Raw genomic sequence first — 57,671 nt, forward strand, 5'->3', positions numbered from 1 at the left:
ACACGGTCTCCTTTGGCAGATTGACAAGAACTTTGGCGTCCTTAACCCCCTGCATCTTGCGAAGAAGCTGCTCAACTTCCCCGTTAAGAGCGTTATTGTACTTTACATTAAACTCGTTATCTGTCGTTCCGATCATAGATGAGCTTTGGTCAAAAATCTTATAACCAATTGAGCCATCCTGAACGATCCCTTGCGATCCGATATCTACTTTAGCGCGGGCGGCGTCCGAACTGGGAACGGAAATGCTTTTGCCGTCTGGACTTAACCTATAACTGATTCCCGCTGATTCCAGATAGTTTATTACTCCGGCGGCGTCCGTACTGTCCAAATCCTGAAAAGCAACCTCATACTCGGTCTTGGTAAGCTGCATCGTCGCAGCGACCATGATGATTATAATGATCAATAGCGTAGAAAAGAAAAGTATTTTCTGCCTGACGCTGAATCTGTTCCAATACTGGGCAAGCTTTTCCCTGTACTGGGCGAATCTTTCATTCACAGTGTCACCCCATCCGAAACTATGCTAGGATTGTTTAGACCTTATTAGATCTGAGTTCTCATAATTTCCTGGTAAGCTTCAATAGCTCTATTTCGGACTTGGGCTGTCAGCTGCAAGCTCAGCAGAGCCTGCTGTGAAGAGATCATCGCTTCATCCACATTCACTTCCCCCAGGACAAACTTGTTATTCATATCTTTCGCAGTTTGCTCCTGCGCAGCAACTTGATTCAGAGCATCCTCAAGATAAGATCCGAAGCTTTTTGTAGTGTCCGAAAGACCGGCCGCTGATTGCGTCTCTGTCTTCTTCATTGCAAGAGGCTGGATGCTTTGTGTACCGATTGTCAAATTCTGTATCAAGGTTTCTCCTCCTAGAAATCAAACACTAAAGTGTACCGATCCCTACAGCCACTTTAGAAGATTTGTACTGAATATTTACTTTCCGATTTCAAGTGCTTTGGAAACCATCGCCTTGCTAGCATTGAGCATGGTAACATTCGCTTCATAGGAACGGGATGCGGAGATCATATCCACCATCTCTTTCGTTACATCCACATTGGGCATGTATACATACCCGTTCTCATCAGCGTCGGGATGAGTCGGATTATATACCGGTTTGAGCGGCGAGGAATCCTCTGTAATGGACTTGACACTCACGCCGTCCGTTCCGCCATTCATCTTAGAATGCAGAATATTAGAAAAACTATCGTTCTGTTTCGACTCCAGCACCACCAGCTTGCGACGGTAAGGCACCGCTTTGCCGTCAACCACCGACGCTCTTGTCGTTTCCGCATTGGCTATATTGGACGAAATCACGTCCATTCTCAGCCGTTGTGCGGTTAAGGCAGAGGCGCTGATTCCAAAACTGCTGCCGAAATTCATCCCTCATTATCTCCCTTCAGTTGCCGTTCGCATCATTGAAATTTGACTGTTCAAAAGTTGAACGTAAGAACTGTACCGGAGCTGGTTCTCGGCACTTAGCGCCATTTCTCGGTCAATGTCAACATTATTGCCGTTATTGTTCATAGACGTCCTCTTGTCATTCTGGATGACCGGTGAGGGAACATTGCCTGTCATTCCGAATTGAATATGGCGGGAATCCGTCACTTTGGCACTAAGTGAAGATTGAAGTCCTCTTTCCTGCTCCCGCAGAAAGCTCTCAAAAGAGACATCGGAGCGCTTGAAATTGGGTGTATCGACATTTGCCACGTTATTAGCCAGTGCGTTTTGTCGCATGTTGGCGGCATCAATGCCCTTTTGCAACCGTCGGAAACTTAAAGTATTAAGCAATCCCATAATTATCCCCCTTCCAAAGCTATCATAGTGAAAAGAATTCCACAACTCTTTCCGAAAATCCTTCCTGTTCGACAAAATTTGATTGAAAGATGCTCAATCTTTTACAAAAAAACCAAGGAAAATGCTCGACATGATAAGACATAAATGAGGTTTTTTTTGCATATATTGATTCTCGTAGAATTTGTATAATATTACAATAAGAAAATAGCCCTATCTTTTAAAAAGAGATAGGGCTTGAATCATTTTTTATCCATCTTATTCCATTTATTGTCCATAATATCCTTAGAACACCCATATATTCCTTTAAAATTACTTATTTTGGGTTTTAATTATTTTTTGACTGATACTTCTTTCCTAGAATCCTTCCATTGATGGGCAGTTACAAAATATACTGGCTTAAGTCCCGGTCTTGGGCGATACTTGCGAGCTTCTCACGGACGTATTCGGGTGTGATTACCATTTTTTCGAGCGTAAGCTCGGGAGCCTCGAACGAGAGGTCTTCCAGAAGCTTTTCCAAAATGGTGTGAAGACGCCTAGCTCCGATATTTTCCATATTTTGATTGACTGTCGCCGCAATTTTCGCAATCTCGTAAATGGCGTCGCTCTGAAACTCCACTTCGATATTTTCCGTAGCGAGTAAATTGGAATATTGCTTTGTCAGCGCATTTTTCGGCTCGGTGAGTATGGATACGAAATCTTCAAGGGAAAGGCTGCTGAGTTCAACGCGAATGGGAAAGCGTCCCTGGAGTTCAGGAATCAGATCGGACGGTTTGGCGACATGAAAAGCTCCCGCTGCCACGAACAGGACATAATCAGTCTTTACAGGGCCGTATTTCGTCATCACGGTTGATCCCTCGACGATCGGTAAAATATCCCTTTGCACGCCCTCGCGGGAAACATCGGGACCTCCCCCTTTGCCCTGACTGGCCACCTTGTCAATCTCATCGATGAAAATAATGCCCGATTGCTCCGCGCGAGCTACGGATTCCTGGATAACGTCATCCATATCAATCAGCTTGTTCGCTTCATCCTGAATGAGTACTTTACGCGCCTCGCGGATAGGCAGCTTACGCTTCTTGGTCCGTTTCGGCAGCAGATTTCCGAACATCTCCTGCATATTCATCCCCATCTGGTCGTTGCCCTGACCGGCGAACATATCCAGCATGGTAGGTGCAGTGTCTTCGACATCGATTTCAATGATATCATCTTCAAGCTGTCCGGCGAGCAGTTTAAACCGGATTCCCCGGCGGCTCTCATTCAAGGCAGCATCGCCTTCCGAATCATCGGCTTTTGCTTCCTCCTGGCCGCCATTCCCGCCAAACAGCATCTCAAACGGGTTGCGCTGGGCCTTATTCTTAGAGGCGGAAGGGGCGAGAATACGCACGATGCGTTCATTGGCCAGTTCTTCCGCACGGTCCTTTACCTTTTCGGTACGCTCAAGCTTGACCATTCGGATCGCGGTCTCCACGAGATCGCGAACCATGGACTCCACATCGCGTCCTACATAGCCGACTTCAGTAAATTTCGTAGCTTCCACTTTGACGAACGGAGCATTCACCAGCTTGGCAAGACGTCTGGCAATCTCGGTCTTGCCTACACCCGTAGGACCGATCATCAAGATATTCTTCGGTACGATTTCGTCACGCAGTTCTTCAGACAGCTGGCTGCGCCGATAGCGGTTGCGCAAAGCGACAGCCATCGATTTCTTGGCCTGCTTTTGGCCGACAATATACTTATCCAGCTCGGCTACGATTTGCCGGGGCGTAAGCGATTGATTCGCCATCTTAATTCCTCCACCTCTCTGGCGGGCTATTCAAGCCTGCAATTGTTCGACGATAATATTTGAATTCGTATAAACGCAAATTTCGGATGCAATTTTAAGCGCTTCCTTAGCGATATCAGCTGCGCTGAGATCCTTCGCATGCCGCTTCAAAGCCCGGGCGGATGCCAGGGCAAAGTTGCCGCCAGAGCCAATCGCCAGCACATCGTCGTCCGGCTCGATAATTTCGCCTCCGCCGGAAATCAGCAGCATTCCATTCTTGTCCATTACGATCATCAGCGCCTCAAGCTTGCGCAGTACACGGTCCTGACGCCAATCCTTGGCCAGTTCTACCGCGGCACGCTGCAAATTACCGTGATGCTCTTCCAGCTTGCCTTCAAATTTCTCAAAGAGGGTGATTGCGTCGGCAACCGATCCGGCGAATCCGGCGATAACCTGCCCTCTATACAGCCTCCGCACTTTTTTGGCGGTCGTCTTCATTATGACATTTTCTCCAAAGGTAACCTGCCCGTCGCCTGCGATTGCCGCTTCACCATTATGCCGTACGGCGCAAATGGTCGTTGCGTGAAAGCTGGGAATCATGCTCTTGCCTCCTTCGATTATGCTCCGAAAATGCTTTAGGTTCTTTGCAGGGGCTCCGTACCGATGTGATGTGGCAAACCCGTACGATCTGCGAACCCCGTAAGACTATCCAATGCGCGATGCGCAAGAAGCTCATTCTTCTCCTTTTTGTTGCGGATCTTCCGTTCAGGCTTCGGCAGAAGGCCGAAATTAGCGTTCATCGGCTGAAAATGCTTGGAATCGGCAGTCGTAATATAGGCCGGCATGCTTCCAAGGACGGTATCCTCCGGGAATACAAGCAGTTCCTCACCAAGAGCATATCTAGCGGCATTAATGCCGGCTATCATACCCGAGGCCGCGGATTCAACATAGCCTTCCACACCCGTCATCTGTCCGGCAAAAAACAGCCGTTCTTTTCCTTTCATCTGATAGGTCGGATGGAGCAGCTTCGGCGAATTAATGAACGTATTGCGGTGCATAACACCGTAGCGAACATATTCCGCATTCTCAAGACCCGGGATCAGCGAAAAGACCCGCTTTTGCTCGCCCCATTTCAGATGGGTTTGAAACCCTACAAGGTTATACAGCGTTCCGGCAGCATTATCCTGCCGCAGCTGAACAACGGCAAAGGGCAGCTTCCCCGTATGGGGATTGACGAGCCCCACCGGCTTCATCGGCCCGAACAGCGCCGTCTGCTTGCCGCGTTTCATCATAATCTCGATCGGCATGCAGCCTTCAAAGTAAATTTCCTTCTCAAAATCCTTAAGCGCCGCCGTTTCCGCGGAAATAAGCGCGTCGTAAAATATGTTGAATTCCTCTTCTGTCATCGGACAGTTGAGATAAGCCGCTTCGCCTTTATCATACCGGGAAGCCAAATAGACCTTGCTCATATCAATCGAATCCTTCTCGACAATCGGAGCCGCCGCATCGTAGAAGTAAAAATACTCCTCGCCCAGCAGCGCCTTGATGTCGGAAGAGAGCGCCGGTGACGTCAGCGGTCCGCTCGCGATTACGACAATCCCTTCCTCCGGTATATGCGTCAATTCCTCGTTTATAACTTCGACAAGCGGGTGCTCGTGCAGCGCCGCCGTTATTTCGCCCGAAAATCCGTCCCGGTCGACGGCCAGAGCGCCTCCCGCCGGTACGGCATGCTTGTCGGCAGAGCCCAGCACCAGAGAGCCAAGCCGTCGCATCTCCTCTTTCAGTACGCCAACCGCGTTGCCAAGCCCGTTGGCGCGAAGCGAGTTGCTGCATACAAGCTCCGCGAATTTATCCGTATGATGAGCCAGTGTCTTTACGACAGGCCGCATTTCATATAATTTAACCGGCACTCCCCGCGATGCGAGCTGCCAGGCCGCTTCACTTCCGGCAAGCCCCGCGCCGATTACCGTAACCGGAGCGGGGCTTGCCGCTGTTTGCTTAGGTGTTTCCGTCAACTTTACACAACCTCCATAAGTCTTTCTTGCTGAATTTGTAAGTGTAAGAACTGTTTACTCCGCCGTTTCCTCTTCGCTTTCCTCCAGACTCTCGGTATGGTCGCATGACGTACACTGCAGCCGGGTTCCTTGTTTGTTCCGTTTCTCTACCATCCATGAGCCGCACTCCGGACACGGTTTGGAAGACGGTTTATCCCAGGAAACAAAGTCGCACTCAGGATACCGGTCGCAGCCATAGAAGACGCGTCCCTTCTTACTGCGCCGCTCCACAACCTTTCCTTCGTGGCATTTCGGGCAGCCGACCCCGATATCCTTGATAATCGGCTTGGTATTCCGGCAGTCCGGGAAGCCTGAACAGGCTAAAAATTTGCCGAAGCGCCCCAGCTTGTAAACTAGCGGCTTACCGCATTTCTCGCAAATTTCGTCGGAAACCTCATCCACGATCTCAATCTCTTTCATTTCCTCTTCGGCCACTTCAAGACGCTTCTCGAAGGAATTGTAAAATTCGGCAAGCACTTTTACCCAATCCTCTGCGCCTTCTTCCACATGGTCAAGATCGCCTTCCATATGAGCCGTAAATTCCACATCAAGGATTTCCGGGAAGAACTGCTCCATTTGTTCGATAACCAGTTCCCCAAGCTCAGTAGGCATGAACTTTTTTTCTTCTATGGCAACATAGCCGCGCTTCTGGATCGTTTCGAGCGTCGGCGCATAGGTGCTTGGGCGTCCGATCCCCAGCTCCTCCAGCGTCTTAACGAGACGCGCTTCCGTATAGCGCGGGGGCGGCTGCGTAAAATGCTGTTTCGGCTCGACTGCCTGCGAAATCAGCTTATCTCCGGCCTGCAACTGCGGCAGGTATTTCTCCTCTTCCGTTGTGCCGTCATCGTTGCCTTCCACATACACCTTCATAAAGCCGGGAAAGGACACCTTGGAACCGACGGCGCGAAACACAACTTCGCCAGCCTTAATATCGACTGACAGCGTATCCAGCCGGGCAGAAGCCATCTGACTGGACACAAAGCGTTCCCATATCAGCTTGTAAAGGCGGAACTGGTCGCGGCTGGTGAATTCCTTCACAGTGTCTGGATCGCGCAGCGCCGAGGTTGGGCGGATCGCTTCATGCGCGTCCTGTGCTCCGGCCGCCTTCTTGGAGTATTGACGCGGCGATTCCGGCAGAAAATCCTCCCCGTATTTGCTGGAGATCAATTCTTTTGCTTCTTCCTGCGCCGTCGCGGAAATCCGCGTGGAATCTGTACGCATGTATGTGATCAGACCAACTGTGCCTTCTTTACCGAGCTCCACACCTTCATACAGCTGCTGGGCGACAGACATCGTCTTGGCGGCCCGGAATCCGAGCTTGCGAGCGGCTTCCTGCTGGAGGGAACTCGTTGTGAATGGAGCCGACGGATGGCGCTGTCTTTCCTTTTCCTTCACTTCGCTGACGATGAAATCGGCGCCTTCAATCGCCTTCATTACTTCCTGTACGTCGCTCTCCCGCTCCAGTTCCTTTTTCTCGCCATTTAATTTATAAAATCTGGCATCGAATACGGAATCACGGATACCAAGCTTGGCGGTAATCGTCCAATATTCCTCCGGCACGAATGCCGAGATCTCATTCTCCCGGTCCATAATGATTTTGACGGCTACCGATTGTACACGGCCGGCGGACAGCCCCTTTTTGACTTTCTTCCATAATAAAGGGCTGATTTTATAACCAACGAGCCGGTCAAGGATGCGCCGCGCCTGCTGTGCGTTCACCAGATCCATATTTATTTTGCGCGGAGTCTTAAAAGCATCCTTCACGGCCTGCTTCGTAATTTCGTTGAACACAACGCGGCAGTCCTGCGTATTATCAAGTTCCAGCGCATGCGCCAGATGCCAGGCAATCGCCTCTCCTTCACGGTCCGGGTCAGCCGCCAGATAGACTTTTTTCACTTTTTTGCTTGCGTCCTTCAGCTCTTTGAGTACCGAGCCTTTGCCGCGAATTGTAATATATTTGGGATTAAAGTCATTCTCGACTTCTACGCCAATCTGGCTTTTGGGCAAGTCGCGAACATGTCCCATTGATGCCTTTACGATATATTTGCTGCCCAAATATTTGCCGATGGTCTTCGCCTTGGCAGGCGACTCGACAATGACCAAAGAATCAGCCACACAATCGTCCTCCTATAAGTTTGTCAGCATAAACTTCGTTGAATTTCTTCGCAGTTCACTTCGGAAGAATACGCCACAACCTCAAACTTCTATTATATAACCTTATATACTGCGCCTGGTAAGGATGTTACCGCTTTTTTTATGATTAAAGATAACAGAACGGAATGCAAATGTCCAAAATCCAGACCGCTTTTTTCCAACAGCTCATCCAGAGAACATGGTCCCTGATGCAGTATATGGTATAGGCGGGACTCGTCACTTGTCAAATTGTTTTCGCTGCATAGCATCCCAAACCCATCGTTCCCGGCCTCCCGATCCTGTGTAAAATCTGAGGGTTCTGGCAGCAGAGAGACGTACTCCGCCAGGATGTCGGCTGCGCCGGACACAAGCGCCGCTCCCTGTTTGATCAGCTCAAGCGCCCCCCTGCTTTTGGGGGAAGTAATCGGTCCGGGAACGGCAAATACATCCCTTCCCGCTTCAAGGGCCGCATCCGCTGTGATCAGGGAACCGCTGCGGCTGTCAGCTTCCACGACGACGGTTCCAAGAGTAAGCCCGGCAATAATCCGGTTGCGCTGCGGAAATAGGCCAGGGTGGCTTTTGGTGCCAATCGGATATTCGGTGATCACCAGACCTTCGCATGAAATCCGCTCCAGCAACTCTCGATTCTCCGGAGGGTATATTTTGTCCATCCCGGTAGCCATGACGGCCACGGTTCCCCCTCGCTGCCCCAGCGCGGCTTCATGACAGATACTATCGATTCCGCGGGCCAACCCGCTGACAACGGCAAGGCCGCCAGCGGCCAATTCCTCGGCGAGAACGGCTCCAACCTTGCGGCCGTAAGCCGTTGGAACACGCGTGCCAACCAGCGCAATGCCGGGTCTATGCAGCAGCTCAGCCCGTCCCCGGTAGTATAGTACCCAAGGGGGCTGGGATATTTCCTTCAGCAGCTGAGGATATCCATCATCGTATAGCGTAACCATCGATACATTGGCCGATTCCATGAGAGAACGGCGCTCTTCAACCCAATCCGGGGTTAGAATTTTCGGCAGCTTTGCAGACATTCCCGGCGTTAGGCCAACTCTCTCCCAGTCCTCCGCAGTACAGTCAAACGCCTTCTCTGATAAAAATCCCGCTTTGCGGATTTTGTCAATGCTCCTCCAGCCGATGCCCTCCACTTCATGCAAACCGAATAATATATCCCGATTGTTCATACTTAGACTCTCCCTTTGTATAGAAGGCGCATGCCCTTCCTATTTTGTGTTACTCGCAGCGCAAACGCAAAAAAGCAACCTTCTATTCCCCTAAAGAGAATAAAAGGTTGCTTACCTTTGTTATTATTATACACCATTGAACCGTTACCGGAAGTACCGTTTTTGTCAGGGAACAGCGGCCCGGGAATACGGCGGCGCTTCACAAAGAACTTAATGCGTCGTGCAAGCGTTTAAAATCCCTTTTTCTTCCAGTACGCTTACCAGCGTGGAACCCATTTCAGCGGGTGTTGGAGCAACTCTGATGCCGCAGGCTTCAAGGACAGCGATTTTCTCGCTCGCCGTACCCTTTCCGCCCGAAATAATCGCGCCGGCATGACCCATGCGCTTGCCTGGAGGGGCTGTCTTTCCCCCAATGAAGCCGACTACCGGCTTGGTCATATGGTCACGAATCCACACGGCGGCTTCCTCCTCTGCCGTTCCGCCGATCTCACCGATCATAATGACCGCCTTCGTACTGGGATCATCGTTAAATCTTTTTAAAATATCGATAAATTCCGATCCCTTGACCGGATCGCCTCCGATGCCGACCGCCGACGACTGGCCGATCCCCCGGGTTGTCAATTGATGAACCGCTTCATAGGTAAGCGTTCCGCTGCGGGAAACGACGCCGACATACCCCGGCATGTGGATATAGCCCGGCATGATGCCGATTTTACATTCCCCAGGCGTAATGATGCCCGGACAGTTCGGACCGATCAGCACGGTTGAGCGGCCTTCCAGATAACGCTTCACCTTCACCATATCAAGCACCGGAATTCCCTCTGTAATGCAAATTACAAGATCGAGCTCGGCGTCCACTGCTTCCATAATCGAGTCGGCTGCATAAGCCGGAGGCACATAAATCACGCTGGCGGTTGCGCCCGTCGCCTTCTTGGCATCGATCACCGTATTGAAGATAGGCATACTTACAATTTGGCCGTCATTCAGCGTGATGTCAAATGAGGTGCCTCCTTTTCCCGGGGTAACGCCGCCCACCATCTTCGTGCCGTACTCCAGCGCACCTTTCGTATGGAACAAGCCCGTCGAGCCGGTAACCCCCTGCGTGATGACTTTCGTATTTTTATCGACAAGAATGCTCATCCATATTCACATCCTATTCCTTTTTGTAAAGTACAGGAAATCGCGGCAAATCTGTCGTTACTGCACCAGTGAGACAATTTTCTGAGCTCCGTCAGCCATGGAATCCGCCGAAACGATATTCAGTCCCGAACCGGACAAAATCTGCTTGCCCAGCTCCACGTTAGTGCCTTCAAGATGGACAACGAGCGGTTTGGTCAGACCCAGCTGCCCGGCCGCCTCCACCACTCCGCTGGCAATCACGTCGCAGCGCATAATCCCGCCGAATATGTTAATGAAAATCCCTCTCACTTTAGAGTCGGACAAAATAATCTTGAACGCCTCGGTTACTTTCTCCACGGTTGCGCCGCCGCCCACATCAAGGAAGTTGGCCGGTTCGCCTCCGTAATATTTGATGATGTCCATCGTCGCCATCGCCAATCCTGCACCGTTGACCATACAGCCGATATTGCCATCCAGCGCAATATAGCTCAGATCATACTTAGAGGCTTCGATTTCCTTCTCGTCTTCCTCGTCCAGATCGCGTAAATCCTGAATATCCTTATGGCGAAACAGCGCATTGGAGTCAAAATTCAGCTTGGCGTCCAGCGCCAGAACGCTGCCGTCCTTCGTGATAACCAGCGGATTAATCTCGGCAATCGAGCAGTCTTTATCCACAAAAGCGGAATAGAGCGCTTGCATAAACTTGACCGCCTTGCCAATGAGATCATTCGGGATGGAAATATTGTAGGCCAGCCTGCGTGCCTGAAACACCTGCAGTCCCACCGCCGGATCAATGGTTTCTTTAAAAATCTTCTCCGGGCGTAGGGCCGCCACCTCTTCGATTTCAGTTCCGCCCTCTTCGGAACCCATCAGCACGATGCGCCCCGTTCCCCGGTCGACCACAAGCCCAATATAATACTCCTTGAGGATTTGGCAGCCCTCTTCGATGAGCAGCCGTTTTACGACTTTGCCTTCCGGACCCGTCTGGTGTGTCACCAATGTCTTGCCAAGAATTTCTCCGGCATATGAGCGGACTTCATCCAAATTCTTTGCGACCTTGACGCCCCCGGCCTTTCCTCTGCCCCCCGCATGGATCTGCGCTTTCACAACGGCGATGGGACTGTTCAGCTCCTGAGCCGCGGCCACCGCTTCCTCCACGGTAAAAGCCACTTTCCCATTCGGTACGGTGACGCCGTAACTTTTCAGCACTTCTTTTCCCTGATACTCGTGGATATTCATTCCGGAAGCCTCCTAAAATGTAGTGGAACCCGCAGGCAGCCTGCAGACTTTCCGCTTTCCGTATTGATTACCGCTAATTTGGAAACCCAGAATATTGTATCATGTTTTTAAAACGCTTACCTCATAAATCTTTCATGGTTTATACATACATTTTCGCATGGTTTCATACCATAATGCGAACGATATCATTGACAAGCTTCCCGTTCATTGATTTCAATTGCGAGAATTTGCTTGATGCACCCTGTTCAATAAACTGCGGAACTGCAGAAGGAGATCTCCGAATTCCTCTTTGGACATTTTCATTCCTTCAATCATTACACCCGGGATTTCCTTGGCTTTATCCTGAAGCGCCCAGCCTTCCTCCGTTGGAGAAATCAGCACTTTGCGCTCATCTTCCTGCGAACGCTCGCGAATAATCAGTCCAGCGGCCTGCAGCCGCTTCAGCAGCGGGGTCAGCGTGCCGGAATCAAGGTACAAGGCGGCGCCAATCTCCTTGACCGTACATTGCTCTTTCTCCCAAAGAACAAGCATAACTAGATATTGTGAATACGTAACGCCCAGCGCATCGAGAAATGGCTGATACAGCTTCGTGATCTCACGCGAACAGGCATAGATTGTAAAACAAAGCTGGTTATCGAGCAGCAGTTCTGGAGTGATCGTTGATTTTTGTGTCATAGATAATATTCACCTGCTTTCTTTCCTTAATTTTATCATATTTTGCTGTTTGAATGTTAATTGCGAAAAATCGTTTGACTTTAATTTAATTAGTGTTAAATTATTTTGTATAAAATATTAATTTATCGCGTTGCAGCTTGACGGTGCAGAAGCAGCTTCGGTTGGCATTGGGTATTGATTTGTACCTTGAATGATTTATATAATGGATGCAGAGCAATATTTTCGGAAAATGAGGAAGCACCTCTTTACTGAAGCTTTGCGCACATGATGTGCCGACTTTAGGAGTGAGGTGTTTTGTTATGTATGGAAAAATGCACAGTGCGTGCCTGTATGGAATTGAGGGCGTAATGATCGGGGTAGAGGTGGACCTCGCAAACGGCTTGCCGCAGACCCATATTATCGGGCTTCCCGACTCTGCCATACGCGAGGCGGCTCTTCGCGTCCGCTCCGCCGTAAGGAATTGCGGCTTCCGCTATCCGCAGCAGCGGGTTACCATTAATCTGGCCCCGGCCGATCTTCGTAAGGAAGGCTCAGCTTTCGATCTGGCGATCGCTGTCGGCATTCTGACGACAAGCGGCCAGCTTGTGCTGCCGTCCGCAAGAAAGATGCTTATGATCGGCGAGCTTGCGCTTGACGGCAGCCTCCGTCCGGTAACCGGTGTGCTGCCGATGATCGAAGCCGCCCGAAAGGCCGGTTTCGGGGCCGTGCTGCTGCCGCGCGGCAACGCGGCGGAAGCGGCTTTAATCGGCGGCATGCTGGTCTATGCTCTTGATCATCTGCGGGATCTGCGGGGATCAGAGCCGCCCTGCGCACTCAACATAAGCGAGCCGGAAGAACAGAATGACTCCTGTGAGGACGCCAAGGCAGCAGGTTCAGTCGATATCCATGCAGCGGATGGGCTGAACGACGAAGTTAACAGCCTGCCGTTTCCGGTAACGATGAGCAGCGGGCCAAGCCCATCTCAGCCCGTGATGGCGCTGTCGCTGGAGCATCTTCGTTATATTGCCCCTGTTGGCTTCTCAACCATCTCTGAACCGGCGGAAGCGATGCAGGAAGACTACAGCGATGTGCTGGGCCAGCATCACGTCAAACGGGCGCTCACCATTGCCGCCGCCGGAATGCATAATCTTCTTCTTATTGGCCCGCCCGGCACGGGCAAGACGATGATGATTAAGCGCCTGCCCGGGATTCTGCCTGCCCTGACCGACAGCGAAGCGCTAGAGGTCACCCAAATATTCAGCGCCGCTGGCAAGCTGAAGGACCCTCACCAGGGACTGATTCGGGAAAGACCCTTCCGCTCGCCCCATCACACCATTTCCGGGGCGGGTTTGATCGGCGGCGGCAGCGTTCCGAAGCCGGGCGAGGTCAGTCTCGCGCATCGGGGCATTCTGTTCCTCGACGAGATGCCTGAATTCTCGCGCAGCGTGCTGGAAGTGCTGCGACAGCCGCTGGAGGACCATGTCGTAACGATCAGCAGGGCAAGGGCCGCTTTTACCTTTCCGGCTCGATTTATGCTCGCTGGTTCAATGAATCCGTGCCACTGCGGTTTCCTCGGAAGCGGGCATCCCCAGCAGCGCTGCACATGCAGCCCGGCGCGCATCGTGCAGTACCGCGGGCGAATCTCGGGGCCGCTCCTGGACCGCATCGACCTCCAGGTGGATGTGCCAAGGCCCAGAGAATGGGATGTCAACGGAAGAAGCGCTGGAATGTCGACGGCGGAAATGCGCTCCCAAGTGGAAGCGGCTCAAGCCATTCAGGCTGAGCGCTACCGGGGCCTGCCCATCTCCTGGAACAGCGAGCTATACGGCACATCCCTGCGCCGCTACGCCGACCCCGGTCCCGAGGGCGCCCGCATGCTGCACTCGCTGCTCGAGAACCTGGGACTCAGTATGCGGTCTTATGACCGCATACTGAAGCTGTCCCGTACCATCGCCGACCTGGACGGGGCGGACCGGATTTCTTCCGCGCACATCGCGGAGGCGCTGCAGTACCGCAACCTGGACAAGCAACCTTCGGAAGAGGAATAGAATCCGAGCGTTCTTTTCACTTAATATTATAGAAGAAAAAAATTGACGAAATGTGGGAATCGCCGCAAAAAGTATGTTTGGGCGAAGAGTCATCACTGTATTCGGATAACAATCCGGCTCGTTCTATTAACATCTGCTGCAGATGCACCAGCCGGTTAAACGCAAGATAGGCTAAGTTAATCAACTTTCGGCCGGGGACTCCCACTCGATTCCTGTTGTGAGGCCAAGACTTCCATGATGGCTTCAAATGATACCGGCTTATAATTCCAGTGCTCCACGCTGACATTGAAATGGTTGATCCCTTCGTATTTTTGCCCATGGATATGTCCGTGGATATTTACGTACGGCATATGCCGATTCATGTACAAAGGCTCATGGGTAAGCAGAAAAAAATCCTTATAAATAATGCCGTTCCCGCTCACTTCCTGAAATCCGGCATCCAGCCACCAACTGCGGGAACGGTCGCGGTCATGATTGCCCAGAATCAGCGTCTTATAACCGTTCAGCCGGGACAATATTTGGCTTGTCTCCTCTTTCCCCAAATAAGAAAAATCCCCCAGATGAAATACCTGGTCCTCTTGCCCAACCGTATCGTTCCAGCTCGCAATCATCGATTCATTCATCTGCTCCGTATTCTCGAACGGCCGGGATTCATAATCAATAATGGCTTTATGCCCAAAATGATGATCCGATGTGAAATAGACTTTTGCCATCTAGCCCTCTCCTCCTCTGTATACGATTGTATATGTATAAAGACAGCCTTATATAAAGAAATGCTTACTTAGTGCTTTTTCCATGCATGGCAAACAGGCCCCGCACGCGACTCTTGCCAGTTCCGCCCGAAGCCCGGATGCAATCCCGCTTACCTTTGTGCCTGCTGTGCAAGCTCGAAACTTCCGCTTTTCACCGTTTCATAAATTTCGTTTATGGAGCCGCGGATTGTCAGATGAGTGCATCAACTCGGCAAGAATCGGCGTACCCTCATTCTCAATCAGCCATTGCCGCATTATTTTAATGGCCTCAACCTGCCCGGCTCCGTCATCCCGCCAGGTCAATAGTTCAATTACTTTGATAATCAGCATCATCAAGCTTGTATTGCTGCTCTGTGACTTATCTGCGCGTATTTTTTGGAACAGCGCTTCATTTTCCCAATCCATTAATATTTCTTCCGCGATCGCCGGCCTCATGACAGTAAAAGTCTGACGGCAAGAGCCGCAGCTAATGGTCGTAACCGGCTCTGTATTAAATACAACTCCAATTTCCTGCCCGCAATGTTGGCACACAAATTTAACATGTACATCATAAGGTTGTTGGTTCACTCGGACAGCCTCCTCTTGGATGTAATAAACGGTTACACTAATGTATACCCATTTTCATTTGGGACTGACCCATAGCGCCGCCAATTTGAATCTCTCATCCCATAGCCAACGAGCCTTGATTACTCAAAAGTAAATATTTCCCATCCGGCAGGCATTTGCACTTTTGCGTATAAATCCCTCCGTTATTAGAACGCCTCGCAAATATGATTGAGCGAAACGATACTTAAATCCCGGTTTAACCTTACGGTAATGACATCAAAAGACACGAGGCGTTCGCCTTGATGATTGGCATGCATGTACACCCCCGCTGTCCGCCGCACCTGGTCTATCTTGCGGGCATCTACCGATTCCTCCGGGGTTCCCTGCGTCAGGTTCCCGCTTCGGCTGCGTACTTCGACAAAAACGAGGCGGCCGCCCTGCTCGGCAATAATGTCGATCTCTCCCGTCCGGCAGCGCCAGTTGCGCTCCACAATGGCATAGCCTTTGGCCGAGAGGTAAAGCACGGCCGCTTCTTCGGCCGCTCTGCCTTTTTGCTTGCGGTTATAACAAGCTTCATCACTCTTGGCGTAATTCCCAGCCTTCCCGCTGAGCTCATTCAATTCGTTCATCCCATTCCCTGGTTCCGGCAGCGGCATCACTGCGGTAGACATAACTTAATATTTCAGCTACAAGGTGATATAATTCGGGCGGTATTTGCTGGTCGAGATCAAGCTTGGAGAGCACCTCGACTAACGCGGCATCCTCCTGGACGGGAACCCCGTTTTCTTTTGCCTTCTCCAAGATCGCTTCGGCAATGTTTCCCCGTCCCTTGGCGACAACGACCGGAGCTTCGGTCTTCCCCGGCACGTATTTGAGCGCCACCGCTTTTTTCATGCTGTATAGGAGTTCATCGGGAGAATCTTTCATATGCGGTAATCCACTCCTCTGTAAGAATCGGGAACGTAATCGTCCGGGATGCCCGGTCCCTTGCCCTGCTTTTCGGTATTTTGAACAGGGAACGGCTCTGCCTTAAAGGAGGAAAGCTGATAGCCAATCGTCTCGATCGCGGACTTGATCTCATCCTTTGATGATTCCAGCAGCTCCTGCGCCCATGACTCGTTATTGTGCAGCTTCAGGCTGACAATCCGGTCAACGACCTGCACATCGACGAGCGTCTGACCGAGAGCCTTCATATCCAAATCGAACCACAGCCGGCAATTTGCCGCATCCAGCTCCCCCTTCGGCCCCCGGCGGGACTGTATATGGACGGATGCAGTCTCCTCCCCGTCCGGTCCTTTTAGCGGCAGGAACAGCGTAACCTGCGCAAACGGCGCCGTCCGGTCCGTATTCAGCAGCAGCTGTTGGCCGGTCAGATGCTGCACCAGCTGCCCCGCGGCTTCTTTCAGCGCCGCGGGAACATCGCTGCTGCCCATTGCCTGCAGCAGCACGCCCTTGACCGTGTCGCCGGTCCGCTCCCCGGCGACCGCTCCCGGCGCGCCCTGCGGATGCGCCGGGCCCAGCTCCGCAGCGGCGGCGAATAGCCCCCGCCGCCGCTGCGGAGCGCCTGCTGCTCGTGCTCCGCACCGAGCAGCTTGAGCACCCGCGCCACCCAGGCTCCGCCTTGGGTGGCGTCAGGCTGCGGCGCAGCCGCAGCCAGGGCCGGCCCGCGCGCGGCATCCGCGCGGGAGGGCTCTCCCGCCGCGTCCGACGGCGGGAGAGCGGCGAGCTGCGGCAGCGTGTCACGCAACTCGCCGAGCACGCCCTGCAGCTTCGCGAGCAGGGCGCCAGCCCGCGGCTGCGCCTCTGCTGCAGCCAGCCCTTTTACGGCCCGCGCTTCATCAGCGGCCGATCCATCAGCCCGCACTCCCCCGGTCCGCGTCTCATCCGCCGCCGACTCATCGGCGCGTACGCCTCCGGCACCCGCATCATCAGGTGCCGATCCACCAGCCTTCACTTCGCCTGCGGCCACACCGCTATTCTGCACCCTGCTGGCCCGGGTCTCATCAGCCGTCGCTCCTCCCGCCCGCGCTTCTCCGGTCCGCGCCTGCGTTTCAGCTGCGGTCACCCCCCGGCCTGACTGCACATTTTCAGCCCCGGCTTCACTAGCAGCTTGTCCGCCTTCCGATATGCTTGCGCCATTAACCGCTGCTTCGCTGCTTCCTGTCAGGCCTTTGCCGGTGACTCCGCCGGGGGCTTGCGCTTCGCTTCCATCCGCTTCCATCCCCCGCCCAGGCTGTGTCTTTCCGTTAATACCTTCAACCGTATCCGGATCTCCTTGTGTCCCGGCTGCCGACAGAGTTGCCGCGCTTCTGTCTGCCGATTCCCCGGCGGCTTCCGTCTTCGCCGCTTCGCTCCCCGCTCCGGCACTAGCACGACCAACCGTATTAGAATCCGTTCCGGGAGTCGGCAGCTTTTCGCCCGAAGGCTCCGCATTTCCCGCCTGCGCTCCAGTGTCTAAAGTTTTCGCCGCTCCGGCAGATCCCACTGCTTGATTGGCGGGATTTCCGGTGATACCCTCATCCGCTTCAGACGAAGCGCCAGTACCGGCGCCTAGCTGTGCAGCCAATCCTTCGCCGCCGCCCTTCTGCTGCTCCATCCACAGGTTCAACTGATCCTCCAGCGCGGACAGCAGCTGGTGAAGCTGCGGCCCGAACACCGCCTGTTGGAGTCCTCTGACACTTTCAGGAGTTACCGGAAGACCTCTTTTTTCCGCAATGACAGCCGCTTCCAGCCACTCCTGCACAGGCACATTCGCCGGCTTGGCGCCCATAATCAGATTCAGCTTGGCGGCCGTTTCCTTGGTCAGCGGCAGCTCACCGGCCTGCATAGCCTGGATGATTTCGCGCCCTGCCTTTGAATCGGTCAGACCAAGCGCACTCAGCGCCTCCCCCATCGTCTGCGGGGAAGCGCTGCTGCCCGCCGGAGCGGGCTTCAATACAGGCATCCCCCGATCCCCCGGAGGTCCCACCTGCAGATTTAGTGATTGCCCCGGTTGCAGCGGCGTCTCCAGCTCTGCACGCACAGGCGTACCGTGAATTTGCACCAGCGCTTCTTTTCCCGACTCCGATACACCCAGAACAACGCCGCGGACGATCTGTCCTTCTTTCAATTCCAGTGTTTTCGCTTCTCCAGGCTTGCTGTCTCCCAGCAGTCCGCGAATCAAAGACCCAATGTTCACGCCGCTTCCTCCTGTCTTCTTATCTTCTTGCTTTTATATCGGCATCCGCCGCCATTTTTGCAAGTGAAGCGGTTTGCACTCCATTTTTATCTTGTAAAAAAATAGCCCGGCGTAATAACGTCACCGGACTGCCCTGCATCTATATTTCTCATTTTTAAAAATCTGCTAAAATAATGCAGGCTGCTCCACCAGGATTCTCCCCAAAAAGCTGCGCCGATGCATCGGCGTCGGCCCCAGCGTTACAATCCGCTCGCGGTGAAGCTTTGTCGCATAACCTTTATGTATCGCAATCCCGTAATCCGGATACAAGTCCTCCCATGATCCTTCGCACAGCCTGTCGCGGGTCACTTTAGCTACGATGGACGCCGCCGCGATCGATTGACTGTTGGCATCCCCTTTGATAATTGCCCGCTGCGGCAGAGGGAGATCGATCTTTTCCGCGTCAATCAGCATATAATCGGGCAGGATGCCCAGACCTTCAACCGCTTTTTTCATAGCCAGCCTTGAAGCCTGCTTGATATTGATTTCATCAATCATGGAAGAGTCCACATGCCCCACACTGACAGCCAGCGCCTGCTCCATAATTAAATCGTACAGCGCTTCGCGTTTTTTGGCCGTCAGCTTTTTGGAGTCGTCTACTCCCTCGATAATCAGACCCTCCGGCAAAATGACCGCAGCCGCAACCACGTCGCCGAACAGACAGCCTCTGCCTACCTCGTCCACCCCGGCAATGCGGCAGTAGGACTGCTCCCAGCCCTCTTTTTCATAGAATAGCATATCGATATCCATCCGTTTACCCACCTGCCAAAATTGTAATTTCCGCTGCTTATCGCCTGCTTCTTATTCAAGCTTACCACAGGCCGGCGGGCAAGGTCACTCCACTATTTACACGGGTTCTTTTTCCATAGCCGCTCAGTTAACACTGCCATTGCTTATACCTTCTAATTATTGAAACGCAAGGTTACGCAAAAAGTTTCTCCGCTTAAGCTACGCTCTTCCCCTTCAACGCAAAAAAAGAGCCGCCAAAATGGCGAACTCTTCATCTGCAGCGTGCTGCTATTCAATTGCTGGTTATGCATAAACTGTATTGCCCCCGGAAGACCTTCTTTCGTTCCGGCCTGCCATGATCAAGTACACAACCCGCGCTGTTAGCCTTTGGTGTCCGGAGCCTCCAGCGTGAACCGACCCAGCTTGCCGGCACGCAGCTCATGCAGCAGAGTACGGGAAGCCTTCTCAAGATCCACTCTACCTCCGCTGACAAGGCAGCCGCGCTTACGGCCCACCGCTTCCATGACCGCCACAATTTCGTCCGGGTTCTCCAGATCCTCTGGAAGCTTGTCAATCCCGTAGCGCTCCCGGAATCTGTCACCGTAGTCCCGCAGCAAATATTTGACCGCATAGAACGCGATGTCTTCCACATTGAGAATCTCCTCGCGAATCGCTCCGGTAATCGCCAGCCGGTAACCGACCTGCTGATCCTCGAACTTCGGCCATAATATCCCCGGGGTATCGAGAAGCTCAAGGTTGCCTCCCGTCTTGATCCACTGCTGTCCCTTCGTTACGCCCGGACGGTCGCCCGTAGCTGCGATGTTGCGGCCGGCCATCCGGTTGATCAGCGTAGATTTGCCCACATTGGGAATGCCGACGATGAGCGCCCGCATTGCCCGCGGATTCATCCCTTTGGCGATCTGCTTGTCGATCTTTTCTTTGAGCAGAAGCTTGACCTGATCCGGAATTTCCTTGACTCCGTTACCGGTCGAGGCGTCGACGAGATGCGCGGCATGCCCCTCTCTCTTGAAAAAAGCAAGCCACTGCCGGTTCATCTCGGGGTCGGCCAGATCGCTTTTGTTCAAAATAATAAGCCGCGGCTTATCCCGCAAAATATCGTCAATCATCGGATTGCGGCTGGACAGCGGAAGACGGGCATCGAGCAGTTCTATAGCAACGTCAATGAGCTTCAATTTATCCTCGATTTGCCGTCTGGCCTTCGTCATATGACCCGGAAACCATTGTATGGTCACTGCCCATCGCCTCCTTTGAGTAAGTTATGCTAATGCTTAATCCATTCCATATCCGACACCGGCCAGAAAATTACATCGGCCCGGCCGACGATATCGCCGAGCGGAATATAGCCGATCATCCGGCTGTCCGTGCTGTCGGAACGGTTGTCCCCCATAGCGAATATATGGCCTTCAGGCACGACTCCGTCCTTAATTTCCTCGTTAGGGAAGTTCTTGTTGTTGTATAGCTGGTTGTTCTTATGCGCTTGGTCGATTGCTCCCTGTATGTAGGGCTCGTCTACCTTTTTGCCGTTTACAGTTACTACGTCGCCTTCAACTTTTACGGTATCCCCGGCTACGGCGATAACCCGCTTGATGAAATCCCTGCCTTCGGAAGGCACGTGAAATACAATAACTTCGCCCCGCTGCGGGGACCGGAAGTCATACAGAATTTCATTGACGATTACCCGCTCGCCGGTATGGAAGTTCGGCTTCATGGAGGGTCCGTCCACAATAAACGGTTTGAATAACAGCCAACGAATCAGAAAAACCAGTATTAAAGCGATCGCGATCGCTTTTACCCATTCCAACGCTTCATTCTTTTGCTTAGGCGGAACCTGCGAAGCCTGATTCTCACCCTCGTCTTGTCCCTGCTGTAAATCCTGCTGCATAGTTCACCGTCCTCTTCTTAACCTTGCCTAGCCAAGGATTTTTTATGAACCGTCTCCAAACAAGTCAAAAAAACTTCAACCCAAAAAACCTCTGCAATAATTTCGTCAGAAGGCTTTTTCGAAAGAAGCCCGTCCCCAGCTTTATCTATCTGTAAGTATGTCATAATCTTAATAAACGAAAAGGGCTTGAAATCAAGCCCCTTTCCTTTGCCGCTTGGATTAGCGACGAATCTCTTTAATTCTTGCGGCTTTACCACGCAGTTCACGCAGGTAGTACAGCTTAGCGCGGCGAACTTTACCATGGCGAGTTACTTCGATTTTGTCAATCTTAGGCGAGTTGATTGGGAATGTTCTTTCCACACCAACGCCGTAAGAAATTTTACGAACCGTAAAAGTCTCGCTGATTCCGCCACCGCGGCGTTTGATTACAACGCCTTCGAACAGCTGAATACGTTCGCGGCTTCCCTCGATGACCTTAACGTGCACTTTCAAAGTGTCGCCAGGGCGAAAGCTCGGGATATCTTTGCGGAGCTGTTCTTGTGTAATTTCTTGCAAAATATTCATTAAGGACTTCCTCCTTCCGTACAAGTGTTCATGCCTCTTCCGGAGAAATCTTCGTTCTCCTTCATCATCTGCAGCGGACCACCGTATTCCACACAACAGAAATAATGATACCATATCAGGCCAATGAATACAACCTATTTATGAAATTATAGGGGAAGCATATCCCGCTTTTTGGCCTTTGCTTGACAGTCCTTGCATAAACCGACAACCGAGCCGTCATCCTGTGCATAAAAAATAAGCTTACCGTTTTTCTTTTTGCAGCTGGAGCAGGGCTGTTCATCCGTACTTTTCCGCGATTTGCGGTGCACATCCAGCGGAATCACATTATTCTTTGGAACATTTCCCTTTTTCGTCTTCCTTGTGTTCAGAACCCGTGTTACAGCATAAATGACAGCTACCGCCAACAAAATCATGAGGAATACAATGTATCGCATCAGCAAGTATCCTTTCTTTTGGGGGCTTTATTTATTATTATACGGGAAGTCTTTTTTCTGAAACAACTTTTTAGGCCGATGCCGAATTCTTGTAGGATGTTTGCCAGTGCAGCAGCCCCTTTTCTCTAACTTCCCCAACTTTGGTCTAGTTTAGCGCCAGTCTCCAGCCTCTTTTTCAATAAATTCCCATAAGATATAATGCGGTTAGTACATATTTCAGGCAACAATTTTTGGAAGAAAAAGGGGAAATCGACTTGAGAAAAAGTATGAAGAAAGTGACAATGGCTGCCCTACTTGCGGCGCTGCTTCTGGCAGGCTGTACACCGCTTCCAGGGAAGTCGGCGGACAGCGCGAGCAACGAGATGGAGACCTCCATGCAGGACATCGGGGAGGCAGCGAAGACATTCGGCGAGACCGTTCAGCAAAACGCCGGGGAGATAGCGGGTAGCGCCGCGCAAACGATTGAAGACACTGCGGATCATGTATCGGATCAGCTCAAGTTTGGAAGAATCACCAAAGAACTCTCCACCCAGAGTCCAGTCGGTTCGGCATCGGCGCTTGTGCTGGATAATTCGGTAGGCGATATTGAAGTCAAGCCAGGCCGTGGAGCCGACTTAAAAGTCACCGCAACGATCATTTCTTACAATACGCTTGGCAAAAAAGACGACAGTCAGCACATTTTAGACAACGCCGAAGTATCCATTCGGGAGAGTAACGGCGCACTGAAAGTGAACACTCATCCCCAAGATAAGCCTGACACCGATTTTTGGTCATGGGCAAGCAGAACGTACGGCACCTCGGATTTCAGCATCTCATACATTATTGAAATTCCCGCAAGCATTAACCGGTATGACATTAAGGGCGATGTCGGAAAAATCAAGCTTCATGAATTAACGGGCACCTATCACATCTCCAGCGATGTCGGAAGTGTAAGTGTTGAAGACGCACATATTACGGGGAAATCCAGCATAAGCACCGACACCGGCAGCATTTCACTTGGTATTGCCGAAATGGATCGCAGCTCCTCCCTCACAGCCAACACTGATGTAGGCAGCATAAGCGCAGCCTTGAAGCAATCGGTGAGCTGCACCCTTGATGCGGATACCGATCTCGGCCGCGTCTCAGGAGTGCCCTCTGGCAAAAGCGATATCAATGGAGGCGGGCCGCTCCTCTCCCTCTCCTCATCCGTTGGTGCGATCAACGTAACGAAATAGTGGTTATGACATACAATAAAAATAGCAGCAAAAAACCGCAGCCTGCCAATCTCGAATTGGTTAGGTTGCGGTTTTTAAGTTCAAGAAAATCGGAGTAGCGGGATTCGAACCCACGGCCTCACCCACCCCAAGGGAACTTGTACTTTGTTATTAAGTAGAATTCCCATAGACACCATGTAAATCAAACGTCCTATGACACAAACAGGATTACTGACTACGCCCTGATTGCTTCCGTTGTTTTGATTATAGGATGTAATCATTAATCTGTAAAGGTTTCTGAATAACAAATTTAGGATGTGGTCTATAATAGCGGTCTCATCCGAATTCTAATCCATGCTAGAACCGTGTTATCGCTAGCTAAAATCGCCTTTAATTGTACATATCCACTCGATGCACCATTATTCTTCACCTTGCATATTCTTGCATCTTGGCTCGTGATAATCGCCAGTGTTGTTGTACTCACTTGGTCATCAGCATATAGACTCCATGTTACAGTTTCGAATTCATCCAATGTTGCCCCACGATATACTACAGCGTTGTAAGTCTTGGTCATATTGGTTTTAATCTCATTTGGCGTTGACGTATCATTTGTAATGGTTATCGTAAAGGAATCCGGTGGCGCTACTACATCAATGGCAATGGCATCGCTAATTCGGTCATTTGTCGCATTATAAACGGTAATCGTAGCTGAACCTTCATTAATACCCGTTACAAGCCCTGTAGCATCAACCACAGCAATTCCTTCGTCTGAGCTTGTAAACGTCACAGGAGCGCCCTTAGTGCTTGTGTAGGCCAACTGTGTTGAAGCTCCCACGAATAATTCTGCTGATTCGCTCACAATGTCTACAGGGCAGGCTAATCCTCCAGCAATTCCATTAACCAAGTCATCGCTCACCGTGTTGATGGAATCCTTTTCACAACTAAGAATAAGCATTCCAGGCATGCTGAAGCGGTCTATTCCTGTCACCTTGAACGCCTGACCATATAGTAGGAATCTGGCATCTATTTTAAGCTCCAAATCCCTACAATAATCTGTACAAAAAACAGTTATATTCCCATCCGGGATAGATAGTACCTGTCCAGCAGCAATGCTTAAATTCCCTACAGTTATATAACAATTCAGAGTGGAAAAACGGCATTCGGAATTGACGACAATGGTATGTGGTAGCCAGCGCATGATTCCTTTAAATTTGTTGTAACGCTGTCCGTTGATTTCAGATATAATCATGTACTTTTTATCTCCAAACAAAACAATATCGCCCCGGTTAAGAGGCGAAAGAGAAGAAATCTTTTTATCATCATAATTTTGTTCAAGATTCGTATTCGTGATTAGAGCTTTTACAGGCTGTGCTGACTCGTTGACATAAACATCCGTTCCCACGTGGTTAAGTAGGAATTCATAGTCGTTTGTATCATTATTATCGAATAAATTAATCAATTTGAACTCTCCTTTTATATGCCTTTGAACAGCATAAATGTGCTGCTACTGGCTTGAGTGTCGTTTACAGCCATCATGCGGATTTTTCGTTCCAGTTGATCAATGCGATTCTGAATTGAGTCGGCAAAATCTGAGACAGTGATATCATCCGATTTATAGGATTTCATTAAAGTGGGATTGTTAGCCACGCCGTTGAGAATGGAAAGGGCTGCTGCATAAATTTTTCGTTTTTCTGTGGATGAAGAGGGGGAATATTCGGATTCTGGGTCAGTGATTCCTTCTTCTTCGAGATAAATGGATAGTTCATCCGGTGAGTGAGTAATACCTTGTGTTTCTAATTGTAAACGTTCTATGTACTTCATTTTGATTTGCTCCTTTGTATAAGTTTTTTGGGTAAAGAAAAACACCTACTCTAACTAAGCAGGTGTCAAATGTTGTTATTCTTGTATACCATACAGAATTGAAACTTTGTATTTTGGTTTATTTACGGAACCTGCGTTTTTCATTTGAACGGAAATTGATATATCACGATATTCATAATTTTTTATTAATACTAAATCCTTATATAGTAGTGCTGTTCCTATCTTAGTATCATAATCAAAGCCATACATATCATCATAAATCTCTTCTGTGTACTCATTTTTCCATAGCATATTATCATCTTCGCTAGTTGGTTTGTATGTACTATCCATGTCAGATATTAATTGATTAAAGAGTCTGTATTGATCACCAGGGTATTCATCTCCTTCAGTGAAATAATACATATCTCTTAACTTTCCAGTTAAATCAAACTGGTACCATAATTGTGCAGGTAACATATCATTACCAAGATAAACTCTATACATTAATGTTTTTGCACTATTTGCACCAGTAAAAGAATGGAGAAGAGTTTTGTTTTCTGCTTTTTTTACGTCTGCAATGGTTCTACCCCATTCGATTTCTTTATAGGGATCTTTGGTACTAAAATCAAATGGTCCAATGTATATCCTACTGGAATTGTTATCAAGGACGAAACTATGATTACTTGCTGTTGCTATGAATTTTAGTGGAACAAATGTATAACCTTCAATAATTTTTGGTGCAATATTTAGGGCTGTTTTTTTCCCATTTACCCATGCTGTCTTGCTACCAATGGTAAATGTAAATGATGTATTAGTAGAAGTGTTAGAGACAGTCGTGGTTTTTGTGCTTTTTTCGTAAGAAGCAGATAAACCGAATGCTTTTATAATTGGTCCTACCTGAACTAACATAGTTCCATTGTAATAAATTGGATCTTTGTCGAAAACTATTCTTTTAGCATCATAAAATACTAAAGTCCTGCTTGAGTCTGCTGATACTACACTTCCGAGTGAACTAAAAACCACAGTTAGAGTAAGTAAAATAGCTAACCATCTAAATCTCTTCATCCAAAATCCCCCCAAACTATTATTTTCCATTATATTATCATTATCGACTAGATAGGTCTATGGATTTAGAAATATATGTAGGTTGTGGTCTAAAAGACATAGTTTTTACAAATGAGTGATTCAAATTTTGGGGGTACAGTCCCTAAACCTCGATTTTTTCGGGCGTGCGTAAATCATCCTGCTACAGGTCGATTATTCAAAATTGGGGTATCGCTACCCCTTTACAACCCGCAGCAGGACGGTTAAATCATACAAATAGTACAAATCATAACCTTTCCCCTTAAAATCGCCTCTAAAATGGGCAAAATTAGACTACAAACTACGGTAGGTAGTGGTCTAACGGATAGAGAATTAGAAAAATAACAGAAAATGGAATACAAAACTTAAAATTTTAGGAAATTTCTCATTTAAAAAATTCGCGCACCTACTATTATTATATAAATGGCTGGCTAATGAATATCGTATACACGTTAATGTGTGCGCGAAATTGCGCATTCCTTTTATTTCAATGTTTATATGTATTAACCTTTGTTCAATAATTAATATTTATACAATATTATGTATATTTATACTTATCTATTCTCACTCTGAATCCTTGTCAACTCGCCTTGAACGTCTGTCACATAAGGATTTCTCTCCACAATGCTTTCCAGACTCATACCATCAATCTCTTTCAACACCTTCAGATTATCCACTATTTCCTTATCGTTCGATGGTCTAGCAAATTGGAATACAATACCCAATGTATCATATTCGTCGTCGGAAAATGCAAGTCCCTTACCCCTCAATAACTCTCTAATCTTCTCAAACCGTTGTTCCATGCCTTCACGTAAAAATTTGCTATTCAAAGCGCCTTTCGTATCCGCTAACGAGAACAGGAGACGAATAGAGACCTCGCTCAAGTTGCTGACATCTGTTTTGCTCATGCTGATTGCTGGCACATGGGCAATATCAAGCAATGAGCTTGTCAATGTCTTATACAACGTCTCAAATGCTTGATGGTCAAATTCATTATTGGCGAAGAAGAAATCTGCATTATCATCAAGCACAATACCACCACCAATAATATCCTTTGGTAATCCGTCACCTTTAAGCTGCTGGCCTTTGAGGACTGGGATACCTGAGATATGGTGATAGTAGCCATCTACAGCTTTACTAAGCAAGTCTTCCATATTGTCCAAGATGGGGAGAATGTCCAACAAATCAGAGCGCCCAAGGTTCCCAATCTCACATTGATTATGGTATAGGATAGGCAATCCAGCAGGATTGTTGGAACTCCCCGTCATCCGTAAATTGCCGCCCTTATCGTTCCATTCCTCAACCCTATCTGGCAAATACAAATTATAATAACTCACGTTATCTACACAATAATGTTCAATCAATGCTGTATACTCATTGTGATGGTCAAACACAGGGAAGCAATCGGCAGGATCAAGGAGTTTAGATTTGATTTCTTGCTTGTCATCCAGATAGACATATTCCGCGACATATCCATATTTGGTCATCTTATCAAGCACATCATAATCAATCTGATTGTATTTGCCACGTTTATAGACACATTTGAATGCGTCTGTAACAGCTTTATCACCTGTAAGTGTCACAGGATTACTCATCACATATCCTACGCTAAAGTTAAGAATTGTCTTGGCGTATTGGAGTACAATTTTACGGGGTTCGTATACCTGACCATTATAATTGTAACTCGGCTTCTGTAAAATTTCATGTTTTCCACTCAGGTACTCTTTGATATCAAGAATCTCATTAATCCTCTGCTGATTTGAAACTCTGTTTACTTCCTCTACAAACCATTTATCTTTATTATCGTACAATTAAGCCACCTCAACGTAATATTTATTTGCTTTTATTCCTTGAATCGAAAGCATAAACGATATAACCAAATCATCATGATTAGATCGGGATTTGTTCTCCATTTTGTTGTCCTTTTCAATAAAGGTTTGCATCTGCTTCAGCGTTTCCTTACATTCAATTTTTATTAATTGACATTCAAACATTTCCTTTGCATCCGTCACAGCTTTATTTTTCGTAACAGTGTTGCTACTCCAGCCTAATTGCAGCCTTGTCTTACCTTTGTCGAAATGACGATGCTTGAACAGATTTAGATATGGCATTTCACCTTCACGCAATCGCTCAAGCACTGATGTTCCAAAACCGTTCCTTTCAATGACAATAAAGGCGTAATTAAAAAACAGCCCAATCTCTCGGACTATTTCAGCGAATTTATAAACTGGAATATCATTTCGATAAAATGAAGCATACTGCTGCCCATCTGCACCGAATACACTCATTGTTGAGTAGTCATTACCGCTGCCAGATGCAACGTCTACTCCTGCGAACATTCTCTGTTTTTGCTTCGGTAAACGAAAAATTTCTAAACCTTTTCCTATGTATTGCTTCAGTAGATCTGGAATATGTCCAAGTTCATCCTTGGGCAAAGGAGGGAGTATGTAATTAATCTGTTCTGCTATCTTCGTTTGATCGAATACAGATTGTCCAGTGTTAATAAACGCTTGTATATCAGTAGCAGGATACTCTTGATAAAATTGGTTTTTGTCTTTGTCCTGTAGTATGTAGTCACGCCACATCAACATATTCAGGCTACATCCAGCAGCATGTAACTGTTTTTGTTCAGTACTCAAATCTTTGGCGCTCATGCGCTGCCCTTTATTATTGGCCCTGTACCATTTCACGGCTTCTTGAATATCATAAGCGAATTGTTTTTCATAAGCGGAAGCATAAAAGGGGAAGAAGAATGCTTTATATTTACTCAATTCCTTATTTGCCCGATCATATAGCTTTTGAAAGTCATTAAATCCGTTGGCTGTAGACTCAAGTACAATCTTACTTCGCTCTGTCTTTTGCAATGCTGGTTCCAATGATAATAGAATGCCGTTCAAATCGTCGTAAAAAGCCGCTTCAGACAATAGAACGTACATTAGGTTCATGCCTCGACCTAAATCCTTATTTCCCGTTGTCGTACTCCTGATAGTGCTGCCGTTGTCAAAAACCAGTTCATCTCTATTGTCACGTACAACGGAAGGGAAAGCATCGTATTTTGAACGGGGCAAATGATCATTCATCCGCTTAAGCTTGGCAAACAAATCCTTTGCAGAGTCACCTTTATAGCTCACGATTAATTAATTGGTATTGGGATTGTTAACGGCCATCCACAAACAGTAGGCGAGGGAAGCTGTAGTAAAACCTAACTGGCGTGGCTTTAGAATTAGATTATATTTTCCAGATTTATCAATAAAACACTGCTGCTGGTCATTCAGCAAAAATGGAACAAGCTCACCATCATTATTTACAATTTTAATAAAATTTTTACAGAATAGATCAAACGAGTTCATTACTTTATTGATTTTCTGCGACTTCGTTAATGCTACCATTTACATTATCCTTTCATGAAAATAAAAAAGAGTGACATTACGTCACCCGATATCTAAATCATCATCTTCTTCAACTTCATCGTTTTTATTTAGCGTTTTGGCTGCATCTTTGGCATAGCTCTTAATGTCCTTGCCAATCTGAAGGAGCAGCTTGATTGACTTTTCGTCACCATTTTTTGCTTTATCAGCAAGGGAATCATAAATCTGCTCTAGATCACTATCAAAGCGAGTGTTGAGAAGGATAGCCAGCAACGCACGATACTCCTCGCTACGTTCCCACCTTACAAAGCTAGATAAGCTTTTTAAATCAACAGTTTTTAAAAACTCTGCTTCTGTCTTCGGCGGTTTCGTTTGATCAAATCCAATGTAGTGTTTCCAAATAAAGTATAATTTCTTCTTATTGGGGATTGTCTTTAACGCTTCATGAATATTCATTGTCCATACACCACATTCCATTGTTTAATTTTGTTTTGCATTAGCTCCATCTCCTCCGGGCTGAAACAACATTCGTATTTACATAGCCCCGTTGTGTAGTTGATAAAAACATATTCGTCTGTTAACGACGAAAAACGTTTGATTTCCCATTCGTTCATTTCTATATGTAGTCTCCTTAAATTTTTAGTTGCATCGTAAAATCAAAATCCATATCGTAAAACAATCGTAGTTTTATCGTAGAATCAAAAACCCAAAACTCCTTGATAGATAAGGATTTTTGAAGAAATATCGTAAAATCGTAAAAACTTTTCACTTACTTGTATACTTTGTACAGTAATACATCTGAAAATTTTTCTGAAAAAGTCATTTCATTTTACGATTTTACGATATAGACGCTAAAACCCTTGATACATAAGGTTTTTTTGAAAATCCATTTTACGATATTTTTACGATCATTCTACGATTTTCGAACCCATTCTACGATATTATTACTGAAAGGGATCGGTGAAATCTTCTTTCACTTTAATTCCCATCCAACAGCGAATACCTCTTTTATTAATCAATTTGTCTTTGCATTCCAAGTTGAAGCGGTCAGTCAAGCGTTGATTAAAGTTCTTTTTACCCAAAGCGTTCCTGATACCCCATTCATCACAGAAATTCCGGTAATGCTGATACAGACTTGAGGTTGATATGTAATAGTCTTCAGCCAACTCGCATTGTTCATCAACAAATTGAAGTAGTGTATCGCAATGTTTCCGGTATTGCTCAATAGCATTCGTCAAGCTTTCACCCATTGTAAATTGCTTGTTTTTATGTAGTCTATGTATTCCTTGGATAGCATAGTTCAATAGTGTTGAAAGAGCGCTATCGGTTGTTAATTTATGTATCAAATTAACATCTCTATTAGCATTGGTAAACTTGTTTTTAAACTCGAATATCAACCAACGGCGAAAATAACCATCTGACATATCTGGAGTCACTACCATGTGGTTGGCGGAGAATAATAATTTCGTGGAAGGTTGGAACGATTTAGGGTCTTTATTTTTGCGTTCAATTGTAATCGCTTCATTAGAGACAATTGCTTTAAAATTTCCTGTATCCTCAATTGGTTTCTGCGGCAAGTCAGAAAATGCGTTTAAAAGCTTACCTTCAAGCCCTGCCACCCTGAACCTGTGATCTAAGTCCTGAAGGGATATGTTACTAACATTTTCTTTACCTAATAAAGCGGTAATCATGTCTATTGCAACAGATTTACCATTACTACCGACTCCAGTGAACAAACACGCCTTCTCCATATGTAAATTATTAGTCAATATGTAACCAACCAACTCGTAGAATGCTTCATGTGAATCTTCAGGTAAAACACTCGAAACAAAATTATGTATAACAGGGTCATTTGCGTTTGAATCAAACTTCACGGGCAATTGATATGTACACAAATATTGCGGAGAATGGGGAAGCAACTGTCCCGTGAAAGGATCAAGCATTCCATTCTTAACATTGAGTAAATTGGAAGGAGGGTTCATACTCTGACCCTCTAAGAGTTGTCTTTCGTTTTGAGCATAGTAGAGTGATTCACTGATATGTGTCCGTCTACTACTCTCACCGATTAGTTCCTGTCCGATTGCCCTATAATAAGGTTCACCGTCATTTTTATAGTAACCGTCATGGTGATAACGCCAAAGGATTTGACTGTCATAGACAAAACTAAAACGTTGGATCATGTCCTCAGCATGTTTGGCATGCTGAAATTTTTTATCAATAAAGTAAGGTGATATTACCTTCGTTACAGGTTTGGTCTCGTTATTCGTTGATGCGTTTGTAGTACTTTTCAGCATGTTTAGTTTATTTTGCAAGTCTGTGATGCTTTTACTCAAATTTAGCACCACCAATTAAGCGGAATAGTTCATCCTGGCACTTTTGGATTTCAGTTTCAGCCGTATCTCGAATCTTAGAATACTCCCGGATTTCATTCATTAATTGTTGATGTCGAGGGAGTGTTTCGAAGAAAGGGTTGTCAGGGCCTATATCTTGATTCTGGTTATTGGCCCAGTATTCAAATGGATTATCTGAGGAAGGTTCTTTATAATCATTCTTATTCCACATGAAATCGTCAATCCATCGTTCACCGTCCCAATACTCTTTTTTACCTTTACTATTTTTTCGAAAGTCTCCAACTTTATATTCGTTTCCGTATCCATCATAGGTCAGTTGTCCAAGCTCATATCTCATTCTTATTCATATCTCCCCTTAGTGTTCTCTATTTATTTAAGCTGCCATCTATCAAGGCGGTATTTATTATTTCGTTGTTCGTCTTGCCAGTGCGAAATAATTTTGTTTAGTTTATTGTAAACCTCTACCAATTGCTGTCTTAATTTCGAATCAAAATCACCCTTAAGCTGTTCACTCGATAATTTTGTTTGATATTTCCAATACATAAAGTTGTTATTACTACTATCCCCGGATTCAACAGGCTCTAAGCCGTTTTGTTTAAGTAGATCCTTTAATTCCGCATTGGTTACCCAGCAGAAACCTTTGTCATCGTATTCAGCATCAATCATTGAATGAAAATTCCTGTCCGTTGAAGAAAATGCGCCCTTGAGCTTTCAACTCGATATCTCCATTAGACTTTAGTTTGATAAAGGAACCCACATCATGCCCCAAAATCAAATCTCCACTCTCAACACTAAGCTCGATTCCTTCATCTTTTAAAAGGAGTCTTCGCTCATGTGCATAATTAGAGCTTCGATAAATAATTTGGTACGAACCACTAGGTTTCAACATCTCCGCGACACCGCTAATATTTTTGCCAGCGGCACTAACTACAACACCGTCACCTTCACCCATACTGACAAAAGGAATCGCACTATCTCCATGACCGTAGAATCCGTAATGTCTTTTTAATCTTTGAATATCCAACTTATTAATCGTATCAGGTTCATTAAGTTTGATTTTTTCAGTCATGCCCCATTTAGTACGAGTTAAATGATAAACTATAACCTCACCGCCCACGGCTTCATCAGCAAGAGCCTCGTAAATTGGAATAAAATACTCGGGAGTGATGTGTACAGTCTTCAGATCAAGTAGTTCACTAGCCTTTTTCATATTTTTCCCATATGTAACAAATGAGTTGTTTTTATGTCCATAGTATCGATCTGTTGGCTTAAAATTTAGATGATTATTCGTAAACTGACAATACGCTAATCCTTTTTTATCAAATCCGTATTTGCTAAAGGCTAATTCGTCGTCATCCTCAGAGTATTGATCAAATAATTGGATCGCAAGTTGTGTGAGCTTTTCAAAACTTCTGTCGGTTTGTTTTTTAAATCGTTCCTGTAAATTTGTTACCAGTTCCAGATCGCCCGAGAAAAAGTATGCCTCATTGTCAATGATAATAATTTTTTTGTCTGAACCTTTTACATCACGGTATACAATACCGTTAAAAGTGAAACTAATTGCCGTATCGACACATAAATAATGTTCATAAGGCTTTGAAGCGCTAATGCATAGACTCATTAATTCATTCTCCCTTTAATTTGATTTGTTTTAATTTTCATTTATAAAATTTTTATACTTCCTAACCAATACCGCATCCCAATCGTAGCTTCCCGTCTCAAATCGGCTTATGTATGCGGGGCTTACGCCCATTCCTTTAGCTACTTCTTTTGACTTTAACCCTTTGGATATTCTAAGTAGCTTCCACTGCATGCGTTCTTCCGAATTCATTTTTGATTCTCCTTTCTGTTATTATGCCTTTATGTTTATGATAGAGAAGGGGAGAGTTTCCCCTTCGATATGTATTGGTTAGGCGATTTCAAAGCTTGCTGCCGCTTTACGGTTAAGCAATTTAACTCCACCTTGCCATTCAAGGTAAACTGATTGCTTAGATCCACTAACAGGTTCGACCTGTCCGTGAAACGAAATTAATTCTCCTAACTCAAGATAGTCGGGATTTACAATAAACAATTTGTTTTGGATTTTTTCCGTGAGGGCGAATCGAACAGAACCAAAAGGACTAATAAATATGTCCACATCAACCCCCGCAACCTTGTCTTTTGCGAAGAATTGGAAGTCTGTAAACTGGGCTAAACTTAACTTCATTCTCGCTGGGAGAAAACAAATTAGATTGTCACTTGCTCCAGCATCATAAATCTTCTCAATAGTTTCTAAAAATTTGTCATTAGTAAAAGTTGTATCTGTAAGTTTATGATCTGTATGTATTTGCTCTAAAATTCCAGCCGTTTTATATATTTTTGTTGCTGCCGTATATCCTTTAATTCCATTGATTAGACGATTTTCAATTCCCATCTTAATTGCTTTAGTTTTACTGTCAATTTCTCGCGCTAACAAATCGGAAATACCAACAGCGTTAGCGGCTTGTGCGGTATTACTGATAGTAGCGGTTGCTCCCACCAATTCTGTGAAGTTGCTAATCGGCTCTAACGTATCGTCTACAGATGCTGGTGCATCTGATCCTTCTGCAAGCGTCTCCGCAGCCGCTTCGTTAATGCTGGTTTCAATCCAGTTCATCGTTGGGGCTTCTGCCTTTACCGTTTTAGTGAGGAGCAGATTAGTAAACGGAGCTTTAAATGGAGTGGTATTAATTAGAAGTTCCTTTAGATCATAGTTTTGTCCTTGTACAAATTTGTCTGATGTAAACAATAAAATTTCTCCTTTAATTTTTTTAATTCAAACCAAAAATACTTTTAATCATGTTACGAGTATCGCCTTGTGCTTTTGCTTGGCTGTACTTATCCGTTTGTTTGTGGCCCTTGGGCTGGAAACTATTGTTTAGCTTTCGCGCGTCAAGGATCTTAGTTAACTGTGTAACTTTTGTCTTTAACTCTTCAGTATTTGATACGTTGAGTAAGTCAGAGAAATCATTGAGATTATTTGCCTTTAACTCGATGTCAATTTCCTTTTTAAACAGTTCAGCTTCACGTTGTTCGAGCGCCTTCTCAGCATCCGACTTCTCTGCTGGTTTGAATTGAAGCAATTCGTCACGTTCAGCAGTGATAGGGGCCAGCACTTCTGTTTCCCAAGTTGTTTTTAACTGGTCAATATAGGCTTGCTGTTCTTCTGTAAACTCCATCTTCATTTTCTCCTTTCTGATTTAATTTCTTTAAGTTTCCCTAAAAATAGGTCGGCGCGTGAACACCGACGAGGAAGGGATAATAATGAATAAAACGATGATAATAAACTTGGAAGTTTTACCTTCCATATAGTATGGTGATCAAATGTTAAAAGCCGACATGTTTTGAAAAATACTTTGCAACCTTTTTTGAAATGCTGCTCTTCAATGTTCGATTCATCTTTTCTGTGCTGATTTTCAATTTTTTACTATTTACTTTAGCAGTCGAAGAACTATATAAAAAAGCGTCCAGAATGTCTTTATGTAGAGGATCTCGAAATTCAATCTTCTGAGAATTTTGCTCAAATTCTCGAAGAATTGTATATAGCGGGGAGTCTACTTGGTATTGATACTTACACCAAAGCGTATGATAATTTAAAATTAAAGCATGAATATGTAAGGGATTAGTATAATCGACGATATCTAATATAGTGTCAATGCAGACATCCAGCGTTTCATCATCATTTGCTCTGTTTTTATTCGGACTGTGGTTGACAGTTCTAGGCTCATACATTAATGTATATTTGTATTGCAATTCGTTCGCTATTTTGTAGACTTCCCGCTGCTGTTTGCTTCCTCTCGGCAACGATCCAGCAATAGAACGAATCTGTTGCGTCTCATCATACAGTTCCCGCTGTTCGATGAGCATTTCTACGTAAGGTGTTTTTTCTCCGTTTATTTCTTCCCACGATGGAGCTAAAGGATAACGTTTGCTCTTTTTTTCTTCAATGTGGCAATAATCCACTCTTTGAAACCCGGTTTCAGATTTGGGTTTAATGTAATCATCAATAGACCAATCAGGACTATCTAAGTCTGATTTTCCTATGATTTCATCATAGGATGAAACTAATTTATTGTATTGTTTACAACCGTATTCCGTTTCGTCTTCTTTACCCACGGTCTTTATTAGATATGTAGCAATTTCGTGTAAGGCGTATGTATAACCGTTTTGCTTGTGACCCCATAAATTAAGGCCTTCACTTTGAGAGGGAATTTTACCGTTCCCTTTTGCTAAAAACTGATACAGGTAATTCGTTATGTAGTCCACAAAAAATTCATCAACAAAGTAATCATCGTATGTAGTACTGATTTTGCTATTAGCTGGTTTAAGGCTCCCGAATGCTGTATGTTTATCGAAAATGCTTTCGACAATTTGCAAACGTTCTTCCTTCGTCTTTAAGTTCCTCTGAGCCTCGTGCTGCAAAAATCCTCTAATCACCTGATGGACATAGTAGAGAGGAACAGGTTTGCTATGAGGTTCTTGCTCTTTTGCTGAACATTTGTCTGCAATCTTCTTTCCAGTGTTCCAATCAAGCTTTGGCTTGTGCGTATATCGATCAATCAGTGTCTGGAATTTTTGTTTAACATCGTCAGGAACCAAGTCAGATGAAACATTCTTCCATTGACGTTCGCGGTTTTGCTCAATAGTGAGTTTACGAGAGGGGATGAAATTAGGATCTAGCTGCTGCCACTGCTTTGACACGGTATTCCATCTGTACTTTTTTGTTTGGTTCAATATAGTGATAGTCTCCTTTAGATTTCAAGTATTTTTGTTTTTTGATTTTCGTCATTTTGATTACCACCTTATCTGCGCATTTTGCGCTTCTCTTTTGGGGTTTTGGTTCACCCTTGAGGTAATAATAGAAGAGGGGATAGTTATCTCCCCTCAAAAATAAGTAGATTAGAAACCAGTTAAATTTATGTAATTTCCGCAGGTAGAACATGTAAATCTAAGCTCATTAAGTGATTTGTCCGTGCTCACCATATCAATAATTTGGTCTTCAAGAATTTCAGCAATTGTGCCGTTATCTTCTGTAAGTGCCAAGTTACTAACCACCGAATCATCAAGGTAAACTGTTTGATCAATTTCAATGTCAGCTTCAGCTCTAAACTTTCCTTGAGATTGAGTTGTAAAATATGCGTGGTTTCCAACTGTTGTTGGTTTTAGCTCCAATTGGTTTCTGCATTGCTCACAAATAATCTGTAACTTCAAAATCATTTCCCCTTTACTTATTGTTATTCTAATTTCTTACTCTGCATATCCATTCAGCTAGAAGATACAGAAGTGATGCTAGATACCATATAACTATACTTATCAGGTATTTAGAACTTGCAAACATACATCCGTCATGATATTATTATGTACGTGGTAAAGCTAAATGGTACAGAAGTAAAGTTCCATGCCATCTAGTGAATATTCCACAAGCGATTTAACCACCTCCTTTCATATTATTTCCATAACGATAGAGTCTCAGTGAATGGGTAGACTATATCATTCTTAAATATATCACGCTGACCAGTTAAGGTCAAGCGATTTTTTGCGTTTAATATTTTTCTACTCTCTTTGTATATTCTAATTCAAAGGGAGCAGAAACGTAAAGATGACAAGTAAACTATTTCGCTGCTTTAAAAAGAGTGGTTTTACAAGTGTTGAACACTCCAAATAATTCTTTTCCCTCATCGTCAATAATGTAAGCTTCGCCGTTTACAAAACCTGCTGGATTATCAGGGTAGTACATTCTTTTTACCTCGTATACCTTTCCTTCTGTTACATTCCCTTTCTCAAATCGTTTTTTGATGATTTTGACAAATTCTGCTTCTTCTTCATTTTGAACTTCAATTAAATTCATTTTTTGCCTCCATTATTTTTGACTTTCCTTGACCTTATTTACTTTACCACTAATAGCCAGATAAGATCAATTGCGGAGATCCGCGACACTCCTCCGTAGATGAAGGAATGTTTCGGCCCACTCCGCAAAAATGGGCCATCATCAGGCAGTTTTAGTGAATCACAACAACATCCCCGTTACTATTTTGAAGCGTAGCTTTGAATACCTCAGCATCTTCCACAATCCCTAACAATTCAGACCCCTTATTCCAAAACAGGTGATACTCTACAGCCTCACTAAACGCCACCGGAGCGCCGACAGCTCGATACATGCAATCATTTAGAATCTGCTCACCACTCCAATCCTCTTCGTAAATTTCAGTCCAGATAAACTTGCCTTGTGGAGTAACAATAACTTTATCCTTGAAATGGTGGCCGCAATCCGCAAGCATATTGATAATATCCCAAGTAGCAATTTCATAGTCGTTGCCGGAATCAATTGCTTCTTGCTTGCTTTCGAAAAGGTAATTGTTGTAAATGATGTTACCCTTTTCGCTGATTTGGTTAGTTGGTACGGCAGCATAAAACAAAGTTACTTCCGGTAATTGATTCATTTTAAAACACTCCTTCAATAAATTTGTAGTATTATCATAACACAAACGTATGTTCCTATAAATATAAATATTGGATTATTTTAAGTTAGATTTGTGAATTAGTAATTTTGTTGATCAATCATTTTATGCATCAAATCTTTATATAGCCGTAAGCGTTCGAAACGATTGGAACAAGGCTCTTTATCACTACGGCGAAGCAGATAATCAAAACGGGCTTTACTGTATTTGTTCAGTTGTTTCGTGAAGTAATTTAAACGGTTAATGACAGTTTTATTAGGATTGGTGTAGGTCATGTTATCACCGCCCTATATATCCAAGTTGTTGAGAGGGTTATGCCGCTCATTTATTTCAGGCAACACATGTCCAAATGCTGATAAATATTTCCTTGTAATTTCCATATTCTGATGTCGCAAGAGACGCTGAAGTGAAACTATATCTCCACCATCCCGAAGAAATCGGTACGCAAGGCTATGTCTGAACGTATGAGCACTTAATCGCACATCTTTAAAGTTCATTTTTGCCTGTAACCGTTTGAAAATCAATTTGATGCCGTTAGGACTCAACTGCTTGTTATCGTCGGTACTGAATACATAAATCGGCTTTTGCCCCAATTTCCGTTCCTGAAACAATCTCCATTCGGCAAGCTCCGCTAATAGTTTGTCTACAAGAGGTACGCTTTGTTGCCTACGTAATTTACCGAAAAATATTGCCGCCTTATTTTCAAAGTCAATATGATCCCATCTGATATTGCTGGCTTCTCCAACACGAGCGCCTGTGGACAGCAAGAAGAGGATTAAGGCATAATCTCGATAAGCATAATATGATTTGTCCTTTTGTTTCAGATTACGGTAGTAACTCAACATCTGTTTGATATGGTAATCTTGAAATACAGGGATAATGATATCTTCTTTTCCGTAGTTCACTTTTTTGGCCGGATTTTGCTTTTCGGTAATATATTCATTCGTGACCATATCATTAAACAGAGTTTTGATAACTCTCAATTTGGAGTTTTTTGTAACAACCCCATTACCTTTGGCCTCTTGGCAATGAAGCAAGTATTTTTTTACTGTTGGAGTCATTACCTCTTCAACGTTAACAATTTCCTCGGATACACAGAAAGCGTGGAACTCATCGAGAGTACGAGTATATCTGTCCAATGTGTGCGGAGAGACATTATTCAATTTTCTTTCGTCCAAAAAACTTTTGATTGCAAATTTTAACAACAAAAAAGACCACTCCTTTCAGGATGCGAAATCCATCAAGTGTAGTCTTTTTTGTAAAAACTGTTTCTGTCACTGACCACTACTTTGTCTTATAAACAAGGTAGGACTTAAAACGTTGACGTTACGCGGGTTTTCCGTAAAAATCGGAGTAGCGGGATTCGAACCCACGGCCTCACCCACCCCAAGGGTGCGCGCTACCAGGCTGCGCTATACCCCGATATATGTAAGCCGCTAGTGTGCTTACCCTGCTAATATTACGGGTGCCCCTTACGCATTTATATGCGAAATGTCAGCGACGAATACTATTATACGACTTTTCCACCCACTCTTGCAAGTTAATTATCCAGTCCACCTATTAAAAAATATCTTAAAAACACCTTGAATTTTATAGATATTTTTTATGCGCTGTGCTATACTGTCCCTACAAGGAAAGGAGGTGCGTTCACATTAGTAATGACATGTTGAACGTATCCCTTACCCGGACCATTGGCTAATGAATCGGCTTTTGGTGGCGCGGGATACGGATCATGAAAGTTAAGCGCCTCGGGTAGAGAGACCGTCTTCGGACGGTCTTTTTTCATTGCTCACCATTTTGCAAAATGCTCTGTATTTCTGCCCATTTATCTATTTGGCTAATAACGCAGAGAACCACTCAATCCGTGAGCCGAAGCTTACAGATCAAGTGGTTCTCTTGGAAAATATCTCTCTGCATGGATGGCGATAGACACCTAGCAGGTTGATTGGATAGGTTTTGCTCCCGCCCTTCAAGGGATGGGGAACTTCATGATTTTCGGTTCTTGTAGAAGTCGATAATATCGCTGACCGTGCGGAGCGGCTCCGCCTCTTTGCGGATCGGGTTCGTATCCGGCTTGAAATCTTCATGTGACTTCGTTGTCATTTCAAAGTTCATCCTTTCGCTGGTTAAGCCTTTTCTATATTTTACGGCGTCTTACTTTATTACCCAAAAATTCAGGTGATGACACCTTAATAATATATGGCCCTATCGAACTTTTTATGACGGCTAATTGCATTTCATATCAACGAAAAAGACGTCTTTTAACTTATTCGTTAAAAAGACGCCTTCTCTTCTTCACTACGGCTGCCGATGCAAGTCTCATTTAATTCAGCTTTTAATCGTTCCAGCAGCTTATGGTCTTTCGGTGTAAGCTCTGCCTGCTCCAGCAGCTCGGGTCTGCGCTCCAGCGTCCGCTTCAGCGACTGCTCCCTCCGCCATGCTTCGATATTGGCATGATGGCCGCTCAGCAGCATATCCGGCACCTTCCAGCCGCGAAACTCAGCCGGACGCGTGTAATGCGGATACTCCAGCAGCCCCGTACTGAACGAATCGGTCACCGCAGAGGACTCATTTCCAAGCGCTCCCGGCTGCAGGCGGACTACCGCATCGATAACCGTAAGGGCGGGCAGTTCTCCGCCTGTCAGTACATAGTCGCCGATAGACAGCTCATCCGTAACCAAATGCTCGCGGATACGCTCGTCATAGCCCTCGTAATGGCCGCAAATAAAAATGAGATGCTTCTCCTTGGCCAACTCCTCGGCGATTCGCTGATCGAAAGTACGGCCTTGCGGACACATAAGAATAATACGCGGGTTAGCGCTCTTCTCTTGAGCTGTATCCGGCGCTTGATCCGCTGAATCTGACCGCCCCCCCAGATTGTCCAGAAGATGCTCCACCGCAGCAAAGATCGGCTCGGGCTTGAGCACCATGCCGCCTCCCCCGCCATATGGAGTGTCGTCGACGCTGCCGTGCTTATTGTTCGCATAGTCGCGGAAATTCACCGCATTCAGCAGGGCGATGCCTTTTTCCCGCGCCTTGCCCAAAATGCTCGTCCCGAATACGCCTTCACACATTTCCGGAAAAAGCGTCAGCACATCGATTCGGATCATGACAGCAGTCCTTCCATCAGCTGAATCTTCACCCGCTTGTTCGGCACATCGACATCAAGAACTACGTCGTCAATAACGGGAATCAGAATATCCTGGCCTTTGGGACGTCTGACCACCCATACATCATTGGCTCCCGGTGTCAAAATCTCGGAAATCACACCAAGCGGCGCGCCTTCCGCTTCAGTCGTATAGACCTCACAGCCGATAATATCGTGAAAATAGTACTCGTTCTCCGGCAGTTCCACCCGGTCTCCCTCTGTGACTTTGATCAGGCTGCCTTTATATTTTTCCACCTGGTTGATGTCGTTATAGCCCTTCAGCTTCACGATATACATTCCCTTATGCTCGCGTGCCGCCTCCACGGTGACCTCAAGCTGTCCTTTTCCATCTTCCGGAATAATCAGCAGCTTACTCCCCGGAGCAAACCTCACCTCGGGAAAATCGGTCCGGGACAATATTTTGATTTCACCGCGAATCCCGTGGGTATTGACCAGCTTACCTACCGTTAACAGCGATTCCGTCATGCCATTCACTCCCTTAACGCTTCAGCTTTATATGATTAACGTTCCCCGGCGTAACAAGCCTATGCTCGGCAGGGGCGCATTTTATCTCTCTTAATTAGACAAAAGGAGCCGGAATCCAGCGATCCCCAGCCCCTCTTTGAATGGTCACCGATCAGGATAAAATATCCACGGTGACGCGCTTATCGCTCTTGACTGCTGCCGATGTAACGACTGTCCGGAGCGCTTTGGCGATCCGCCCCTGCTTGCCGATGACCTTGCCCACATCATTGGGATGAACGGACAATTCATATACAATCAGATGATCCTTCTCCACGGTCCGCACCGTCACATCTTCCGGATGATCCACTAAAGCCTTAGCAATAACTGCAACTAATTCTTCCATAGAGGACCCTCGCAATCATCAGTCATTATTTCGCTTGCTTCGACTCATGGAACTTCTTCAACACACCCGCTTTGCTCAGCAAGTTGCGAACCGTGTCGGATGCTTGCGCACCGGTTTGAAGCCACTTGAGCGCTTTTTCCTCATCGATGTTCACTACTGCCGGTTGAGCAACCGGGTTATAGTAACCAATTTCCTCGATAAAACGACCGTCACGAGGAGACCGGGAATCGGAAACCACTACACGATAGAAAGGCGCTTTATGAGCACCCATACGTTTCAGACGAATACGTACTGCCACGAAATTCACCTCCTTCAAAGAGTTTCGATCCCTCCCAAACCCTCCCTTCCAAGGGAGGGCCCCAAGGGCTGCCGCCCTCTGGACACCCGCTAATGGCAATTAGCGTTGGCGTTGGGATTGGCGGGACCTTGGATGGTTGGGGTAATGATCGCTTTTCGTCCCTGACGGGACACGCTTGACTGTTGATCTATCTAGTCACGGGTTGAACCCCATAAGCTAACTGCCAAAGATTAAAGAGAGTTGATCAACCTATGTTATACAATGGTTAATCACAGTAAAAGATTAAACATTAAAGGCCTGATCAACCTATGTTGTACAATGGTTGATCCAAACAAATCGATTTAGCGGAAAGGGAACTTCATGCCTTTGCCGCCGAGCGCTTTGAGCTGCTTCATGGCATTCTTCTTGGAGGCTTTGCCTCCGCCCATTCCGCCCATCATGCCGGAGAACTGCTTCATCATCCGGCGCATCTCATCGAACTGCTTGATGAGCCGGTTCACCTCGGCGAGCGAGGTGCCGCTGCCGGCGGCGATGCGCTTGCGGCGGTTGTGGTTGATGATCTCGGGCTGGCTCTTCTCCTGCTTCGTCATCGAATGCACGATCGCTTCGACGCGGCCCATCTGCTTGTCGTCAACCTTCAAATCCTTCATGCCCTTGGCTTTATTCATGCCCGGGAGCATGTCGAGGATCTGGTCAATCGGGCCGAGCTTCTTGACCTGATCCATTTGCTCCAGGAAATCGTCGAACGTAAACTCCGCATTGCGCATCTTACGTTCCATTTCCTTTGCCTTGTCGGCGTCGATGTTGGCCTGCGCCTTCTCGATCAGCGACAGCATGTCGCCCATGCCGAGAATCCGCGAAGCCATCCGCTCCGGATGGAACGGCTCCAGCGCGTCAATCTTCTCGCCGAGAGCGGCGAACTTGATCGGGCAGCCGGTTACAGCCTTAACGGACAAGGCGGCGCCGCCGCGGGTATCGCCGTCAAGCTTCGTTAACACGACGCCGGTCAGCTCAAGCTGCTTATTAAAGCTATCGGCCACGTTCACGGCGTCCTGACCGGTCATGGCGTCGACCACGAGCAGCACTTCATCCGGATTCACGGCCGCATGAATCTGCTTCAGCTCTTCCATGAGGTCTTCATCAATATGCAGGCGGCCGGCGGTATCAATAATGACATAATCGAGATTATTGTCCTTGGCATGCTGCAGGCCCTGCTTGGCGATCTCCACCGGGCTCGTCTTGTCGCCCAGTGTGAACACCGGCGCCTTGATCTGCTCTCCGAGCACCTGAAGCTGCTTGATCGCAGCGGGACGGTAGATGTCGCCGGCCACGAGCAGCGGACGATGATTTCCTTTTTGCAGCAGCTTAGCCAGCTTGCCGGAGGTCGTCGTCTTACCGGCGCCCTGAAGACCCGCCATCATAATGACAGTCGGAGGCTTATTCGCCTTGGCCAGCTTCGCCTGGCTTCCGCCCATCAGCTCCGTCAATTCCTTGTTCACGATGTCGATGATCACCATGCCCGGTGTGAAGCTCGACATCACTTCTGTACCGATGGCCTTCTCCTTCACCTTCGCTACAAAGTCCTTAACGACCTTAAAGTTAACATCCGCTTCGAGCAGCGCAAGGCGCACCTCGCGCATAGCCTCGTTCACATCATCCTCGGACACCTTGCCTTTGCCGCGCAGCTTGCTGAACACGCTCTGCAGTCTTCCGGTTAATCCTTCAAATGCCATAGGCTGCTTCTCCCTTCAGCTACTCCAGCTTCTCCAAAGAATCCACAATATCCACAAACCGCCGTTTGTACGGCTCAAGCAGCGCTCCATCCTGCGGCAGTCTGCGCAATTCTTCAAAATACCGGGTACGGCTCTCATGCTTCGCCAATAACCCCAGCTTATTCTCATAGTTCTCCAGCACCTGCTCGGCGCGCTTGATATGCTCGTAAACGGCCTGGCGGCTGATCTCGAATTCCGCGGCGATTTCTCCAAGCGAGAAGTCGTCATGGAAATAATATTTCAAAAACGTCTGCTGCTTATCGGTAAGCAGCGGCTCGTAAAATGCGAACAATAAGTTAATTCGGTTGGTTTTCTCTAGCCGGTTACCCTCACTCATCAAGGGCACTCCCTTCGTCAAGGAAAAACACTTTACACCATTTCAACGTTCCTTATAATACCGAAAACAAAGAAAGATGTCAAGCACTTTTGCTTGTCATCTTTTTCTTTGTTTTTATCCGAACAAATGTGCCAAAACACCGGACGTCAGCGGATCGGCAGCAGATACAGCAGAACCGCGAAGAAATGCGTCACGCTGCCCAGCAGCACGAATACATGCCAGACGGCATGGTGGTAAGGAAAGGCCCGCCATACATAGAAAATGGTGCCAAGGGTGTACAGAATGCCTCCCGCCATCAGCAGAGCCATTCCGCCCTCTGCCACGGCAGCCGTAAGCGGCGCCCAGGCAATTACGATCAGCCAGCCCATAGCGATATAGAAAATCGTCGACATGAACAAAAACTTTTTCGTAAAAAAGGCTTTGAACAGAACCCCGAAGAAGGCGATGCCCCAAATAACGCCGAACAAGCTCCAGCCCAGCGTACCGCGAATGGCAACCAGCAAGAAAGGCGTATACGTCCCTGCAATAAACAAATAAATAGAGGAGTGGTCGAAGAACTCAAACAGATCCTTTAGCTTGCCTTCCTTTAGGCTATGTACGATCGTCGAGTTTAAATACAGCAGCAGCATTGTGGTTCCATAGATGGAGAAGCTGACGACATGCCAGGCCGTTCCCCACATACTCGAAAATACAATGAGCAGGACAAGCGCGGCCACGCTGAGTACGGCTCCAATGCCATGCGTTATCGCGTTCGCGACTTCTTCCCTGCGACTGTAAGTGTAGGTATTTGCCATATCCCGTCTCCTTCCGTTCGCGTTTTTCTTCTATTATATTCCTTTGGCAAATGATAATCCACTATACGTCCGGGCTATTCAGGCTGTTCCAAACGATAGATTTCACGATATTTTGCTTCCAGGTAATCCGCGAGATAATCGGGATTCAGCGGTTCGCCGGTAACCCGTTCGATAATTTGCGATGGTGTCTGGCTCATGCCGTAGCGGTAAATTTTGTCCGTGAGCCATTCCTTGATCGGCAGCAGATTTCCCGAAGACACCAGGGAGTCGAACTCCGGCAGCTCTTTACGGATCGTATGCAGAAATTGCGCCGCATACATATTGCCCAGCGAATATGAAGCGAAATAACCGAAGTCCCCGCCCGACCAATGTACGTCCTGCAGTACGCCCAAGCTGTCGCTCGGCGGCGTGATGCCAAGATACTCCCGGTACTTCGTATTCCATACCTCCGGCAGCTCCTTGACGGTGAGCCCTTCATTAAAAATAAGCTTCTCGATCTCATAGCGGATAATGATATGCAGATTATAGGTCAGCTCGTCAGCCTCAATGCGGATCAGCGAATTCTCCACCCGGTTAATCGCCCGGTAGAAGTCCTCCGCCTTCACATCCTTGAAGGTTCCCGGAAAATACTGCTGCAAATCTCCGTAATACCGTTCCCAGAACGCACGGCTGCGGCCGATCATGTTTTCCCATAGTCTTGATTGGGATTCGTGAATGCCCATCGATGCGCCCTGCGCAAGCGGCGTGCCGACAAGGGCCTTGTCAATATTTTGCTCATACAGCGCATGTCCGCCTTCGTGCAGAGAACTGAAAATGGAGCTGGTCACGTTATCCTGCAAGTAATTCGTCGTAATACGGACATCCCCCGGATTCAGTCCCGTGGCGAAAGGATGCACACTCTCGTCCAACCGTCCCGCTTCAAAGTCATAGCCCATCTGCTGCAAAATAAAGAGTCCGAACTTTTCTTGCTCTTCTTTGCCGAAAGTTCCTTTTAGAAAGTCCGCATCAGGCTTGAATGGCGAAGCCGCGATTTGCTCGGCCAATGGCACAAGGCGGCTGCGCAGGCGGTTAAAGATCCCGTCGAGCTTCTCTACCGTCAGGTCAGGCTCATACATATCCAGCAGCGTGTCATAACGCGTACCTTTCACGCCCCAATAATCGATGAATTCTTGTTTGAAGGCGACGATCCGGCTGAGCATAGGTTCAAAGGAAGCAAAGTCGTTATTTTCCTTGGCTGATTCCCACATCGTCTCCGACTGGGCGGCCAGCACGGCGTATTCCTCGTATTTTTCCGGGGGAATGCTCTTGCTGCGCTCGTACTCCTTCCGGCAATCCTTGACGATTTTCTTTTGCACGTCAGTTAGCTGGCTCACCACCTCCGGTCTGCTAAAATATTCCGTGAACCGCCCCATCTCTGGCGAAGTTTCCAGCTTGAACAGCTCTCCGCTCAGCATGCCGATCGTCTTCGACCGGACTTCCACTCCCTTGCGGGGCGCACCCGTCCGCAGATCCCAATGCAGCAGACCGATTGCCTCTCGGTACCCGCTGATTTTAGCTAATAAAATGCTGAAGGCATTCCATTCCGCCTGTAATTGTTGTTCCATTCATGTCACCGGCTTTCCGTAATTTCGAAGCTACTCTTGATGATACTTTTTTAAGTGCGTATAATCAACTTCGAAGCGGATTATCTGAGATTTGAAGAATCGTTCCACCGCTTACGTTGTGATACAGTAAAAAGGAGCGTGAACTATAATGAAAATTCATGTGACGCCGCTTGCTCTACAGAGACTGAAGGAACGCCTGGGCAGCCAGCCGGGAACATTCAAGCTCTTTTACGATACGGTTGACTGCGGATGCGACGGCATCAATGTGCTGCTGATCTTGGACAAGCCGGATACCGGGGACTTGCCTGTCGAAGCGGACGGTCTGCCTGTAGTCGTCGGAAACCAGCATGAGATTTTTTATGAGGAACAATTGAAGCTGGACGCCGATGAGAACACATCTTCCTTTAAACTTAGCAGCGATTCACAGCTTTATGGACAAAATATTTTGGTACGCGATATGCGGGGCCTAGAGGGGACTCGGCCTGAACCGGCTTCCGTCTGCGAAGTTCCTTCCCGTTCATAAATAACCTTAGGAGGTTCCGCCCATTATGAGTCAAGTCTCCGATATTTTGAAATTCAACGAAAAATTTGTGGAAAATAAAGAATACGAAACCTATCTGACAAGCCGGTTTCCCAATAAAAAGCTGCTCATCATCACCTGCATGGACACGCGGCTTGTGGAGCTGCTGCCGAAAGCGATGAATTTCAAGAACGGTGACATCAAAATCATTAAAAATGCCGGAGCCGTCATTTCCCAGCCCTTCGGAAGCGTCATGCGCAGTGTGATGGTTGCCCTGTATGAGCTCAGCGCAGATGAGGTCATCGTCGTCGGCCATCACGGCTGCGGTATGGCGTCGCTGAACGCCGAACATATGATTCAATCGATCAAAGAGCGCGGGATTTCGGATGAGGTTCTGTCTACTTTGGAAAATGCGGGAATTAAGCTTAACAAGTGGCTTAAAGGGTTTGACAGCATTGAGGAAGGGGTAATTCAAACTGTGGAGCTGATTAAGCATCACCCGCTGCTCCCCCCGGGTGTTCCCGTTCACGGCATGATTATGGATCCGGCTACCGGTGCACTGGAGCTTGTCTCGGATGGGTACACCAGTATTTGACATCTCTCAAAACTGCTTTTGCGCGGGTACAGTACCCGCGCCTTTTTCTTTCTGCCGGAGTCTGCCGTCCCCAATTATAAATGCTCGAACAGCATCCGGTAATATTCATCCGTGTTCGGTGTAAAATCCCCCAGACTCACCACCCTTTGCTCCGGTCTCGCAAGCTGCGCCTGCTCATCCCAGACAATCCCCTCGATCTGAAGAGCTTCTATTTCTCCTCCAACCAGCTGCCGGAATTTCGGAATGTCTACGAAGAACAGCCCGGAAATTTCATCCCGCTGGAAGCAGTATCGCTCCAATTCCTGATCGCAAGTATAAAGAAACACATGGCTAAACTCCCTGTCGATCAGTCCGTCTGATGGAATACTCTCCTCAGCAACCGTTCCGCAATAGACCAGCTCTTCGAACGGTACATTCAGCCCGAGTTCCTCCCGCAGTTCCCGGACTCCGTCTTCCACCGTTTCTCCGGCCTGAAGATGTCCCGCGCATGAAGTATCCAGCAGTCCCGGAAACGTATCCTTGTTCCTGTGCCGCAGCTGAAACAGGAGACTTCCGCCTTCATTCTTCGAGGGATGGACGACCCAGCAATGGAACGTTTGATGCCACAGCCCTTTGGCATGCGCATTTTCCCGGCTGTCGCTTCCGATCCGGATCATCTTTTCGTCGAAAATATCAAACATTTCAGATGGCGGCATTTCTTTACCTCCCTGGAAGGATAGATGATGAGATTCCTTTTTTTGAATATTTTTTATTTAAAAAATAAGAATAGAAAAATGGAACCATTAGAAGAAGTCTCCGTATTACCGGGTAGGCACACAAAACTTAGCGTTTGCTTTCGAAGCAAGTTTTGCGAAGTCGTTCAGGAAGCTTATGCTATCAAAACTTTTAGGAGGTCTGTTTTATTCATGAAATTTTTAAAAAGCGCAATGATGATTGTTATGGCCTTTACCCTCTTCTTCGCGGCTACAGCTCCGGATTATGCGGATGCGCGGCGCGGAGGCGGCGGTTTCAAATCGGGTCAGCGGAGTTACACGACAACGCCGAATAAATCGACTCAAAGCAATGTAAATAAAAGCGACAGCACCAAGGGAACAACAGCCGGAATGACGGCAGGCACGGCTAAACGCGGATTTTTCAGCGGCGGCAGCTTTATGAAAGGGATGATGATCGGCGGTCTGGCGGGTCTGCTGTTCGGCGGCTTGTTCGGCGGCATGGGCGCTTTTGGTAACATCCTCGGCTTTGCGGTTAATATGCTGGCGATCTATCTGATCGTTATGCTCGTCCTTTCCTTCTTCCGCCGCAGACAAGAGCGCCGCAAGTTTGACGAACGGGGTGGACGTTACTAATGTCCATTACCGTCCTCAGCATGGATGAAATTATCAACGCTATCTGCCTCCACCTGGCCGAGCGCAAGAGCGTTAAGGTAACGGATGTGCAGGTGGAACTCAGTTGGGACGAAGAGACCGGCTATACCGCCGAAGTGTGGATACAGGGCCGAAGCCAGTATCTCGTCGAAAGCAATATGATTGAAGCGATTCTGCGCTATCTTCATTCCGAGTACAATATCCGCGCTTACCGCGAGGATGTAAGACTGGAACTGGACGAAGAGATTACGGCCGTCGTCAATGTTTAAGTAAGTATAGATAGGTTGAAAGGCAGATAGGGAATTTTCCTGCGTCTGTCTTTTTTTGGTTATCCTCGTAAAAAAGAGCGTTCGACAGCCCTTCCGGCTGCCGGGCGCTCTTTTTGTGTTATGCAATTTAGAGCAGCGAAATAGCCAGCAAATTGTACAGCACCAGCGGCAAAATGGCGCTCCCGACCGGACTGACCGCGTAAGGAAAAGGCGGAAAAAACGGATTGAAAAATCCTCGCATCGTGGGGCCAGACGCCGGTACAGTTAGATAGAGATGACCCTCATCGATACCCGAGATCATCCCCTCGTGGGTCACCCCGTCGATGGTATGAACTCTTACTCTCTTGTTAATGTGAGGCTTTAAAGCGCCATGCATCGATTCACGCACTTTTTTGACATGGTGGAGCGAGGTGGGATCAGCTTGATAAACCAGGGTTTGCGGTCCGGAATAGGTTGACATAATCTCATACCTTTCGTCAGTTGGATTTTGCTTTAGTGTATGCATTCGCCTATCCCGGGGTGCTGCCCCTATTTGATAACCCCTCTGCTTATAAATTCTTATATTTTGAAAAAAGGGAGCCGCAGCTCCCTTTCCGCTTTTACATTCCGGTTATTTCTTCTCCGTCTCTTCCTTCAGCAAAAGCTTACGCACCGCCTCCAGGCTCGTAATCGGCTCTTGGCAGGCAAAATCACGGCAGACATACGCGGTCGCGTTCCCGCCAATTGCCGGCTTGTCCTTCAGATGCGGCAGCAGAGCAGCCAACTCGTCCACCGTATCTTCCCAGTGAATGAGCAGTGAAGCATCCGGCATGTAGGCACGCTGCGCAAGGGAAATCATCTCGTTCAGGGCAGGGTCTTCTTTTTTACCGGACAATACCCATTCCTTGCCGCCTGACATGGTTAACAGCCCCTGCAGGAACATGGCGTAGCTGGCGGGATATTTCATCGCGGCCTTGCCCAGTACCGCCGCCGTCCGCTCGGCAACGCCCTTGAGCTTAACATCCTGGGTAATTACGGCGAGCTTCCACAGTACCTTCACCGCCACGGAATTGCCGGACGGCATCGCGCCGTCATACAGCTCCTTCGAGCGAATCGGAAGCTGCTCCGCATCCTTGCCCGTAAAGTAAAATCCGCCTTCCTCTTCGTCTTGGAACAGATCCAGCAGCCCGTTTTTAAGCTGAAGCGCCCGTTCCAGATAAACCGCTGATCCCGTAGCCTCATACAGCTCGGTCAGCCCCCACATCAGAAAAGCATAATCGTCCACATATCCGAGATGAGCGGCTTCGCCGTCGCGGTATCTTGCCAGCAGCCGGCCATCCTCGCGGCGCAGATAGTTCCAGAGGAAATTCGCCGCCGCTTCGGCAGCCTTGGCGTATTTGGGCTTTTGGAACGCTTTGGCCCCCTTCGCCAGTGCCGTAATCATCAGGCTGTTCCACGAGGTCAACACCTTGTCGTCCTTGGAAGGACGCACGCGCTTCTCTCTGTAGGCGAACATCTTTTCCCGCCATTCCTCTATCCGGGTGCGTAGAGCCTGAGGGGTCGTGCTCAGCTTTTCCGCGATGTCTTCCGGCAGTCCGTCTAGTAGATTCGGGATGCTGTATCCACGGGAAATACCCTCCTCCGTTATTCCGTAGAGGCTACAATAGGACTGCATATCTTCAGGCCCCAGCGCTTCCTCGACCTCTTCCGTGCTGAAAATATAGAAAGCGCCCTCCTCGCCATCCGAATCAGCATCTTCCGCCGAATAGAACGCGCCCTCAGGTGAGGTCAATTCACGTAATACGTATGCGAATATGCTCTCCGCAACCTCCGCATACAGCGGCTTCTCCGTAATTTGGTATGCTTCCACATAAGCGGAGGCGAGCAGCGCGTTATCGAAGAGCATTTTCTCAAAATGCGGCACCAGCCACTGCTCATCGGTGGAGTAGCGCGCAAATCCAAATCCGATATGGTCGTAAATACCGCCCTTGTACATCGATTCCAGCGTCTTCTCGACCATGCGCAGCGCCTCTGCATTGTCATACTTCTGGCTGTATGCAAGCAGAAAGGACAAATTATGCGGCGTCGGGAATTTGGGAGCTTGTCCAAAACCCCCGTTCACATCATCAAATATCGCGGTGTACAACCGGAAGGCATGATGCAGCAGATCTTCCGACAATTCAACATCTTGTTCGACGCTGTTCTTGGCAGCTGCGGCCTGAAGCTCGGAGAGCAGTTCGTCGCCAAGCTGGTGGAGCTTCGCACTGTCCGTTTCCCATTTGGCCCGGACCTGCTCCAGAACCTCCATGAGTCCGACCTGCCCCATCATCCGCCGCTTCGGAAAATACGTTCCGGCATAAAACGGCTTTTTCTCCGGCGTCAGCAGCACATTCAGAGGCCAGCCTCCCCCGCCAGTCATTGCCTGACAGACCGACATATACAGGGCGTCGATGTCCGGCCGTTCCTCGCGATCCACCTTGATCGCCACGTAATTACCGTTAAGAAGCTCTGCAACCTCTTCATCGTCAAAAGATTCTTCTTCCATCACATGACACCAGTGACAGGTCGAATAGCCGATGGATACGAATACGGGCTTGTTCTCCGCTTTGGCCTTCTCGAAAGCTTCCTCGCCCCAAGGCATCCAATCCACCGGATTGTGCGCGTGCTGGAGCAGATAAGGACTCTTCTCATGGATTAGCCGGTTGGTGTATTTTGGAGATGCGGTTTCTTCGTTCATGGGAACAGCCCCCTTTGGTTTTTTTTGATAATTATAATATACAAGCCGAACGTGCCGCCGAAGGAAATGTGAAGATTGTGTTTAGAAATCTGGCTTTAAATGCTACATAAGTTTCCATCAAAATATAAGGAATACCGTCTAAGCGGTTTCAAAATCTTTATAGTAGCTTACAGGTGACGCTCTCTTTTCCAAATGCAAAATCAGGAAGCTCTATTGAAGCAAGTTGGTATAGTACTTTTCATTCTACACCTTTAATATAGCGCAACAACTTTCTTTATAGCTATGCCAGATTCATGTGGTATAAAATGGAGAGGCGTTTCCCTACATACACTTTTTAACATTGATTTTTCACATTTATCTGGAGGACAGGCATTTGCTTACGAAAAATCTGCTTCAATATTATTTGGAATGTCTCAAATACGAAAGCTACTATTCAACCGAGTTAAGCCAAGACATGTTAGCTCGCTGCCTAATTAACCCGATCGAGCCCGAAAAAATCGCTGAACGTTATCAAGCAATGAGCATTCGGTTGAAAAAAAATCATACAATCTTATTTGGTTATCCTCTCCTGAAAAAAAGAAAAAAACATGGAACTATATACTTGCCGCTTTTTTTGTGGGGGAATTCAAACTTTCTGTCAGATCGGAATATATTTAAAGCGGATCAATTCGGATTTCACCAAGAATTGTTCACCTCTTTGTCCGACCAGATCTTTCTTGAAGAGATAAACAAGCTAAAGGAGCAATTTTCCGCGTCGCCCTTAACCTTTGTGTCGAATGAAGAGAACTTGGACAATCTTTTAGCCCACACTGACTACGAAATGAAAGATTTAATCAGAAGCTATGTTATCGTACAAGCAGAAAATACTACTAACAGCAATTATCTTATTGTTAAAGAGATAGAGGACCTTTTGAAACACAAAGTTCAACCAAGTGCAGTGCTAACCAGCTTCCTTACTAATAGCTTCGCCTTGCCCTCTCAGGACATTCATCCAGAACCGCTGCATATCGTTCCCAGCAATTATCCTCAAAACATTGCCATTTCAGATATTCAAAATACAATTAATATAATCAAAGGTCCGCCGGGTACAGGCAAGACTCAAACGATTTTGAATTTGATAGCCAATCAAATTTATCGTTTGGAGACATGTGTCGTGGCAAGCACAAATAATCAGGCGGTTGACAATATTGTTGAGAAAATAGAAGAGAAAGGCATAAGCCGGCAATTTTTCGGATTTATCCGTTTAGGAAGTAGTTCTCTCAACAAATCTGAAATATCCAAGATACGAAATGCGATTGCACAAATGAAGCAAGAACTTCCAAACCTACTCCCCGAAAAATCCTTTGATGCGTATATCGTAAGAAGTCGCCAAATCATGGAGCAAATTCATGCAGCCGAAAGCATAGAGCAACAAATTATTGACTTGAGAAATACAATAGGCCAGCTTCAAAACCTGATTGACATTTTAAACGACCGATTGCGATTGAATCATCTAACCTACCTTAAAAACAACTTTATAGAACTTTCTATAGCCGATGAACGAGTTGAACAACGGCTTCGCGAGATTGTAGACAAGCCAATTCAGTTATTCGGTAACGATATTTTCCGTAAATTCCGAATGTTTATTGCCGGGAAGGTCAAGGCTTATAGGAAAAGGTGCATTCAAAAGTACCTTACGTCCATGGAAGCCTCAGGTTTATGGGAGTTTATTGATACCGCGACACCTACAGAGTCTCTTGCTCTTTGCGAGGAGATTGTAAAAGTCATAAATCTTGAGAATCGTCTTGAGCAGTACAAAACCACGCTGTCGCAATTGCTACATAAGCAAAAAGAACAACCTTACTCCTTAAAAGTCTTGTATGATGAGAAAAACAAAATCGATCTGATGATCGTTCGCACACGATGGTTACATAATGCCAAGCCTGTTTTAGAAAACGCAAAAGAAATGAATAATATAAAAAGACTTCTCACTGAGCTCGAAAATGACGGGAGAATTCGCCAATCGGCCTCGGCCTTTGCTTCTTTTGTCAAACTTTTTCCCGTTCTTCTGGTCAGCAGTTTATCCGCTCGCAGATGTATTCCTCAGGGAACAGCAGTAGACCTGGCTATAATCGATGAATCATCTCAATGCTCCATACCAAGCGTATTTTCCCTATTACAATCTTCAAGGAGAGCTTGCTTTTTTGGTGATATTCATCAACTGAGTCACATCGTTTCGTTGGAAGATTCGCTTAGCGATGCTTTATTCGGCAGATTCGCCAACGGTATTGAGCGATCGCTCTACTGCTTTCGTAACGTTTCCGCTTTTGAAAGAGCCGAGCATGCATGCCAGTATACCGACCATGGTATACATTTGTTAAGTTATCATTATCGTTGCATTCCGTCCATTGCCTCATTTAGCAACCGGCATTTTTATCGGGGACGCTTAAGGATAATGCGCCAAGAACCTGAACGTATGCCTTATCACACCGGAATTTTCTCGAAAAATGTGTATGGAACTGCTTATGGAAAGTTTAATGAACAGGAATTAAACGAAGTCATATCCATTGTATCCAAGCTTGAAAGCAATGGTATTACCCAAATCGGTATTGTTACACCATTTGACGCACAAAAGAAGAAACTGATTGAAGTCTTCCGAAATAATCCCAATATTAAGGTGGGCTCGGTCCATACGTTTCAAGGCGGAGAATGTCGAGCCATTGTATTCACTACCGTCATTTCTAACGGCTCTACTGCATTTCAGATTGATTTTGTGCAAAAGAGCTACCGGTTAATCAATGTTGCCCTGACCCGGGCGCTGGATTATTTTATTCTCGTGGGTAATTTAGCGGAGATAGACAACGGTCAAGGCTATCTGACCCAATTAAGTCATTACATCAACACCATAGAAGCCAAAAATTTTCATAATCCCGCAATTGAATTGTCCATAGAGTTCAACCGAATCATTCAACAAGAGAGCCGCAAAGCACTTATGCATCAGGGAGAACGGATGATCTTTAATAAACTACAAATTTTCCTTGGCGGCATGCCGTTACTTGTCTTTCCAAAAGTACCTATCAAGGATGTATTATCCATCAATTTCGAGCTGGACAGTACACTAAAATCATATTACTTCACCAGCCACATGGACTTTGTCATATATGAAAAAGAATCACTTCAGCCGATATGTTCCATTGAATATGATGGCGAGTACCATAGGCGGGATGCTAAGACAATCGAAAATGATAAGAAAAAAGACAGATTATGTAGCTACGCGGAATTTCATCTATTTCGAATAGCTTCCAATGATGAAACCGAAGGATGGGAAAGATTGAGGGCGTATTTGAACTCTTTTTCATGAGAGATTTATTCTTCTGCTCAGTGTTGTCATAAGTTTCCTCCAATCAATAAACCTCTACAGCCTCCCTGCGGAAGCTTTAATAACAATTGATTCACAAGAACATCCCATCCATAGCATGTTTTTGTGAATCAACAACTAGATGTATGTAGTAGATACAAAAACAGTTTTATGTTTTATCTCCGTTTAGTTTGAATTGGATCGCTTCGAGGAAGTCTGGGGTGGCATGTATCCGCTCATTATCCGGTCCTGGCGGAACAACTGGGAAGAGCTATCAACCTTTTTCAAGTACCCGCCAGAGATCCGCTAACTCATCTACACCACGAATATGATTGAGAGTTACCATCGGCAACTTCGGAAAGTGACCAAGGGCAAAAGCATCTTTCCGACCGATGAAGTGCTGCTCAAAATGCTGTATCTGGCGACGATGGATGTCACCCGTAAATGGACGGGGCCTGTGCAGAACTGGGGACAAATTCTCCTCCAGCTTTCCGTATTCTTTCCAGAACTTGTTGGTAACCACTTACGCTAGAATCGCCGAATCCCCCCGAGGGGATTGCTTGAAATGAGTTTACACAAAAATCTTGACAGACCCTCTTAGCTTCTGCAGATCAAGGGACCAATCGATTCTTCAGCATGAATACAATGTTATTCAGAAGTTATTTTGCCATCCTTGTTATGCTTTTAGTAAGTATTAAGATCTGTTAAATATTGTTTTAAAGCATTATCAAATTGTGTATTCTTTTTAAGACCTATTAAGCGTAGAAAATCAATTGTACTTTGTCCGTTTGTATCAAGTAATGAGTGATATATTCTGGTACGGTTAAGTTTCTGTACGTGAACCTTAGTAGAAATTTTATTGCTATTTTCAATTCTATTATTTAAAATATTTAACATTTTATTTATCGTGATATTGTTAGCTTCTTTCCCTTCAATTATTAGTAATTTATCACTTTTTATCTGCATAGTATTTCTATAATCAATATACTCTGATAGTATTTCCTTGCTCTTTTCTTCTAAGGTCATCCACTTTAATATTAGGCTATCATTATCTGATCTTAGATTTCTTATTTCTCCTGTAATTAAATTCAGATCTGTTGTCTTTAATTTAAGAATATGATTTTGTTCAAAAACTTGATGATATGCCAATGACCAAATAACAGGAGCAACAAGTTTAGCTTCTTTATCTCTCTCCATAAATCTGTATTCAACAGCACTACTGAAAATAAAATTTATGTCTAAGTTAGTGAGGAAATCCACTTCTTCATTTGTTTCTTTGCCATACTTACTTAGTTCCTTTTTAATACTCAGATTTTGACCGGAAGTCAATTTAAGGTTACTATAAAAAAAATCAACCATATTCACTATAGTTGCTCTAGCAGTTGAACTTTTACGTCTGCTAAAGTAATGCCTTAGCTTCAAATCATTAAATATATTGAAATAATCATCAATCATAACTTTATCTAAAATGTAGTAGTTCATGTAAAAATCAAAATCGCTTAGATATCTTTTTTTTGTCTGTTCATTGATTGCCCTCTCTTTCATTCTTAAAAATTCTTGAAACTCTAATCTCACTTTGTAAATAAAAGAACTATTAAAATTTCTATTCATGTGCCGCCCTATTTTTTCATGAAATATATATT

The 57,671-nt window shown here is 46.5% G+C and carries 62 protein-coding genes, 1 tRNA gene and 1 pseudogene (1 of these 64 cut by a window edge); 8 read left to right on the forward strand and 56 right to left on the reverse strand.

Translation table 11 applies throughout. From position 1 onward, the window contains the following. From fliF to VK70_RS12165, 12 genes are all read right to left on the reverse strand, one after another. Window positions 1-496, reverse strand: partial view of a flagellar basal-body MS-ring/collar protein FliF gene (gene fliF, locus VK70_RS12110; protein ID WP_025700233.1) — the 5' portion only. 1,091 nt of this gene lie to the left of the window's left edge; only the first 496 of its 1,587 coding nucleotides appear in the window; the start codon lies at window positions 494-496; its stop codon lies beyond the left edge, outside the window. A gap of 44 nt (window positions 497-540) precedes the next feature. Next, window positions 541-852: a flagellar hook-basal body complex protein FliE gene (fliE, locus tag VK70_RS12115; protein WP_025690987.1), complete on the reverse strand. Its 312-nt coding sequence runs from the start codon at window positions 850-852 to the stop codon at window positions 541-543. A gap of 75 nt (window positions 853-927) precedes the next feature. Continuing rightward, window positions 928-1,374: a flagellar basal body rod protein FlgC gene (gene flgC, locus VK70_RS12120; protein WP_025700235.1), complete on the reverse strand. Its 447-nt coding sequence runs from the start codon at window positions 1,372-1,374 to the stop codon at window positions 928-930. Between the two features lie 6 nt (window positions 1,375-1,380). After that, a complete protein-coding gene (gene flgB, locus VK70_RS12125; protein WP_025700236.1) occupies window positions 1,381-1,788 on the reverse strand; it encodes a flagellar basal body rod protein FlgB in 408 nt (135 codons plus the stop codon). A gap of 379 nt (window positions 1,789-2,167) precedes the next feature. After that, window positions 2,168-3,571, reverse strand: coding sequence for an ATP-dependent protease ATPase subunit HslU (hslU, locus tag VK70_RS12130; RefSeq protein WP_025700238.1), 1,404 nt, complete (start codon window positions 3,569-3,571; stop codon window positions 2,168-2,170). A gap of 30 nt (window positions 3,572-3,601) precedes the next feature. After that, a complete protein-coding gene (gene hslV, locus VK70_RS12135; RefSeq protein ID WP_025700240.1) occupies window positions 3,602-4,150 on the reverse strand; it encodes an ATP-dependent protease subunit HslV in 549 nt (182 codons plus the stop codon). 35 nt (window positions 4,151-4,185) lie between these two features. Next, window positions 4,186-5,565: an FADH(2)-oxidizing methylenetetrahydrofolate--tRNA-(uracil(54)-C(5))-methyltransferase TrmFO gene (gene trmFO, locus VK70_RS12140; RefSeq protein ID WP_025700242.1), complete on the reverse strand. Its 1,380-nt coding sequence runs from the start codon at window positions 5,563-5,565 to the stop codon at window positions 4,186-4,188. 54 nt (window positions 5,566-5,619) lie between these two features. Further along, on the reverse strand, window positions 5,620-7,719 hold the full coding sequence (topA, locus tag VK70_RS12145; protein WP_025700243.1) for a type I DNA topoisomerase: 2,100 nt from the start codon (window positions 7,717-7,719) through the stop codon (window positions 5,620-5,622). Window positions 7,720-7,811: 92 nt separating this feature from the next. Beyond that, window positions 7,812-8,930: a DNA-processing protein DprA gene (gene dprA / locus VK70_RS12150; protein WP_025700244.1), complete on the reverse strand. Its 1,119-nt coding sequence runs from the start codon at window positions 8,928-8,930 to the stop codon at window positions 7,812-7,814. A gap of 210 nt (window positions 8,931-9,140) precedes the next feature. Beyond that, window positions 9,141-10,070, reverse strand: coding sequence for a succinate--CoA ligase subunit alpha (gene sucD / locus VK70_RS12155; protein ID WP_025700246.1), 930 nt, complete (start codon window positions 10,068-10,070; stop codon window positions 9,141-9,143). 57 nt (window positions 10,071-10,127) lie between these two features. Next, the gene (gene sucC / locus VK70_RS12160; protein WP_025700248.1) at window positions 10,128-11,288 is read right to left on the reverse strand and encodes an ADP-forming succinate--CoA ligase subunit beta; all 1,161 of its coding nucleotides are present in this window, start codon (window positions 11,286-11,288) and stop codon (window positions 10,128-10,130) included. A 213-nt stretch (window positions 11,289-11,501) separates the two neighbouring features. Beyond that, window positions 11,502-11,963, reverse strand: a complete 462-nt coding sequence (locus VK70_RS12165; protein ID WP_025700250.1) for a MarR family winged helix-turn-helix transcriptional regulator — start codon at window positions 11,961-11,963, stop codon at window positions 11,502-11,504. A gap of 299 nt (window positions 11,964-12,262) precedes the next feature. Between VK70_RS12165 and VK70_RS12170 the strand changes: the two genes are divergently transcribed. Then, window positions 12,263-13,990, forward strand: coding sequence for a YifB family Mg chelatase-like AAA ATPase (locus VK70_RS12170; RefSeq protein ID WP_046723329.1), 1,728 nt, complete (start codon window positions 12,263-12,265; stop codon window positions 13,988-13,990). A 176-nt stretch (window positions 13,991-14,166) separates the two neighbouring features. On the opposite strand, the gene VK70_RS12175 is transcribed toward VK70_RS12170, so the two are convergent. The 10 genes from VK70_RS12175 to rplS all read right to left on the reverse strand — a co-directional run bounded on the left by VK70_RS12175 (window position 14,167) and on the right by rplS (window position 21,701). Beyond that, window positions 14,167-14,703 (reverse strand): metallophosphoesterase, encoded by a 537-nt coding sequence (locus VK70_RS12175; RefSeq protein WP_025695034.1) that lies wholly within the window; start codon window positions 14,701-14,703, stop codon window positions 14,167-14,169. A 198-nt stretch (window positions 14,704-14,901) separates the two neighbouring features. Continuing rightward, the gene (locus VK70_RS12180; RefSeq protein WP_025695035.1) at window positions 14,902-15,309 is read right to left on the reverse strand and encodes a hypothetical protein; all 408 of its coding nucleotides are present in this window, start codon (window positions 15,307-15,309) and stop codon (window positions 14,902-14,904) included. Window positions 15,310-15,494: 185 nt separating this feature from the next. Next, window positions 15,495-15,917, reverse strand: coding sequence for a YraN family protein (locus VK70_RS12185; RefSeq protein ID WP_036639673.1), 423 nt, complete (start codon window positions 15,915-15,917; stop codon window positions 15,495-15,497). Beyond that, entirely contained in the window at window positions 15,901-16,215 is a 315-nt protein-coding gene (locus VK70_RS12190) for an EscU/YscU/HrcU family type III secretion system export apparatus switch protein (RefSeq protein ID WP_025695037.1), read from the reverse strand. The genes VK70_RS12185 and VK70_RS12190 overlap by 17 nt, the downstream gene beginning before the upstream one ends. Further along, window positions 16,212-16,721 carry a hypothetical protein gene (locus tag VK70_RS26490; RefSeq protein ID WP_158454066.1) on the reverse strand — a complete coding sequence of 170 codons (510 nt, stop codon included), beginning with the start codon at window positions 16,719-16,721 and terminating at the stop codon, window positions 16,212-16,214. Before VK70_RS26490 ends, VK70_RS12190 begins: the two co-directional genes overlap by 4 nt. Continuing rightward, window positions 16,691-18,466, reverse strand: coding sequence for a hypothetical protein (locus tag VK70_RS12195; protein ID WP_052756003.1), 1,776 nt, complete (start codon window positions 18,464-18,466; stop codon window positions 16,691-16,693). Before VK70_RS12195 ends, VK70_RS26490 begins: the two co-directional genes overlap by 31 nt. A 165-nt stretch (window positions 18,467-18,631) precedes the next feature. Then, complete coding sequence (locus tag VK70_RS12200; protein ID WP_046723332.1) at window positions 18,632-19,255, reverse strand: ribonuclease HII; 624 nt, start codon at window positions 19,253-19,255, stop codon at window positions 18,632-18,634. Window positions 19,256-19,614: 359 nt separating this feature from the next. Continuing rightward, window positions 19,615-20,487: a ribosome biogenesis GTPase YlqF gene (ylqF, locus tag VK70_RS12205; RefSeq protein WP_025698381.1), complete on the reverse strand. Its 873-nt coding sequence runs from the start codon at window positions 20,485-20,487 to the stop codon at window positions 19,615-19,617. A gap of 29 nt (window positions 20,488-20,516) precedes the next feature. Further along, a complete protein-coding gene (gene lepB / locus VK70_RS12210) occupies window positions 20,517-21,137 on the reverse strand; it encodes a signal peptidase I (RefSeq protein ID WP_025698383.1) in 621 nt (206 codons plus the stop codon). A gap of 219 nt (window positions 21,138-21,356) precedes the next feature. Continuing rightward, window positions 21,357-21,701, reverse strand: a complete 345-nt coding sequence (gene rplS, locus VK70_RS12215; protein WP_025691343.1) for a 50S ribosomal protein L19 — start codon at window positions 21,699-21,701, stop codon at window positions 21,357-21,359. A gap of 688 nt (window positions 21,702-22,389) precedes the next feature. Between rplS and VK70_RS12225 the strand changes: the two genes are divergently transcribed. Continuing rightward, window positions 22,390-23,349, forward strand: coding sequence for a DUF4097 family beta strand repeat-containing protein (locus VK70_RS12225; protein WP_025698387.1), 960 nt, complete (start codon window positions 22,390-22,392; stop codon window positions 23,347-23,349). 301 nt (window positions 23,350-23,650) lie between these two features. On the opposite strand, the gene VK70_RS12230 is transcribed toward VK70_RS12225, so the two are convergent. From VK70_RS12230 to VK70_RS12360, 30 genes are all read right to left on the reverse strand, one after another. Continuing rightward, window positions 23,651-24,787, reverse strand: a complete 1,137-nt coding sequence (locus VK70_RS12230) for an Ig-like domain-containing protein (protein WP_025698389.1) — start codon at window positions 24,785-24,787, stop codon at window positions 23,651-23,653. A gap of 14 nt (window positions 24,788-24,801) precedes the next feature. After that, the gene (locus tag VK70_RS12235; RefSeq protein ID WP_025698391.1) at window positions 24,802-25,149 is read right to left on the reverse strand and encodes a hypothetical protein; all 348 of its coding nucleotides are present in this window, start codon (window positions 25,147-25,149) and stop codon (window positions 24,802-24,804) included. Between the two features lie 75 nt (window positions 25,150-25,224). Next, window positions 25,225-26,193, reverse strand: a complete 969-nt coding sequence (locus VK70_RS12240; RefSeq protein WP_025698392.1) for a stalk domain-containing protein — start codon at window positions 26,191-26,193, stop codon at window positions 25,225-25,227. A gap of 572 nt (window positions 26,194-26,765) precedes the next feature. Beyond that, complete coding sequence (locus tag VK70_RS27855) at window positions 26,766-28,022, reverse strand: phage portal protein (protein ID WP_036642069.1); 1,257 nt, start codon at window positions 28,020-28,022, stop codon at window positions 26,766-26,768. Next, window positions 28,023-29,312, reverse strand: a complete 1,290-nt coding sequence (locus tag VK70_RS27860; RefSeq protein WP_233277812.1) for a terminase large subunit — start codon at window positions 29,310-29,312, stop codon at window positions 28,023-28,025. It abuts the gene before it with no gap. A gap of 36 nt (window positions 29,313-29,348) precedes the next feature. Next, window positions 29,349-29,600, reverse strand: coding sequence for a hypothetical protein (locus VK70_RS28925; RefSeq protein WP_233277813.1), 252 nt, complete (start codon window positions 29,598-29,600; stop codon window positions 29,349-29,351). Window positions 29,601-29,642: 42 nt separating this feature from the next. Next, window positions 29,643-30,035, reverse strand: coding sequence for a hypothetical protein (locus tag VK70_RS12255; protein ID WP_025698393.1), 393 nt, complete (start codon window positions 30,033-30,035; stop codon window positions 29,643-29,645). Next, window positions 30,032-30,193 carry a hypothetical protein gene (locus VK70_RS28310; RefSeq protein ID WP_155986956.1) on the reverse strand — a complete coding sequence of 54 codons (162 nt, stop codon included), beginning with the start codon at window positions 30,191-30,193 and terminating at the stop codon, window positions 30,032-30,034. Before VK70_RS28310 ends, VK70_RS12255 begins: the two co-directional genes overlap by 4 nt. 330 nt (window positions 30,194-30,523) lie before the next feature. Further along, window positions 30,524-31,912 carry a DNA primase family protein gene (locus VK70_RS12260; RefSeq protein ID WP_025698395.1) on the reverse strand — a complete coding sequence of 463 codons (1,389 nt, stop codon included), beginning with the start codon at window positions 31,910-31,912 and terminating at the stop codon, window positions 30,524-30,526. Continuing rightward, window positions 31,905-32,267: a hypothetical protein gene (locus VK70_RS12265; RefSeq protein ID WP_025698397.1), complete on the reverse strand. Its 363-nt coding sequence runs from the start codon at window positions 32,265-32,267 to the stop codon at window positions 31,905-31,907. The genes VK70_RS12260 and VK70_RS12265 overlap by 8 nt, the downstream gene beginning before the upstream one ends. A 32-nt stretch (window positions 32,268-32,299) precedes the next feature. Next, on the reverse strand, window positions 32,300-32,596 hold the full coding sequence (locus VK70_RS12270) for a hypothetical protein (RefSeq protein WP_025698399.1): 297 nt from the start codon (window positions 32,594-32,596) through the stop codon (window positions 32,300-32,302). Beyond that, complete coding sequence (locus VK70_RS12275) at window positions 32,589-33,551, reverse strand: hypothetical protein (protein ID WP_025698401.1); 963 nt, start codon at window positions 33,549-33,551, stop codon at window positions 32,589-32,591. Before VK70_RS12275 ends, VK70_RS12270 begins: the two co-directional genes overlap by 8 nt. A gap of 30 nt (window positions 33,552-33,581) precedes the next feature. Further along, the gene (locus VK70_RS12280) at window positions 33,582-33,761 is read right to left on the reverse strand and encodes a helix-turn-helix domain-containing protein (protein WP_036642071.1); all 180 of its coding nucleotides are present in this window, start codon (window positions 33,759-33,761) and stop codon (window positions 33,582-33,584) included. 78 nt (window positions 33,762-33,839) lie between these two features. Further along, window positions 33,840-34,697, reverse strand: coding sequence for an SU10 major capsid protein (locus VK70_RS12285; protein ID WP_025698402.1), 858 nt, complete (start codon window positions 34,695-34,697; stop codon window positions 33,840-33,842). A gap of 22 nt (window positions 34,698-34,719) precedes the next feature. Then, window positions 34,720-35,127 carry a hypothetical protein gene (locus tag VK70_RS12290; protein WP_025698404.1) on the reverse strand — a complete coding sequence of 136 codons (408 nt, stop codon included), beginning with the start codon at window positions 35,125-35,127 and terminating at the stop codon, window positions 34,720-34,722. 148 nt (window positions 35,128-35,275) lie between these two features. After that, window positions 35,276-36,682: a hypothetical protein gene (locus VK70_RS12295; protein WP_025698406.1), complete on the reverse strand. Its 1,407-nt coding sequence runs from the start codon at window positions 36,680-36,682 to the stop codon at window positions 35,276-35,278. A 165-nt stretch (window positions 36,683-36,847) separates the two neighbouring features. Then, the gene (locus VK70_RS12300) at window positions 36,848-37,159 is read right to left on the reverse strand and encodes a hypothetical protein (protein ID WP_025698408.1); all 312 of its coding nucleotides are present in this window, start codon (window positions 37,157-37,159) and stop codon (window positions 36,848-36,850) included. A gap of 400 nt (window positions 37,160-37,559) precedes the next feature. Further along, window positions 37,560-37,796, reverse strand: a complete 237-nt coding sequence (locus tag VK70_RS12305; RefSeq protein ID WP_025698409.1) for a hypothetical protein — start codon at window positions 37,794-37,796, stop codon at window positions 37,560-37,562. Window positions 37,797-37,947: 151 nt separating this feature from the next. Next, entirely contained in the window at window positions 37,948-38,388 is a 441-nt protein-coding gene (locus VK70_RS12310) for a hypothetical protein (RefSeq protein WP_025698412.1), read from the reverse strand. Window positions 38,389-38,486: 98 nt separating this feature from the next. After that, window positions 38,487-38,681: a hypothetical protein gene (locus tag VK70_RS27865; protein WP_144415226.1), complete on the reverse strand. Its 195-nt coding sequence runs from the start codon at window positions 38,679-38,681 to the stop codon at window positions 38,487-38,489. 12 nt (window positions 38,682-38,693) lie between these two features. Beyond that, window positions 38,694-39,614, reverse strand: a complete 921-nt coding sequence (locus tag VK70_RS12315) for a tyrosine-type recombinase/integrase (protein ID WP_025698413.1) — start codon at window positions 39,612-39,614, stop codon at window positions 38,694-38,696. A 140-nt stretch (window positions 39,615-39,754) separates the two neighbouring features. Next, window positions 39,755-39,828: transfer RNA gene (locus VK70_RS12320), tRNA-Pro, on the reverse strand. Between the two features lie 851 nt (window positions 39,829-40,679). Then, window positions 40,680-41,513 carry a tRNA (guanosine(37)-N1)-methyltransferase TrmD gene (gene trmD, locus VK70_RS12325; RefSeq protein WP_046724240.1) on the reverse strand — a complete coding sequence of 278 codons (834 nt, stop codon included), beginning with the start codon at window positions 41,511-41,513 and terminating at the stop codon, window positions 40,680-40,682. Next, window positions 41,513-42,040, reverse strand: coding sequence for a ribosome maturation factor RimM (gene rimM, locus VK70_RS12330; protein ID WP_025699612.1), 528 nt, complete (start codon window positions 42,038-42,040; stop codon window positions 41,513-41,515). Before rimM ends, trmD begins: the two co-directional genes overlap by 1 nt. Before the next feature lie 151 nt (window positions 42,041-42,191). After that, window positions 42,192-42,422, reverse strand: a complete 231-nt coding sequence (locus tag VK70_RS12335; RefSeq protein ID WP_025335405.1) for a KH domain-containing protein — start codon at window positions 42,420-42,422, stop codon at window positions 42,192-42,194. Window positions 42,423-42,447: 25 nt separating this feature from the next. Next, window positions 42,448-42,720 carry a 30S ribosomal protein S16 gene (gene rpsP, locus VK70_RS12340; RefSeq protein WP_025691349.1) on the reverse strand — a complete coding sequence of 91 codons (273 nt, stop codon included), beginning with the start codon at window positions 42,718-42,720 and terminating at the stop codon, window positions 42,448-42,450. 341 nt (window positions 42,721-43,061) lie between these two features. Next, on the reverse strand, window positions 43,062-44,453 hold the full coding sequence (ffh, locus tag VK70_RS12345; protein ID WP_025691350.1) for a signal recognition particle protein: 1,392 nt from the start codon (window positions 44,451-44,453) through the stop codon (window positions 43,062-43,064). Between the two features lie 19 nt (window positions 44,454-44,472). Then, window positions 44,473-44,829: a putative DNA-binding protein gene (locus VK70_RS12350; RefSeq protein WP_025699614.1), complete on the reverse strand. Its 357-nt coding sequence runs from the start codon at window positions 44,827-44,829 to the stop codon at window positions 44,473-44,475. Between the two features lie 146 nt (window positions 44,830-44,975). Then, window positions 44,976-45,623, reverse strand: coding sequence for a PAQR family membrane homeostasis protein TrhA (gene trhA, locus VK70_RS12355; protein ID WP_025699615.1), 648 nt, complete (start codon window positions 45,621-45,623; stop codon window positions 44,976-44,978). Window positions 45,624-45,697: 74 nt separating this feature from the next. Further along, complete coding sequence (locus VK70_RS12360) at window positions 45,698-47,227, reverse strand: carboxypeptidase M32 (protein WP_025699616.1); 1,530 nt, start codon at window positions 47,225-47,227, stop codon at window positions 45,698-45,700. A 148-nt stretch (window positions 47,228-47,375) separates the two neighbouring features. On the opposite strand from VK70_RS12360, the gene VK70_RS12365 reads away from it, so the two are divergent. Both VK70_RS12365 and VK70_RS12370 read left to right on the forward strand, forming a co-directional pair. Beyond that, entirely contained in the window at window positions 47,376-47,750 is a 375-nt protein-coding gene (locus tag VK70_RS12365) for an iron-sulfur cluster biosynthesis family protein (RefSeq protein ID WP_025699618.1), read from the forward strand. 25 nt (window positions 47,751-47,775) lie between these two features. Continuing rightward, window positions 47,776-48,342 carry a beta-class carbonic anhydrase gene (locus VK70_RS12370; RefSeq protein ID WP_025699619.1) on the forward strand — a complete coding sequence of 189 codons (567 nt, stop codon included), beginning with the start codon at window positions 47,776-47,778 and terminating at the stop codon, window positions 48,340-48,342. Window positions 48,343-48,416: 74 nt separating this feature from the next. On the opposite strand, the gene VK70_RS12375 is transcribed toward VK70_RS12370, so the two are convergent. Continuing rightward, window positions 48,417-49,037, reverse strand: a complete 621-nt coding sequence (locus VK70_RS12375) for an NUDIX hydrolase (RefSeq protein WP_036642729.1) — start codon at window positions 49,035-49,037, stop codon at window positions 48,417-48,419. A gap of 210 nt (window positions 49,038-49,247) precedes the next feature. Between VK70_RS12375 and VK70_RS12380 the strand changes: the two genes are divergently transcribed. Then, on the forward strand, window positions 49,248-49,688 hold the full coding sequence (locus VK70_RS12380) for a hypothetical protein (RefSeq protein WP_025699621.1): 441 nt from the start codon (window positions 49,248-49,250) through the stop codon (window positions 49,686-49,688). Beyond that, on the forward strand, window positions 49,688-49,975 hold the full coding sequence (locus VK70_RS12385; RefSeq protein WP_025699622.1) for a YxcD family protein: 288 nt from the start codon (window positions 49,688-49,690) through the stop codon (window positions 49,973-49,975). The genes VK70_RS12380 and VK70_RS12385 overlap by 1 nt, the downstream gene beginning before the upstream one ends. Window positions 49,976-50,102: 127 nt before the next feature. Here the strand turns inward: VK70_RS12385 and VK70_RS12390 are convergent, their stop codons facing one another. Continuing rightward, window positions 50,103-50,480, reverse strand: coding sequence for a hypothetical protein (locus VK70_RS12390; RefSeq protein ID WP_233277814.1), 378 nt, complete (start codon window positions 50,478-50,480; stop codon window positions 50,103-50,105). Between the two features lie 105 nt (window positions 50,481-50,585). Then, window positions 50,586-52,691: a thioredoxin domain-containing protein gene (locus VK70_RS12395; RefSeq protein ID WP_046723334.1), complete on the reverse strand. Its 2,106-nt coding sequence runs from the start codon at window positions 52,689-52,691 to the stop codon at window positions 50,586-50,588. 373 nt (window positions 52,692-53,064) lie between these two features. On the opposite strand from VK70_RS12395, the gene VK70_RS12400 reads away from it, so the two are divergent. Then, complete coding sequence (locus tag VK70_RS12400) at window positions 53,065-56,031, forward strand: AAA domain-containing protein (protein WP_025698914.1); 2,967 nt, start codon at window positions 53,065-53,067, stop codon at window positions 56,029-56,031. Between the two features lie 214 nt (window positions 56,032-56,245). Then, a pseudogene (locus tag VK70_RS27870) lies at window positions 56,246-56,560 on the forward strand (transposase); the annotation flags it as partial. 152 nt (window positions 56,561-56,712) lie between these two features. Here VK70_RS27870 and VK70_RS12410 read toward each other — a convergent pair. After that, on the reverse strand, window positions 56,713-57,639 hold the full coding sequence (locus VK70_RS12410; RefSeq protein ID WP_155986970.1) for a hypothetical protein: 927 nt from the start codon (window positions 57,637-57,639) through the stop codon (window positions 56,713-56,715). Window positions 57,640-57,671: the final 32 nt, after the last annotated feature.

This window comes from Paenibacillus durus ATCC 35681 (genome assembly GCF_000993825.1).
Classification (GTDB): domain Bacteria; phylum Bacillota; class Bacilli; order Paenibacillales; family Paenibacillaceae; genus Paenibacillus_AQ; species Paenibacillus_AQ durus_B.

What these genes read in the sequence shown, in the direction of transcription:
- rplS (WP_025691343.1), bottom strand. Translation starts at nt 21,701, where the DNA reads ATGAATATTTTGCAAGAAATTACACAAGAACAGCTCCGCAAAGATATC.
- VK70_RS12305 (WP_025698409.1), bottom strand. Translation starts at nt 37,796, where the DNA reads ATGAATTTAATTGAAGTTCAAAATGAAGAAGAAGCAGAATTTGTCAAA.
- VK70_RS12200 (WP_046723332.1), bottom strand. Translation starts at nt 19,255, where the DNA reads ATGGATATCGATATGCTATTCTATGAAAAAGAGGGCTGGGAGCAGTCC.
- VK70_RS12165 (WP_025700250.1), bottom strand. Translation starts at nt 11,963, where the DNA reads ATGACACAAAAATCAACGATCACTCCAGAACTGCTGCTCGATAACCAG.
- VK70_RS12235 (WP_025698391.1), bottom strand. Translation starts at nt 25,149, where the DNA reads ATGAAGTACATAGAACGTTTACAATTAGAAACACAAGGTATTACTCAC.
- ffh (WP_025691350.1), bottom strand. Translation starts at nt 44,453, where the DNA reads ATGGCATTTGAAGGATTAACCGGAAGACTGCAGAGCGTGTTCAGCAAG.
- VK70_RS12380 (WP_025699621.1), top strand. Translation starts at nt 49,248, where the DNA reads ATGAAATTTTTAAAAAGCGCAATGATGATTGTTATGGCCTTTACCCTC.
- VK70_RS28925 (WP_233277813.1), bottom strand. Translation starts at nt 29,600, where the DNA reads ATGGTAGCATTAACGAAGTCGCAGAAAATCAATAAAGTAATGAACTCG.
- VK70_RS12395 (WP_046723334.1), bottom strand. Translation starts at nt 52,691, where the DNA reads ATGAACGAAGAAACCGCATCTCCAAAATACACCAACCGGCTAATCCAT.
- VK70_RS12370 (WP_025699619.1), top strand. Translation starts at nt 47,776, where the DNA reads ATGAGTCAAGTCTCCGATATTTTGAAATTCAACGAAAAATTTGTGGAA.
- VK70_RS12275 (WP_025698401.1), bottom strand. Translation starts at nt 33,551, where the DNA reads ATGAGTCTATGCATTAGCGCTTCAAAGCCTTATGAACATTATTTATGT.
- VK70_RS12290 (WP_025698404.1), bottom strand. Translation starts at nt 35,127, where the DNA reads ATGGAGTTTACAGAAGAACAGCAAGCCTATATTGACCAGTTAAAAACA.
- VK70_RS12385 (WP_025699622.1), top strand. Translation starts at nt 49,688, where the DNA reads ATGTCCATTACCGTCCTCAGCATGGATGAAATTATCAACGCTATCTGC.
- flgC (WP_025700235.1), bottom strand. Translation starts at nt 1,374, where the DNA reads ATGAATTTCGGCAGCAGTTTTGGAATCAGCGCCTCTGCCTTAACCGCA.
- VK70_RS12175 (WP_025695034.1), bottom strand. Translation starts at nt 14,703, where the DNA reads ATGGCAAAAGTCTATTTCACATCGGATCATCATTTTGGGCATAAAGCC.
- VK70_RS12185 (WP_036639673.1), bottom strand. Translation starts at nt 15,917, where the DNA reads ATGAACGAATTGAATGAGCTCAGCGGGAAGGCTGGGAATTACGCCAAG.
- trhA (WP_025699615.1), bottom strand. Translation starts at nt 45,623, where the DNA reads ATGGCAAATACCTACACTTACAGTCGCAGGGAAGAAGTCGCGAACGCG.
- VK70_RS12280 (WP_036642071.1), bottom strand. Translation starts at nt 33,761, where the DNA reads ATGAATTCGGAAGAACGCATGCAGTGGAAGCTACTTAGAATATCCAAA.
- VK70_RS12265 (WP_025698397.1), bottom strand. Translation starts at nt 32,267, where the DNA reads ATGAGATATGAGCTTGGACAACTGACCTATGATGGATACGGAAACGAA.
- rimM (WP_025699612.1), bottom strand. Translation starts at nt 42,040, where the DNA reads ATGACGGAATCGCTGTTAACGGTAGGTAAGCTGGTCAATACCCACGGG.
- lepB (WP_025698383.1), bottom strand. Translation starts at nt 21,137, where the DNA reads ATGCAGCAGGATTTACAGCAGGGACAAGACGAGGGTGAGAATCAGGCT.
- VK70_RS12410 (WP_155986970.1), bottom strand. Translation starts at nt 57,639, where the DNA reads ATGAATAGAAATTTTAATAGTTCTTTTATTTACAAAGTGAGATTAGAG.
- VK70_RS12375 (WP_036642729.1), bottom strand. Translation starts at nt 49,037, where the DNA reads ATGCCGCCATCTGAAATGTTTGATATTTTCGACGAAAAGATGATCCGG.
- VK70_RS12390 (WP_233277814.1), bottom strand. Translation starts at nt 50,480, where the DNA reads ATGCATACACTAAAGCAAAATCCAACTGACGAAAGGTATGAGATTATG.
- VK70_RS12365 (WP_025699618.1), top strand. Translation starts at nt 47,376, where the DNA reads ATGAAAATTCATGTGACGCCGCTTGCTCTACAGAGACTGAAGGAACGC.
- VK70_RS12190 (WP_025695037.1), bottom strand. Translation starts at nt 16,215, where the DNA reads ATGAAAGATTCTCCCGATGAACTCCTATACAGCATGAAAAAAGCGGTG.
- VK70_RS12270 (WP_025698399.1), bottom strand. Translation starts at nt 32,596, where the DNA reads ATGATTGATGCTGAATACGATGACAAAGGTTTCTGCTGGGTAACCAAT.
- VK70_RS26490 (WP_158454066.1), bottom strand. Translation starts at nt 16,721, where the DNA reads ATGGGCAGCAGCGATGTTCCCGCGGCGCTGAAAGAAGCCGCGGGGCAG.
- hslV (WP_025700240.1), bottom strand. Translation starts at nt 4,150, where the DNA reads ATGATTCCCAGCTTTCACGCAACGACCATTTGCGCCGTACGGCATAAT.
- sucD (WP_025700246.1), bottom strand. Translation starts at nt 10,070, where the DNA reads ATGAGCATTCTTGTCGATAAAAATACGAAAGTCATCACGCAGGGGGTT.
- VK70_RS12360 (WP_025699616.1), bottom strand. Translation starts at nt 47,227, where the DNA reads ATGGAACAACAATTACAGGCGGAATGGAATGCCTTCAGCATTTTATTA.
- VK70_RS28310 (WP_155986956.1), bottom strand. Translation starts at nt 30,193, where the DNA reads ATGAACGAATGGGAAATCAAACGTTTTTCGTCGTTAACAGACGAATAT.
- flgB (WP_025700236.1), bottom strand. Translation starts at nt 1,788, where the DNA reads ATGGGATTGCTTAATACTTTAAGTTTCCGACGGTTGCAAAAGGGCATT.
- VK70_RS12350 (WP_025699614.1), bottom strand. Translation starts at nt 44,829, where the DNA reads ATGAGTGAGGGTAACCGGCTAGAGAAAACCAACCGAATTAACTTATTG.
- sucC (WP_025700248.1), bottom strand. Translation starts at nt 11,288, where the DNA reads ATGAATATCCACGAGTATCAGGGAAAAGAAGTGCTGAAAAGTTACGGC.
- VK70_RS12335 (WP_025335405.1), bottom strand. Translation starts at nt 42,422, where the DNA reads ATGGAAGAATTAGTTGCAGTTATTGCTAAGGCTTTAGTGGATCATCCG.
- VK70_RS12310 (WP_025698412.1), bottom strand. Translation starts at nt 38,388, where the DNA reads ATGAATCAATTACCGGAAGTAACTTTGTTTTATGCTGCCGTACCAACT.
- VK70_RS27865 (WP_144415226.1), bottom strand. Translation starts at nt 38,681, where the DNA reads ATGACCTACACCAATCCTAATAAAACTGTCATTAACCGTTTAAATTAC.
- dprA (WP_025700244.1), bottom strand. Translation starts at nt 8,930, where the DNA reads ATGAACAATCGGGATATATTATTCGGTTTGCATGAAGTGGAGGGCATC.
- VK70_RS12240 (WP_025698392.1), bottom strand. Translation starts at nt 26,193, where the DNA reads ATGAAGAGATTTAGATGGTTAGCTATTTTACTTACTCTAACTGTGGTT.
- VK70_RS12170 (WP_046723329.1), top strand. Translation starts at nt 12,263, where the DNA reads ATGTATGGAAAAATGCACAGTGCGTGCCTGTATGGAATTGAGGGCGTA.
- hslU (WP_025700238.1), bottom strand. Translation starts at nt 3,571, where the DNA reads ATGGCGAATCAATCGCTTACGCCCCGGCAAATCGTAGCCGAGCTGGAT.
- VK70_RS12255 (WP_025698393.1), bottom strand. Translation starts at nt 30,035, where the DNA reads ATGAATATTCATGAAGCGTTAAAGACAATCCCCAATAAGAAGAAATTA.